Genomic DNA, 57,671 nt, shown 5'->3' on the forward strand with positions numbered 1-57,671 from the left:
ATTATTATTAATCTATATTATGTCTATAACTTGATATATTTGTTGTGAGCGATATTGTGTACGGTTCGCCTCCACCATAAAATCCACGACAAATGTCGTGGATTATTTATTTTATAAGTATAGATTAGAATTTATTATACAAAAATGATTATAAAATAATTTCTGTAAGCGTTGACAAACATCAACAGAATGTTATAAAATGTACATGTAAGAGATGGATTGTAATAGCACTTAGCTTGCTACACAAAACCTATTTACAGATATTTTGTTATATCTGCAAATAGGTTTTATTTATTTTCAAGGGGGTATTTTAGTGTTAATAAATAAAGTTTTGAATAATAATGCTGTGATAACGAATGATGTTAATGGGAAAGAAGTAATTGTTATGGGGAAAGGAATTGCCTATGGTAGGAAAAATGGTGATATTGTTGATCCAAAGAAAATTACTAAAAAGTTTATTTTGAGTTCAATAGAGTATCCCAATCGTTTGGTTGAGGCATTAAGCAGTATTCCTGTAGAATACATTGAAATTTGCGATGGAATTGTTGAACATGCTAAACAAAAATTATCTACTAAGTTAGATGATTCTTTGTACATCTCTTTGTTGGATCATATTAATACTAGTATTGAACGTTATAAAGAAGGAATTATAATAAATAATAAACTATTATGGGAAATTAAACATTTCTATAAAAATGAATATGAGATTGGCTTATACGGGATTACCCTAATTGAAAAAAATTATAATTTAAAGATGGAGGAAGACGAGGCAGGGTTTATTGCATTACATATTGTCAGTGCTGAAATTAGCAATGATATTCAAGATATATATGAAATAACTGGATTTATTCAAAATATAGTGAATATTGTAAAGTATTATTTCAAATATGATTTTGATACCGAATCACTTGATTATTATCGATTTGTCACTCATTTGAAATTTTTTGGACATCGAGTTTTTTCAAAAAAACTTAATAATAAAGATAATCTTAATAATAATATACTAGAGCTTTTGAAGGAAAAATACGTGGAACAATATTTATGTAGCTTGAAGATAAAGCAGTTTATAGAAGACAAATATTATTATTATCTGGATGATGATGAAATTTTATATCTTACAATTCATATTGCAAAATTAATAAAGGGTAAGTAATTTGTTAGTTATTAAAGGAGGTGATTATAATAATATAAATTTTTTGTGTTAGATAGTAACATTAAGTTGGCTAAACTTTCATTTTATAAAATATGAAATGGAGGAAATTAAAATGAATTATGAAAAGATGTCTAGTGAAATTCTAAAAGCGATTGGTGGGGAAAATAATATTGCATCTGTAGTCCATTGCTCAACAAGATTGAGATTTACGCTTAATGATCAGTCAAAGGCTGATGACGAAAAAGTTAAGGATATTAAAGGTGTGTTGTCTTTAGTAAAAAAGGGCGGTCAATACCAGCTAGTAATAGGAAATGATGTTGATAAAGTTTATAAGGAAATTATGAAATTTACTAAATTTGATTCATCAAATGAAAAGTGTAAAGATAATAATAATAAAGAAAATATTGTTAATAGAATGTTAGCAATAATTACGGGTTCAATTGCACCAATGATTCCATTACTAGCAGGAGCTGGAATGGGAAAAGTATTACTTTTAATTTTAAGTATGTTGGGAATCTTAAGTAAATCAAGTCAAACGTACTATGTGTTGAATTTTATTTTTGATACTGGTTTTTATTTTATGCCAGCATTTGTAGGTTTTTCTGCAGCAAGAATGTTCAATTGTAATCAATATTTAGCAGGATTTATCTGTTTATCAATGCTTCATCCAGAATGGATTTCATTAGTATCAGCAGGAAAAGCAGTATATTTTTTAGGAATACCGTTAGCGTTGGTCAAGTATTCTTCACAATTGGTAACTGCTATTTTAACAGTGTGGATAATGTCTTATGTTGAAAAATATGTTTATAAATATGTTCCAGATATGATTAAAGTTTTTATGGCACCATTATTAGTTATGTTAATTACTGCACCATTAGCATTTATTGTAATTGGACCAGTAGGTAATTTTGTTGCACAATGGGTTGCAGATATTATATTATTTGTCCAACAACATTTTGGATTTGTTGCAATTCCAATTTTAGCAGCTGTATATCCATGGCTAGTATCAATAGGCATGCATAAAGCTTTAAGTCCAATTTGTGTTATGTTAATTGAACAAAATGGTTTTGATCCTGTTACACGTGTTATTGCATTATGTTCTAATATTTCTCAGGCTTCAGCATCACTAGCAGTATCGCTAAAAACAAAAGATAGAGAACTTAAGCAGATAGCTTTTTCATCAAGTGTTACAGCATTTTTGGGAGGAATTACTGAACCAGCAATGTACGGTGTTACTCTTAAGCTTAAAAAGCCAATGTATGCATGTATGATCGGTGGTGCTGCTGGAGGATTATTTGCTGGAATAGTTCAATTAAAAGCTTATATTTATGTAACACCAGGGTTATTAAGCTTACCAATGTGGGTATCTGAAGGTAGCAAGGATCTAGTATATGCTATTATTACCATGATAATCTCTACAGTAGTAACATTTATTGCTACATTGATTATTGGATTTGATGATCCAGTTAAAGATATTAAAGAAGTGGAACATAAAGAAATTCTAAATAAAAGTAATTATGAAAATATATTAGCACCAGTAAAAGGGAAAATTGTTTCTTTAGAAAATGTTGCCGATGAAACTTTTTCTAGTGGTATAATGGGTGCTGGAATTGCTATTATTCCTAGTGAAGGTAAAGTATATTCTCCAGGTGATGGAATAATTAGTGCTTGTTTTCATACTGGTCATGCTATTGGAATAACAATAAATGATATTGAATTATTAATTCATGTAGGTATAGATACTGTATCTTTAGAAGGAAAATACTTCAAATTAATGATTTCTCAAGGTCAAACAGTTAAGAAAGGTGATTTGTTATTGGAATTTGATATTGATAAAATACACGAGGCTGGCTATGATTTAACAACAATGATAATTGTCACTAATAGTAATGACTATATGGAAGTAGTACAAACTGATAAAAGTATAGTTGACAAAGAAGATGTCATATTGACAGTTATTTAGGGAGGTCCAAAATGATATATGCTGATTTACATGTACACACAAATCATAGTGATGGTATTTGCGAAATTGCTCAGGTCATTGCAATGGCAAAAGAGAAAGGAATTCAAGCATTGGCGATTACGGATCATGATACAGTTGATCAATTTGATGAAATCAAGAAGTGTGGAAATAGATTAAATATAGATGTAATTAAGGGAGTTGAAATGAGCTGCTATGATTATGAAGTATTAAAAAAAGTCCATATTATTGGTTTATGGCTTAACGAAGATACACCACATATTAAAAAACTATGTGATGAAACTTTACGATGCCGAGATAATTGTCATCGAGATTTAATTAATGAACTAATACAAAAGGGATATAAGATTACCTATGAAGATGCTAAAAAATATTCTAAATATAGTATTGTCTTTAAAATGAATATTTTTCAAGCTTTAAAAGAGAAATATCCCCATGAGATGACTAAGGAAAGATATCGTGAGCTTTTTGCCTCAAAGACATCCAAAGAAACTGATTCAAAGATGGGCTATATTTCAGTTATGGAAGGTATTAAAGCAATAAAACAAGATGGTGGAATTGCAATAATTGCTCATCCTTGCGAATATAATAATTATGCTGAGATTGAAAAATATGTTGAATATGGATTACAAGGAATTGAAATTAACCATTCAAAGATGAAGATGATTGATTATCAAAAAACATTAGACTTAGCAACTAAACATAATTTAGTTAAAAGTGGTGGCAGTGATTTTCATGATCCTAATTTTATTGAATTTGGTCAATTTGGTTTAACTAAGCAACAGTATGAAGAATTAAAGCATAGATCAAGATAATTTTTAATTATTTCTATGGATTATAGGTAATGAGCACAAGCGTTGTTGATATGTAATCTATTTTGAATTAAAATATGATACGGTTTTTGGTGGATTTCAAAGGTCACGCTTCGCCTCCACCATGAAACCCACGACAATTTGTCGTGGGTTATTTTAATTTGTGTAATTCATAGCGAAGCTGTAGTTTATTAGCTGATAAAAGTTTAGTAAAGAAGTAGTTAACAAGAAGATTACATCTATATAATGTTTAAAAATATAGACATCTTATAGCATTGTTAGAAGAATCAATTGTATTTATTTTATATTTTTAAAAAATGAGCATTAATAATGGAATGGTTACAAAAGAGAATATTGTGGAGAGAAACATTCCTTTAGTTACCAATTCAACGTTACCATTATAGTCTGAACAAAGCATTGATACATTTCCGGCAGTAGGTAGTCCACATAAAATTACTGTAACACCTATTATTACTGGGTCATTTACGAAATTATGTAATATTATCCATGTTAATAAAGGATACACTAAAATTTTTAGAATAGTATAAATATAAATCTTTTTATCTGTGAAAATGCTAGTAATTTTTACACTAGCTAAGATAGAACCTATTATTATCATAGCTAATGGAGTAGTAATAGATCCTATATTTTTCAATATAATGGTAATAAATTCATTCATAGGTATTTCAAATATAAAAATTAATAATGTGGCCAGAGCTGAAATAATACCTGGATTAAGTAGATTTTTTAATTGAACTTTACTTGAGTTATTCTCCTTTTGTAAAATAGAAACTCCATGTGAAAATAAACTAATATTAAATACCATCATGAAAATTGATACATACAATACATACTTATTGCCATATATACTTGAGATAATAGGAATTCCCATGAAACCTAGATTACTGTAATTTAACATTAATTCATAAGTTCTTTCTAACTTTAAAATTTTTACTATAAGAATACTTATAAATGGAGTTGCTAGAAATATTGATATAGCAACTAATAGTACTTTAAAAGTACTCATTTTGTCTCCGATATTTTGTCCAATAGCAGAACTGAGGATTGTAGCTGGAATTGCAATATTTGTAATAAACTTTGAAAAATATTTATCACTTATATTATCCATAATTTTTGTGATCTTTGCTAAATAGCCTACTGCCATGAGTCCAAATAACAATATCATTTGGGAAATAATCATAATTAAAGTCTTTCCTTTCTAAATTTTGTGCATAAATATTCGTTTCTATATAGTGTTTATCATAAAATAAAAGGCATTCGGATTATTGCCAAACGCTTTTATTTGATTAAATTATAAAATATATATAAGAAAAAACCAAACAGAAAAAAGTTAATGAGGTTCAACTAAATAGTTGATTTGTTACTATGGACTTATCCACTCTATATGTATCAAGATTTAATGTGATAAAAATTGATGGTTTGTCCATACTTGGCTTAAAAATTAAGTAGTGTAGTTAAATCTTTTTAAGTTCTTCATAAGTTATAATTTCGTCGGTGCTGGATCCTAATTTTTTAACAGGAGGTTGTGGATTTTGATTAAAATTCATGCTAAGACTTTTGTTAGAGTAATGTCCTGCTGGATCAATTTGATATTTACATTCTATGATCTTCTCCAAGTCTATATCGGCATAAACAATACCTTCTTGATCTGCTGGAAGTTGATTACTTATAATCTTTCCGTTAGGTCCTATAATACATGCATTTCCGCCGCCAGTAGCAACTAAACTACCATAGGCTTCCCTTTGTGCATCAACAGTACAGATTTTTTCAAGGATTTCCTTAGTATGAATCTGAGTACTCATAATAACAAATGATTGTGTAGCTAATGCATGATATTGACTTGATGCTAAATTTGGAGGTGTTGAAACCAAAGCTTCATCTCCAGGGAAAAATGCTGGCCAAGAACCAACATGAACTTGCTCATTTTGTGAATTCATTGCCATAATGTTTAGTGGTACCCAATGTTCCCAACATTGTAATCCACCTAAATTTCCAATCTCTGTTTTGAAGCAAGGCATCATACTTCCGTCACCTTCGCCCCAAATAAGTCTCTCTCCTCCGGATGGTCTCATCTTACGATGTTTTCCAATTAAATCCCCTTGTGGATTAAACCAAAGTTGTGTGAGATATAAGGAACCACCATCTAATTCATTAACGGAAACACAAACATAAATATTATTTTTTCTAGCTGTTTCGCTCAATTTTTGTACAGCTATGCTAGGAATTTCAACGGAGTTTTTGTAAAGTTCTGCATATAAAGATGATCCAGTACCTGGATCACTTAGCCATACCCACCAAGGGTATCCAGGTATAAAAGCTTCAGGAAATCCAATTAATTTAGCTCCATTTTCTGCAGCCTCAGTAATTATTGAACAAGTTTTTTCAATTGTAGCATCTAAATCAAGATAAACTGGTGCTGCTTGAACTGCGCAGCCACTTTGAATTTAGGATAATTTCTTACCATATTTTAAAACCTCTTTCTTTCTTAAATTTATATAACAGTTTCAGTATATTGAATATAAAATAAAAAAGGCGTCCGGATTATTACCAAACGCCTTTGTTTGATTAAATTATAAGATCTAGTAAGAAAAAACTCAAGCAAAAGAAAGTTGAAGGAGATAAACTAAAAAGTTGATTTGTGTTTGGAAATAATATATTCATTGTTGTACAATGAAAAGGGGGGGGATTAACTTGAATAAGCGAGAATTGAACTATTTTTTAAAAGTTTATGAATATAAAAGCATAAAGAAGGCAGCTGAAAATCTTTTTATTTCTTCTCAGGGATTAAGCAAAACTATAAAGAATATTGAAACTGAATTAGAAGTAAAATTATTTACACGAACAGCTCATGGTGTTGAACCAACAATACATGCGCGTAAATTAAAACGAAGAGCTGAAATTATTGTTACAGAATTTGAAAATATTAAGAATGATATATTAGTGGAGAAAGAAGAAATGACAACAGTACTTCGTGTTTTATCCACTTATGGTGTACTAAAATATCTCACACTTGATTTTGTTCAAGATTTTTATGCTAAATATCCCAATATTCGTTTAAACATTGTGGAATATCCGGAACGTCCAATTGAAAATATGCTTAAGGAAGAACAGATTGAAATAGCTTTCTTACCAGCACCTATTGATAATACAAATTTTGAAGCTAAGTTTTGTACTACTCACAGACATTGCCTTATCATTCACAAGAGTAATACTTTAGCACAAAAAGATTTTATTACTTATGAGGATTTGAAAGGAATTCCTTTAGCTATCAAAGGCAGGGAATTTAATATATATTCTAATAATATTAATAGATTTATAAAAGAAGGGGTTAATCCTAATATACTTTTAGAGACTTCGGAAGAAAAACTTATCCATGAAGTAGCGAGAAGAGATTGGGGAGTTGGAGTATCTCTAGACTTTATTGCATATGCAGTTAAAAATGATGATACAGTAATACGCCCCTTTGCAGATAAAACTTGCGTAAAAGATGTGTATTTAGTAAAGAAAATAGAGAAGAAGTTAAGTAAAGAAGCACAGTGTTTTGAAGAATTTACATTGGAATGGTTAAAAAATAATCGAGATGTTCTTTTTAAGTGGTTTATATAAAGAAGTTACTTTATAACAATATACTAAAAATGGTTTTCATTTATAAAGGTAAATAAAAACTTTGGATGAGTTTCAACTATTTTTTGATTGCCTCAAAGTTATAGTTATACAATTTATTTAGTAAAGGTGTTGGAATTAAGATTCTGGCACCTTTTTTATATAGATAGTGTAATCACGTTTGTTTATTTTACTCTTTTTCATAGGTTACAAATATGTATTTTAATATATTATCTAACTTATTTAACAGAGTTACTCTATATTCTTTTATTTCTAAGAGTATGTGTTCTTTTTCTTCTACTTTGCCATCAGAATAGAAATTGCTGTAAAAATCATAATTATATGCAATATAATTTTCAGGACTTCCATTCCAATCAATTAGCGGTTTTCTCTCGGGGCTATTTTTTTTATTTCTTTTTGCTAATGCAAATTCATAAAAGCGAGAAAGATATGGATTTATATTAAGTTGACTTTCATAATCATACCCAAAACCATCAAATGAATAGTCGTAATCATACTGATGATTTATCAATTCTATTATTCCTTTATTATCAGAGCTAATAAGTCTTATATTATCAAATTCCTCTGGTTCCACGTCTTCCCAATCTACAAAGTTATCTTCATTATCATAAATTGGCATTCTACCGTCTATTATTTTGCCATATAGCCTATAAAAACCCTCATGAAATGAACTCTCTATAAGATTTGAAGCAATATAAGTTAAATCTAGTTTATTAAATTTATGAACTAGATTATAGAAAGTTTTAAACTCATTAAATAATTCATCGTCAAGTCTATACAGGTATTGCTTGTCTAGAACTTCTTTTAAAAATGGAAATTCTAGTTTACTAAATAAATCTCTATTTGAAAATATAAATGATTTATTAAGGTCTTCAATAAGTGGAATATATATTTTTTCTTTTCTTTCCATTACGCTTTTATGCTTTAATTTCATATCGAAGGTAAAAGTTGAGTCTGTTATAATTGGACTATAATCACCTTTTGTAATATTTTTATCTGACATTACTTTCCTCCCAAAGAAGAGTTATTTATTATAGGACTATTATCGCCTTTTGTTTTAAATTTGTTAATAGTAGTAGCTTTACCAGTAAAGAAACCTACAATTATACCACTTATCAGACCTGCAATAATTCCTATAATTAATGCACCAATAGTTGTAGAGGGGGTAAAAAAATCAGATAAAGACATTATAAACACTTCCTTTTCCTTATTATATAAATATTATAGCATAAGGAATATACAATAAAATACAAGAAAAGGTTGAAAGTATTAAAACAATGTAATGTAATAAAATGGTATAATGGTTATAATATATATTTTTAATTAAAGGTAGTTAAATGTAAGTTTGATATTTAGGAGTGGTATTTTGAATTTAGATGAAAAAGTAAGGTATATTAAGAAGGCTATGGATGAAGATAAGCTAATAATATTTGTAGGCGCGGGTATTTCAAAAAATTCTAACTTGCCGGATTGGGAGCAATTAATTAAAGTGTTTGTTAATAAACTAAACTATCCGATTAGTGAAGGAAAAAATTTATCTTCTGATGAGTATTTAAAAATTCCACAATATTATTATAATATTAATGGAAATGAAGAATATAAAAATGTAATTAAAGAAGAGTTAGATGTAGAACGACAACCTAATGATATTCATGAGTTAATTTTTAAGTTAAATCCTAAACATATAATAACAACAAATTATGATAGATTATTGGAATATACAGTTATAGAACAAAGAATGTTATTTGATGTTATAACTAAAGATAAAGATTTATTAGATTCTAAAAAAAGTAAATATATTATTAAGATGCATGGTGATATAAAGGATTTAGATAATATAGTTCTTAAAGAAAATGATTACTTAAATTATTCTCAAAATCATATTTTAATTGAAACCTATATTAAATCATTGTTAGTTAGCAATACATTTTTATTTATTGGTTACTCATTGAATGATTATAATTTAAAACAAATAATAAGTTGGGTAAATTATTTAGCGAAAGGTTATACGGATATAAATGATAGACCTAAAAGTTTTATTATACAAGAGGTTAGTGAAGCATATAGTGGATTCATAGAGGATTACTATGAAAAAAATAATATTTTTATTATTAATCCAAAAGAAATAGATAAAGAATATTTTGATAATGTTTCAAATAATTTATCAAATGAATTTGGTCAAAGATTATATGGAACATTAAAGTATATAAATGATTATCCTAACAATATAGTAGATAAACTATATTATTCCTGGATTAAGCATGAAAAACTTAAACGGATTTCTATACAAGACATCTTTGGAGTATATAGGTTTAAGTATGCAGAATTAATTGGCGGAAATACGTTGTTTTTTTCTCATATTGATGAAAAGGAATATCTTGTTATAAAAGATATTATTTATGAAAAAAGTGAAAAAGAGAAATTCGTTAAATGGATATTGATTAAAGCAGGTATTAGTTATGTTAGTATTCAAATTAATAATAAACGAGAAAATTATAATTTGTTAGATAATTACAATGAGGTAGTGGATGAATTTACTGAGTTAAGTGAATTGGAGATTAAATGTAATTATATAGAGATTGATAAAAAAATTAGCTCATTAAATAATAAAAATACAAAAGCTTTTTATTTATTCAAAATACAAGAGTTTGAAAAGGCAAGGGAATGTTTAGAAGAATTAAAAGAAAATGTTTTAAATAATGACATATATGATTTATTATTATTTAAATTTAATCTAGGGTTAATAAATCAGTTGATATTTTTTGATGATAAAGGTAATTACGGTGATTTTAGGTATATATATGAAAATATTGCGAAAGAAACTATGTGCGAATTAAATTACTTAAATGATATATTTAATAATAATAAAGATCAGATATTGAAACTATCTAGATTAAAAGAGGATCATATAAGAAAATATTTAAAGTTAGATAATTCAGTACAACTTGGTGATGTTAGGTACGATTTATATAAGATGATGTCTATAGTATATGACTATTATTTTTATATAAGGGAAAATGGAGTATACCTAGATTATTTTAATAATATGGAGAAATTCTTTGAACCATATATAGAAGCAACAATAAGTACTTATTCACCAAAAACTCAGAGAACTAGAACAAACACTGTATTTCCAGATGATAATAAATATGATAGTTATATCTTTAATAGATTTGATTTGGATATTATAATTAAGCATTCAAGCTATAAAAAGATAAAAGAAATACTAAGTAAATATGAGGTAAAGGAAATAGAGTATGAGGCTAATATTAATATTGTAGAAATACTAAAAAATTTATGTCAATATATTAAATTGAAACCTAATAGATTTAATATAGAATATTTAAAGAAATTCGTATTATTATTAACAGTAATTAATTTAAGAAAAATGGATATAAATAGAGTTCTAAGAATACTTGAAGATGTACTAATAAATAGAGATGAAAATTTACATTCATATATTTTTATTGAAATAAATGAAGATTTAAGTTGTATTATTAATAGAAACAGTGAGAAAATAAATACTAATTCTTTTGAAATAGTTATTAATGAATTGTTTACTGAGGAAGTATATAAACAATTGGACGGACAGGGTAAAACAGGAGCTATATTTAGTTTTTTAAATAGCGTTAATACTTTTTCATATGATTTATATAAGAGAAAGATAGATAAGATAATAGAAGATAATAATATTAAATATATATCAGGATTGAGTAAGTTACTTTCTAATGAACAAAGAGGAAAGATAAGTAAGAATATATTAAGTAGTATGGATAATATTAATATAAATACAGTTATACATTTTATTTTTGATAATGTAATTGAATATAATGAAATTATAGAGAGTAAAATTTTATCGGAAGTAGAGTTACATGCATCTAGTAGAATTAAAAATCCAGGAGTTAGAACTTTTCCAGATTCATTGACAAGTCTATTAGAATATATTATAGTGCTATTTTTATTGGATAAAGGTGTAAATATATTTAAATTTGAAAAATATATTGAATATAATGATGTATTGTATTTCATTATAAATCCAAGTAAGTTTGATTATAAAAAAATAGCATTAGATAACTTAAATTGGATGAATGTTATGAGAGATGAGAAGTATTTAAAAATAATAATAGATAAGGCTAAAGATGTTATGAATAAAAAATTAAAATATAATATAGACAACGGGTTTGCAAATGAAGAGCAAACTAGATTATATTATAAGTATTTTGAATAAGTATTATAGTGGATTTCAAAGGTCACGCTTCGCCTCCACCATGAAACCCACGACTATTTGTATGTGGCTTGAATAGCTGCTTACAGGTGGTCGTGTTTTTTTATTGTCACGGGGTGGCGCTATAATCAAACTCACAAAAATTTAAAAATCTACAATACAGAAAAAAATTAATAAGAACCTTCAAAAACAAATAGATGAAGTTGAAGGTCAAATTAGTAATATAGTAACTGCTATAACAAATGGATTTGTTCAAGAAGAGTTTAAAGCTAAAATGGATGAGCTTAAGAAGAGGAAGATTGAATTAGAATCTAAGTTATCAGAAATTGAAGCTAAGGATATTAGTCAAATAGTAACAGAAGCAGATGTAAAAAGTCTGTTAAGCAATTTTAGCAGCTATGTAATTAGCAAGAATGTTCCAGAGTGCAAAAAGTTCATAAGAGACTTTGTAAAAGAAGTCATAGTATATAAAGACACATTGAAGTTATCTTCAATGTGTCTTTTTGTATTTAGAATACCACCGGTTAGACCGGTGGTTCCGGAAAGCTTCTAGCTATGAGTAGAAAAAAATAATACCTCCAATATAAGATAGTTGCCGACCACAACTAAAATACATAGGAGGTGTGTTCGAAAGGGACAATAGCAGTTTAGCACACACTAAATGGAATTGCAAATACCACATAGTTTTTGCACCAAAGTTTAGGAGACAAATAATATATGGAAAGATAAAAGCAGATATTGGAGTAATACTAAGGAAACTATGTGATCACAAAGGAGTAGAAATTATAGAAGCAAATGCGTGTAAAGATCATATCCATATGCTTGTAAGTATACCACCTAAATTGAGTATTTCAGCATTTGTGGGATATCTCAAAGGTAAGAGTTCGCTGATGATTTTTGATAAATATGCAAATTTGAAATATAAGTATGGCAATAGGCAATTTTGGTGCAGAGGATACTACGTTGATACTGTAGGTAGAAATAAGAAGATAATAGAAGAGTATATAAAAAATCAGATACAAGAAGACATAGCATATGAACAATTGAGTTTGAAGGAATATATTGACCCGTTTACGGGTGAGCCAGTAAATAACAGCAAAAAATAAAGCACCTTTTAGGTGCAGCTAGTAAAGATATGCGGTTGGCAAACCGTTCGATGTGCGAGTAGCACAGCCAGTAACAAAGCCTTATAGGCGCAGAGCAAGCCACCAGTTTTACTGGTGGTCCTGACTCTTTGCTCAAAAATAGTCAAGGAGTTAAGGTTATAAGTGAAATTAGCAGATATGATTTATATGAAAGATACAGTCAGAGCTTTTATATAAAGGTTAGTTAAAATTTTAGGATAAAAATAATATATATTTTGGATATAACTATATAATATATGGTAAAATTTATTGTATAAGTATGTAGAAATACTATCTATACTTTTAGGGAGGAAAAATTAATGAGTGAAGAAAATATATTTATTGAGCAAGCTGAATATATTAATGAAGATTTGTTCAAGAAGTGGAATATAGAACATCCAGATGAAGAAGTTATAGTAAGAAAATTATCCCAAGGAGGAGCAAAATTAATTACAGGCCCTAGAGGTTGTGGGAAAACAACGCTAATGCTAAAAACTTATTATAAATTGTGTTCGCAAAAGAAATGCACAACACTCGCTATTTATGTGAATTTTAAAACGTCTTTAAAAATTGAGCCTCTTTATAGAAAAAATATTAATGCATCATATTGGTTTAATCAATGGTTATTATTTAAAATATATCAGGGGTTATATAAAACGTTAGAAAACATAAATGTTGAAGCACCAAAAGATTTGTTGCTTAATAAAGCTCAAATTGATGATGTTGTTAATAAAATTGAATTAGGTTTTATGGAGAAGATAAACATGGAAATTATTTTAACAATTTCTATGTTAGAGGAGGAAATTAAAAAAATATTATCATGCACTAATAGAAATCATTGTGTATTACTGTTAGATGATGCTGCACATGCATTTTCTGTAGAACAACAATATGATTTCTTTGAATTCTTTAGGCAAATAAAAAGCAGAATAATTTCACCTAAAGCAGCAATATATCCAGGGATAACTAATTACTCGTCTACCTTTCATGTAGGACATGATGCAGAAGAGATTGATGTTTGGATTAAACCAGAAATGAATAATTATGTTGAATTTATGTTACAAATATTGGAGCGAAGGCTACCAAGGTATATATATACTAAATTAAGTGAACAATTAGATTTACTATATATAATCTGCTACTCAAGTTTCGGAATTCCTAGGGCAGTTCTGAATATGGTTAGTAGTTTGTATAAGGATAAGACTGTAGATGGAGTAGAGGAATTTGAAGTGAAATTTACTAGGCAGACAGTAATGAAGGCTATAAGTCAAACCTATACTCAAGTAATGAATATATTTTTATCATTAAAAGAAAAGTTACCAATATATGAAAAATTCATTGTAAGCGGAGAGCAGATATTTATAAAGATGGTAGAAGAGATTAAAGAGTATAATAAAGAAAGGAATATTGATGAACAAGGGGTTACAATAGCAATAAAAAAAGTATTACCATCAGAATTATCAAAAGTTATTGAATTTTTTCAATATGCAGGGTTAGTTATGTATAAAAAAGAATTGAGTAAGGGGGAAAAAGGAGTATTTGAATGTTATGATATACACTATTCTGCCTTACTTGAAAGAAATGCATTTATGGGAAAAAAAGCAATTAAATCAATGGATTTATCTATTGCATTGAGAAAAAGAAATGCACATTCATTTAAAAGAACTACAGCAAATGTTCTAATTGGTACAGATGATATAAGGAGTATATTTCCATTATCACTTCCGCCATGTCCAGTATGTGGAACACCAAGAGCTTCTGAACATACAAAATTTTGTGGAGAATGTGGAACAGCACTAAAAACTGCGTCTATTTTTGAAGAATTAGTTTCTAATGATATAAATAAGTTACCATTAACATCAAAAAGAGTTCAATCAATAAAAAAACATTCTAGAATAAGAACAATTAAAGACATACTTATGGACAATGATAATAGAGAATTACGAGGAGTCCCACAAATTGGTCCTTATTGGGCAGAGAAAATTTATTCATATGCAGAGGAATATATAGGATGAGTAATAATTGGAGTAACTCAATCAATCAAAGTATTGGTAATCAAAAAATTAGAGATATTAACGAGTATTTTGAAAATATAGAAAGTGACGCTTTAGATAAATCTCCTATAGATAGATTTTATAGATCTGTGACAAATATATTGAGTATTGCCAAAGAACCCAGTTATTTAGATGAGAATACAGTAATAGGACCATTACTTTTTATTGGGATAATTTCATGTACTGAAAATTATCTTAGAGAGATATTATCAGAAACTATCCACATTTGTCCAATATGCAGGGCAGAATCTGCAAAACAATCAATTAGTTTAGGTTCTGTATTATGGCATTCAAGTAGTAATGTAGAGAAAGGTTCTTTTGAGAATATTTCATTCGCAGACGGAGAAGCGATACAAAAGACATGCAAGAAATTTTTGGGATATAATATAGATAGAACAGGGCTTGCTTATTCTGCTTTAGAAGAATTCGATAAAATATGTGAATTAAGACATGCCATAGTTCATTCTAATAATATTATTGCAGGTAAAAATGCAATTAAATTGGGAATAAAATCAAATAATAAAATAATAAAGGTAAAGATATCTTATAAAGAACTTCAAGAATGTGCAGTTATATGTACAGCTTTAGTAAGTAGTTTGAATACAGAATTATTTAATTTAATGGTTAGGAGATGGGCTTCAGAGTGGCCAAAGTTACCATTATGGGATAGCAAAGATGATAATAAAAATTTCGCTTCAATTTGGAATATGTTTTATTCAAAAATTGATTCAGATAGAGGCGTGATTCCTAAAGATATTTCTATGATAAAATGTAGAAATGATGTAAAAAAAGAATTTAATAGATAGTTTACATACGCTAATGAAGCAGAAGGCGTGGATTTTAAAGGTCACACTTCGCCTCCACCATAAAACCCACGACCATTTGTATGTGGCTTAAATAGCTACTTACAAGTGGTCGTGTTTTTTTGTTATGAGTAGCTTACATATAGAACAGATTTTTATATAGTGGGATTTCTGCTAGAGCTTGGTCTCATGATAATAATGTTAGTGAAAAACAATCTTATTATTTAGAATACTTCGTTAAAATTTAAATAGAAAAATATCAAAGGGATTAAAGATTAACATGGCAAATTATCTTTAGTGACAGAAGTTAAAAAAACGATATAGCAAAACAAGGCACTCTACGTTCAATTTACGTAAAGTGCCTTGTATATTTTATTAATAAAATTCTATTGCTACAGTTATGTAGAATTATTATCATAAAGAGTATATGAAATCAAAATAGACGCACTTTGTTGGTGCCAGGAACCTTTGTAAAAATTTTGTTTTCACATGATACCATAATTTACCTAAATAATACTGTTTTTTGCTCAATTATTCCAACATTTCAGCAGAAATATTCGGAATTTGTACTCTTTCTTCAAATCCATCCATTGGAACACCATCATAACTATATAGTTTTTTCAAAAGCTGCCATAGTGTTTCCAATTCTTCTTTACTGAAATCATTAAATATATCAGTCATAAAATTTTTCTTAACGTCCCTTGCATTTTTTGAAACAGAATTGATGCCAGCTTCTGTAAGCATTACATTAACAGCTCTTTTATCCTTTTCTGATGGCACTACTGATATATAGTTTTTCTTTTCAAGGCTTTTTATAATCCTTGTTGCATTCTGCTTAGTGGTACCCAATTTACCTGCTATATTTATGATTGTAGCATCACCTTCAGGTATATGAAGTATTGCTAAAAGTGTCAACAGCTGCTTACTTGTTAGATCACCGCTGTAACTGTCCCCAGCAGTCTGAAGTTTGTTTGAAACCGCTATGAGACTGGCATATGTCTGATCCATTATATACCTTAGTTCGTTCAATTCTTTGTTATCCAATTTCAATCCTCCCGATTAATATAGTTTATAAAAATATTATATCATATATAGACAATGCGTTGACAAATAAATTTTTAAGGTATATACTTAATTTTAGACAATGCGTTGACTAAAATTAAAAAAGATTTTTAAGGAGAATAGGAATGAAATTTATAACTATTATGGGAAGTCCAAAGAAAAAAGGAAAAACTGATTTTACATTGTCACTATTCGAAGACCAGATGAGAAAAGCTGGCCATGAAATTGAGAGAATTAATGCCATAGATATAAATATTAACGGCTGCAAAGAATGTTACGCCTGCACACATAAAAGTTCAGAACATGGATGTCCTCAAAAGGATGATTGGGACATGGTATTTAAGAAAATGCTCGCTGCAGATGCTTTAATATATGCAACACCGCTTTTCTGCTATGGTATGAGCGCTCAACTTAAACCACTTACGGACAGGCACTTTAGTCTAATGAATAAGGATCTGTTAAAAGGCAAACTTTCAGCACTACTAGTTACTAGCGGAGGTGAAGAAGCCAACAACACAGATCTTCTTCAAACAATGTTTAGACGTGCTTTTGATATAAATGAAGGAGATAAATTCAAAACTACTGTCGTTGGGAATTACGTTGCAGAATGGAGCATAAAACCTGACTTTGAAAAAAGAGCAGAAGCAGTTGCCGAAAAAATGTTTAATGACTTTAACTGTGCTATTTTGAGCAAGTAATTTTAGGGAGGTTAATACACTATGAGTATATTATTTAAAGATGAACAATTTGATTTCCAGGTACTAAGATTACTCGGTGAAACAGCCTATTGTGCAGCTGATATAGGAGAAGTTGTCTCTACAAGCAATAGGATAACAGAAGGTGATTATGACAGTTGGTGTGATGAATGGGCTAAAACTGCCGAAAGATTACATGGTATAGGCAACAAAGCCTTGGCGGAAGGTCACTTAATAAGCGCCAAAAAGGCATATCTGCGTGCTTCTAACTATTACCGTACTGCAGAATTTTTTCTTCATGAAAATCCAAATCCAGAAAAAATTGAAAAGCTATTTGACGCAAGCACAGAATGCTTTTCAAAGGTTATGGAGCTTAATAATCCGGTAATTAAGTCTGTTATGGTACCCTATGAAGGTACAACTCTGCCTGCCCATTATTATCAGATAAATGATACAAATGAGCCAAATCCAGTTCTGATACTTTTAACAGGATTTGACGGTACAAAGGAAGAATTTTATGGACTAGCTATGACAGCCCTTGAACATGGAATGAACTGTCTTGCTATAGAAGGTCCTGGACAAGGTGAAGTTGTTAAAAAGCAGCATTTATATTTCAGAGCTGACTATGAAACTATTGTTACCCCTGCTGTAGATTACCTCCTTGCGAATGAATCAATAGACCCGGAAAAGATAGTTCTATGGGGTGAAAGTTTTGGAGGATACCTCGCACCAAGAGCAGCAGCATTTGAACATCGTCTTGCTGCATGTATAGCAAATAGTGGAATCTACGATTTCCTTGGAGGCGGAATAAATGGCCTTGGTTTAACAAGAGAACAGATACTCACCATTGCTGAAAAAGACCCTGAAACTCTTAATAATAAGCTGTATCAGATTACGAAGAAAAGTCCCGAATTCCGATGGAAGATATCTCAAGGCATGTATGTATTCGGATGTAGCATGCCAGCAGAATTTGTTATAGCTGCAGGAAAATATCTAATGAAAGGCATTGCAGAAAATATAAAATGCCCGACACTGGTTGTTGATACTGATGAGGACGGACTTGTTGATTCACAGGCCAAGCCACTTTATGATGCCCTCACTTGCAGAAAGGATTATATGCTCTTTACAGGCAAAGAAGGTGCAGGAGCACACTGTCAGTGCGGTGCAAAACTTATTGGCAATGAGAGAATTTTCAGCTGGATAGAAGATATTCTTTCCGCAAAGTAATAAGTCTCTCTAGCCTTCGTTAAATAGTTATATGTATTTATATATGGGCAGTAACTCTGGACATGTACTTTGAGGTCGGCATGGGTTTTTATATCAATCCATTCATAGCAGTATTATTTGGCGTTGTTATTCTTAAAGAGAAGTTAATCCATTTAAAAATAACAGCACTTATTTTTTTTTGAAAATGGAGAGGTAAGATTGTTTGATATGAGCTAATATTTAGAAAGAGGTATATTTAGAGAATTAAAAGATTTATCTTTATTCAAATCTGCGAGAGTTAGTTTTGACACAGTGGAATGAGAGAACGAGGCTGATGTAGATCTTGGAACACTATATGAAGATAGTGTTCCTTATGGTGCTAATTATTAGTGGATTTTAAAGGTCACGCTTCGCCTCCACCATGAAACCCACGAAAATCTGAAATTATGATATGCTCCCTTTATAGTAGACAGTTAAAATAATAAAACTGTTTCTATAAAGGGGGTATTTTATTTTGGGAGGATTTATATATAAATGCTATGATTTACAGAATGCATAGATGAATAGTAGATTCTACTATTCATGTGTAAAATTATAGAAAAAACAAGAAGTATTAGATATAATAAAAAGAGTAGAATGATACAAAAGAATTTATGGGATGGAGATACACATGGAAAAAGAATATTCAGAATTACTCCCTTTTACGGCTGATACAAATGGGTTTGATAAAGTGCTCATTCCTCTAAATAGGTGTAGTCCACTCGCCTTCACATGATTTGTAGTTAGCTGTTATCCCTACGAATAAAGAATATAAAATAAATTCGCTCAAAGCCAAGAATCAATAAAATTTCATTGCATTTTGTGCATTGAGCGAAGCGCGAAAGGAATGGTTATAAAAATGAAAAAAATATTTATACAGAAGATTTCTGCTGTTTTTATACTTTTACTTATGTTCATAGGTTTATTTGGATGTGCAGCAACAAATAAAACTGCTGCAAATAAGCAGCAGGATAACAATGTGGAAGCTACAAAATCAGAAGATAAAAAGATAGATTCTAGCCAAGATGGGGATTCAAAGAATAAAAAAATTATTAATGATTTTCAAGGCGTTGCAGATTATATACATAAAAATGGAACTTTGCCTGAAAATTTTATAACAAAAGCGCAGGCTAATAAACTTGGATGGAAGCCAGGAGACGATCTTAGCAAAGTAGCGCCTGGTAAAAGCATAGGGGGAGATATTTTTAAGAATGCTGAAAAATCTCTACCAGATGCGCCTAATAGAATTTGGCATGAATGCGATATTAACTATAATGGAGGACATCGTGGGGATGATAGGATTCTTTATTCAAATGATGGATTAATTTACTCTACCTCAGATCATTATAAAACATTCAAATTATTATATAAAGGAAAGTAGTTTTTTTAAGGATGTGAATAGCTTGAATAAAGTAGTAATACAAGGCAGTAAGCTTACGGATAAAAATATGTTACACCAAATTTTAAAACAGGAATTAAAGCTTCCTGCTCATTACGGTGAAAACTTAGATGCACTCTGGGATTGTCTAACTGCTGATGTTCAATTGCCAGTTACAATTGAATGGGTTGACTTTCAAAAAAGTAAAGACTTATTAGGTGATTATGCTGAAAATACATTAGAAATTTTTAATGAAGCTGAAAAATTTACTGGAGGAAAACTTAAGATAAAAATTATTTCCAACTTCTAATTGACTCAAACTTAATATTTATCTTGATTGAAAAAAACGTTATCAGTTGATATAATGTAGGCAATAGTCCAATGGAAGGAAGTATTATATGTTCAGTTATAGTCAAATCAAAAGTCTTAATGATTTAGAAATTTCTGTTTATAATTATATTATGGATAATAAAGATAAGGTCCGATATATGAAAATAAGGGAATTAGCAGTTGAATCGCATGTATCAACTACAACCATATTAAATTTCTGCAAAAAAGTAGGTTGTAGTGGTTATTCAGAGTTTAAACTAAAATTTAAATTATTTATAGAAGAAAAAGAAATTAAAAAAGTAAGTGAAGATAATACAGAGATAATTGATTTTTTTAAGAAAACAAATACTGAAGAATATGATGAGAAGATAGAGGAAATTGTAAAAGCTATATTAAAAGCAAAGAGAACAATTTTTATAGGAAGTAGCATGTCAGGAATTATAGCAAGATATGGAGCAAGATATCTATCAAGTGTTGGACAATTTAGTTTATGCATTGATGATCCGTATTACCCGACTACAGGTAAATTTTATGAAAATTCAGTTGTAATAGTATGTTCTGTGTCTGGAGAATCGAAAGATATTATAGGCCATATAAATAGATTTAAAAAAGATAATTGCTGTATTGTTAGTATTACTAACACTGAAAATTGCACTATAGCAAAAATGTCTGATTATAATATCCCATATTATGTGCCATATGTTAAAGTAGGAATATATGATATTACAACTCAAATTCCAATAATCAGTATAATAGAAAGAATTGGAAGGAAACTACAAAATCGTCGAGAAGAATCTATACAAGATGAGTAAATAGCTATGCGCAAAAAATAAGAGTATTTTACATAGGGCTTTATTGATTTGAAGTTTTTAACTCAAGTTGATAAAGCTTATTTTAATTACTTTTTTGTTTGTTAATCACAGTTTTTAAATATATGAAATGTCAAGAATACATTTCGATTTTAATTGCAAAAAAACATTTTGTTTTTTTGCAATAACAAATTATTAAAAAACAGACATGTTTTTTATAATGGTTTACATAGTGACAGAATAAGCTTTTTCAATTAATATTAAGATACATTCAATAGCTATTCGAAAATAATAAATATAAGTGAGGTAATAAAATGGCAAAGGATTATGCATTAATTGCGAAAACGATTGCGAAAAATTTAGGCGGTATCTCAAATATTGAAAGTGTAACTCATTGTATGACTCGTTTAAGAGTTTGTTTAAAGGACGACTCAAAAGTAAATGTAGATGAGATTAAAAAAATTAATGGAGTAATGGGATATGTGAACCAAGGTGGGCAACATCAAGTTATTATTGGAAATAATGTATCTTATGTTTATAAGGAAGTTTTAAAATTAGGAAACTTTGGAGATCAAAGTGACATTGCAAAAGGGATAAAAAAAGAAAAGCTAACTATCAAAAAAGTTGGAACTAATATATTGGATGCATTAGTAAGTACAATGTCACCATTGATACCAGCAATTATTGGTGGTTCAATGGTAAAGTTAGTAGTAATGATGTTATCTATGTTAAAAGTACTACCAGCAGACAGTACTACATATACATTACTAAATGCTATGGGAGATGCAGCGTTTTATTTCCTTCCAATTATGGTGGCAGTATCAGCATCTAAGAAATTTAAAACTAATACTTATTTAGCTATTGCAATAGCAGGACTTATGGTACATCCAGATTTTATGAAACTAATGGTAAGCGCATCAGAAGGTAAGGAAGTAACTTTAGCGTTTATTCCTATTGCATCTGTTAAGTATACGTATACGGTAATACCAGCACTTTGTATGACTTGGATATTATCATATATTGAAAGATTTGTAGATAAGATAACACCAGAAGTAACTAAAAATTTCTTAAAACCAGCGATTATAGTATTGATTGCAGCTCCAATAGCAATTGGACTTATAGGACCTTTAGGTATATGGATTGGTACAGCAATATCAGGTTTAGTTTATTTTGTTCACAGCAAATTAGGATGGGTATCAGTAGCAATAATGGGAGCTTTATGGCCATTACTTGTTATGACTGGTATGCATAGAGTGTTTACTCCAACTATATTAACAACTATAGCAGAAACAGGAATGGAAGGAATGGTAATGCCTTCAGAAATAGGTGCGAACCTTTCATTAGGAGGAGCAGCTTTAGCTGTTGCTTTTAAAACTAAAAATAAAGAGTTAAGACAAACTGCAATTGCAGCAGCTTCTTCTGCAATCATTGCGGGAATCACAGAACCATCATTGTATGGAGTAGCATTAAGATTTAAAAGACCTTTGATAGCATCATTAATTTCAGGTGGTGTATGTGGTGCCGTAGCAGGGATAGCAGGACTTGCAAGTAGATCTATGGCTGCACCAGGTTTATTCACAAGTGTTCAGTTTTTTGATCCACAAAATCCATCAAGCCTTATTTGGATAATTGGAATAATGATACTGGCAGTCGTATTATCTTTCGTATTAACTCTAATATTTGGATTTGAAGATATTCCAGCAGAAGATAATATTGAAATAATGGGGGCAGACAATGAGTAAATACAGTTTCCCAGAGGAATTTCTGTGGGGGGGAGCCATTGCAGCAAATCAGGCTGAAGGTGCGTATAGAGAAGATGGAAAAGGTTTAAGCACTGTAGATGTTATACCACATGGAATAAACAGAATGAAAGTAAAATTAGGGTTAGAAGAAGATTTGACTTTGAAAGATAGTGAATTTTATCCAAGTCATGAGGCAATTGATTTTTATCATCATTATAAAGAAGATATTGCTCTGATGGCTGAAATGGGATTCAAAGTTTTTAGAACTTCAATCGCATGGACAAGAATCTTCCCTAATGGAGATGATAGTAAACCTAATGAAGCAGGAATTAAATTTTATAAAGATTTATTTTTAGAATGTAAAAAATATAATATGGAACCATTAGTGACATTATGTCACTTTGATGTTCCAATGGAACTGGTTAATAAATATGGATCATGGAAGAGCAGAAAAATGATATCATTTTTTGAAAAGTATGCAAGATGCTGCTTTAAAGAATTTGATGGTTTGGTTAAATACTGGCTGACATTTAATGAAATAAATATATTGATACATAGTCCTTTTTCGGGAGCAGGTATATATTTCAAAGAAGGTGAAAACAAAGAGCAGGTTAAGTATCAGGCAGCTCATCATATGTTAGTAGCAAGTGCTTTAGTAACTAAAATAGCCCATGAACAAAATCCAGAAAATAAAGTTGGATGTATGCTTGCAGGAGGAGATTTTTATCCGTATTCATGTGATCCAAGAGATGTATGGATGGCTCATACAAAGGATAGAGAAAATTTATTTTTCATAGACGTACAAGCTAGAGGTAAGTATCCATCATACTCAAAGAGGGTATTTGCGGAAAAAGAAGTTAGTATTGTAATGGAAGAAAATGATCTGGATATATTAAAAAATACAGTGGATTTTATATCTTTTAGTTATTATGCTTCTAGATGTGCATCTAAGGATATGGAAAATCAAACCGAAGCTAATGTTGTTAAATCCATAAAAAATCCTCATTTAGAAGTTAGTGAATGGGGATGGGCAATTGATCCGTTAGGACTTAGAATAACTATGAATACGCTATATGATAGGTACGAAAAACCTTTATTTATAGTAGAAAATGGACTAGGTGCTAAAGATACGATAGAAGAGGATGGCTCAATAAATGATGATTACAGGATTGATTATCTTAGACAGCATATCATGGAAATGAAAGAAGCTATGAAAGATGGAGTTGAACTATTAGGATATACATCTTGGGGATGTATAGATTTAGTTTCAGCATCCACTGGAGAGATGAGCAAAAGATATGGATTTGTATATGTAGATAAACAAGATGATGGAACTGGAACTTTAGAGAGAAAAAGAAAGAAATCTTTTTATTGGTATAAAAAAGTAATAGAAACAAACGGTGAATGTTTAATATAAAAAATTTAAAGGTTACGCTGCGTTGTAACTATAAAACCCAAGACAATATTTATTAGTATTGTCTTGGGTTATTTTAGTTTATAGATATTAAGAGAATGACATCACTATAAAAAACATATTAAAAAGTAGTAATAGAAAAGTATTTTAGAATTAGCAAAGGTGAATTATATCTAAATGACGCAGGATTTTATTAAAAATATTGATAGTATTTTTCCTTTTGCTTCTTAAAAATAACAATCAAATCCGTTTTCAACGAATATATTTTTATACTCCAATAGATCTTCTTCATGAAGTTGTTGCGTATTTTGGAAAGTATATGGTTTGTTCAGAAGTTCGTATTTTTTCTGCCCAAATTGATGAAATGGAAGTAAGTTTACTTTCTTAGCATTAACGGACTCAAGTAATTTACAAAATTCTTTAGCATCTTCTAAACTAGAGTTTATGTTTGGAATGACAGGAATACGAATAATAACATCTTTACCGTTATCTATAGCAATTTTCAAATTTTCAATAATTAAATCATTATAAACATTTGTTACTTTAAAATGCTTTTCTCTATCATAGTGTTTTATATCAAATAATAATAAATCTACATCTTGTATAAACTTTGAGAATGTTTCATTTGAAGCATAGCCTGTAGTTTCAATTGCTGTGTGTATATTTTTTTCTTTTAAAATCTTTAAAAGCTGTGAGGCAAATTCATGCTGCATTAATACTTCACCACCAGATAAAGTGACGCCACCATTTGATTCTTCATAAAACATTTCATCTTTCATAACTTCATTCATAACATGAGAAAGGGTTAAAAATTCACCTTCTACTGAAAGAGCTTTATGAGGACAGGAATTTTTACAAGCAAAACAAGAAATACAGTTGTTAGAATCAATTTTTATATGATTATCATTTAAGGAAATAGCATTATTTTGACAAACGTCTATACAATGAAGGCATTGTGTGCACTTAGTTTTATCACATATGATTTGTATCTTACTATCTTGAGATTCTGGATTTGAACACCATAGGCAACTTAATGGACAGCCCTTGAAAAAAACTACAGTTCTGATTCCAGGACCATCGTGTATGCTGTATTTTTGAATATTGAAAATGCAAGCCTTTATATCTTTCATAAAAACACCCCCATATAGTAAAAGCAAGATTAGTATTATGATTGAACCGCAATAATTTAAGTTTCAATTGATGATTCAATGTTAACATGAAAAAATATAAGTGTAAATAAAAAGTTTCATTTGAAATAAGAGTGCGTTTCATAAGAATAATAATTTGATGTTTAATATTATTTGAAGTAGTATATAATCAATAATAAGCAGAATTGCTTTTATTCGAAATATAAATAGTTCATTTTGTAAGTAGTTTATGATATAATTACCATTGGATTTAGGTATATAGACTAGTTATTTTTTGAATATACCTAAGAGAAGGAGGAGTTTCTATGACAAGTAGGTATACAAAGCTTCTTGAAATTGTCAATGAAAACAAGCGTATAGAAGTCAGTAAATTATCAGAGCTTTTAAATGTATCTCAAGTGACTATACGTAAAGATCTTGGTGCATTAGAAGAAAAAGGATTATTGAAGCGTGAACATGGTTATGCTGTTATGACTTCAAGTGATGATATCAATAGCAGATTAGCTTTTAATTATGATATAAAAAGAAAAATAGCACAATTGGCAAGTAAACTTGTTAATGATGGTGAAACAGTTATGATTGAATCGGGCTCATCTTGTGCCTTACTTGCAGAAGAACTTGCATATAATAAAAAGGATATAACAGTAATAACTAATTCTACATTTATTGCAAACTATATTAGAGAAGGAAATGCGAAAGTAGTGTTGCTTGGAGGAGATTACCAGCCGGAATCTCAGGTGTCAGTAGGCCCTCTAACAAGAAAGTGCGTTAAAGATTTTTTTGTAGATAAATTGTTTATCGGAACTGATGGTTATAATTCTAAAATAGGGTTTACAGGAAAAAACTTAATGCGTACAGAAACGGTAAAAGCCATGGCTGAAAGTTCTAATAAAATTATAATATTAACAGAATCATCAAAGTTTTCTGAGCGTGGAGTGGTATCTCAATTTAAAGCAGAAGAGATAAGCTATTTATTTACAGATACTAATATTCCTGAAGATGTTTTAGAAAGTTTAAAGAAGGAAAAAGTGGATGTTCAAATGGTAAGTGTAAATTAATATGGTTTATAAGAATAGAACAACCATAATATAGGAATTTATAAGATGCATAGGTATAGGGTTTACTTTAATGAGTAAAAATTATAATCTATGCATTTTTTTGTTATCTTAAATAAAAAGGATTTTGTTATTCGTTTCGAAAATAATTATATAAGTTTCAAATGAAATAATAATATTGACAAAAGATATTGTTGATATATAATTTAGTTATGAAAGAAAATAAAAATAGTTTCAAATGAAAGTGAAAAAGTTTGTTATAATATGAAATTGATAATGAGGGGAGAATATTTATGAATCATTTTGGAGAATTAACTGATAGAATGCATAATTTTAGAGAAGAATTATTAAATGCAAAATCTATGGTTAGTGTAGAAAGAGCTAGACTTACTACGGAAAGTTACAAAGAACACGCTGATAAGCCAATGGTATTACGTAGAGCGTTATGTTTAGAAAATATATTGAAAAATATGACTATATTTATTGAAGATAACTCGATAATTGCGGGAAATCAAGCAGAATCAAATCGCTCAGCTCCTATTTTCCCCGAATATGCAATGGATTGGGTTATAAATGAACTTGATGAATTTGAAAAACGTGAAGGTGATATATTTTATATTACTGAAGAAAGTAAGAATGTTTTAAGAGAAATAGCACCTTTTTGGGAGCATAAAACTTTAAAAGACAGAGGTCTTGCAGGGATGCCTGCTGAAAGTAGAATTTTTTATGATCTAGGGATTATAAAAGCAGAGGGGAATATTACTTCTGGGGATGCTCATATAGCGGTAAATTATGAAACTGTATTAAAACTTGGGTTAATTAATTATAAAGAGCGAACAGAAAAAAAATTAAAGGAACTAGACCTTACAGACTATAGGAATTTAAATAAGTCTTATTTTTATAGAGCAATTTTAATTGTACTTGATGCAGTAGCAGCTTTTGCAAAGCGTTATGCAGATTTAGCGTTAGAATTAGCTGAAAAAGAATCTGATGTAAATAGAAAAGAAGAATTACTTGAAATGTCAAGAATATTAAATAAAGTTCCATATTATCCAGCAGAAACTTTCCATGAAGCAGTTCAATCTTTGTGGATAATTCACTTAGTTTTGCAAATTGAGTCAAATGGACATTCACTTTCATATGGAAGAATGGATCAATACTTAGATCCTTTCTATGAAAAAGATTTAAAACTTGGAAGGATTACTGAGGATAGTGCTACTGAATTATTAACAAACTTGTGGCTTAAGACTTTTACTATAAATAAGATAAGAAGCTGGTCACATACACGTTTTAGTGCAGGTAGTCCCTTATATCAAAATGTTACAGTTGGTGGCCAGACTGTAGATAAAAAAGATGCAGTAAATCCATTAAGCTACTTAATTCTAAAGAGTGTTGCTCAGACAAAATTACCACAACCTAACTTAACAGTACGTTATCATAGAGGGTTATCTGATGATTTTATGAAAGAATGCATAGAAGTAGTAAGATTAGGATTCGGAATGCCAGCCTTTAATAGTGATGAAGTTATTATTCCATCATTCATAGAAAAAGGTGTAAATGAAAAAGATGCCTATAACTATAGTGCAATTGGATGTGTTGAAGTAGCGGTTCCGGGTAAATGGGGTTATAGATGTACTGGAATGAGCTTTTTAAATTTCCCTAAATCATTATTAATAGCTTTAAATGATGGAGTTGATCCCGAGTCAGGAACTAAGCTCTGCGAGGGTGTAGGTCACTTTAAGGATATGACAACCTTTGATGAGGTTATGAAAGCCTGGGATAAGATAATTCGTGAATTTACAAGACATAGTGTAATAATAGATAGTTGTGCAGACTTAGCAATAGAAGAAGTTACAGCAGATGTATTATGCTCAGCTTTAACTGATGATTGCATTGAAAGAGGTTTAAACTTAAAAGAAGGTGGAGCCGTATATGACTTTATCAGTGATCTACAAGTAGGTATCGCTAACCTTGGAGATTCTCTTGCAGCAATTAAAAAATGTGTATTTGAAGATAAGAGTTTTACCGCGGTAGAGTTGTGGGATGCATTAATTAATAACTTTGAAGGGGAAGAGGGGAAAAGAATTCAAGATATATTACTTAATGATGCTCCTAAGTATGGAAATGACGATGATTATATAGATTTATTATTAAGAGAAGCTTATGAAATCTATATTGATGAGATAAAGAAATACAAAAATACTAGATATGGTAGAGGACCAATTGGAGGATGCTATTATGCTGGAACTTCTTCAATTTCAGCTAATGTACCACAAGGAGCAGGAACTTTGGCAACTCCTGATGGAAGAAAGGCTGGAGAGCCTTTAGCTGAAGGGTGTTCACCATCTCATGCAATGGATAAGAATGGTCCTACAGCAGTATTTAAATCAGTTTCAAAATTACCAACACACGATATTACTGGTGGAGTATTATTAAATCAAAAGGTAACACCACAAATGTTATCTAAGGAAAGTGATAGAGAAAAGTTAATTTTATTAATTAGAACTTTCTTTAATCGTTTAGAAGGTTTTCATGTACAATACAATGTAGTATCAAGAGATACTTTACTTGATGCGCAAAAACATCCAGAAGAGCATAGAGACCTAATTGTTAGAGTAGCAGGATATAGTGCTTTCTTTAATGTATTATCGAAACAAACTCAAGATGATATAATTGAAAGAACAGAACAAGTTTTATAGTAAAATAATTCTCCCCAAGTGAAATGTTCATTGATATTATTTATGAAACCAACGACCATTTGCATGTGGCTTAAATAGCTGGTTGCAGGTGGTCGTGTTTTTTTGATACTGGCGGCTTAATCTTATATATTTTGTAAAAGATTGAACAATCTATAAATTAATCAATATCAGAATTAATTTTATGTTTTTCTTCAGAAACCGTATGGAGGATTCTTTTTAGAATAATGACTGTTTGTTCTTCTTCTTTCTTAGATAAGTTTTTAGAAAAAATAGCAACTAATTCTAAAAAGGTTGCATCTATCTTAGGTATAACTTTTTTTCCTGCATCTGTTAGATATAGCCTATAAATACGCTTATCATTTTCATCCTGAATCCTTTTTACGTAATCATTTGCTACTAGATTTTTTACTGCTTTTGCAGTAGTTGATTTACCTACATACAGAAACTCACTTAACTCTTTCTGACTTATACCTTCATTTTTTGAAATCACATATAAAAAATCATGTTGGCCACTTCTAATATTTAAATCTATAAGCTTTGAATTTATTATGCTCTGAGCATTTCTATAAATTGCTGCATTAAGTTTACTAATGTTTTCCATAGTTACTTATCTCCTTTACATTAGTTTCCTAAAAAGTGAAACTTTTCAGGTGGAGTTTTAAATCCAGCTGAATTTAGTTGAACTTATACCCTCAAGGGGCACTTTGTCCAGAAGTGTGCAGCCGTTATCTCCCGCTTAAAGAAAAGGGAGTGCTACGGATGCTAGATATCGGATAAAACCATCTTAAATTATATATATAAATAATTATAGTTTCAATGATTTACTAGGATATATATTTTTTGAAATTATGAATTGGTATTTTAAAATATAGATTGTATTATTTGCAAAAAGAAAACTCTGCCATTGATAAAACGCAGAGCTAACTTTGTATGTGATTAATATACGTTTTGAGAATTTGTATTACGTACTAATCCTAAGGTAAAACACTACTCTTGTACTTGAAGTTTTCTTTTTCTACCAATAATGAAATAGAGAATAAATGCTATAATAGCAGCCCCACTTGCCCACAGATACATTTGAGCATATCCAACGTTTGATGAAACTACTCCTAAAATTACTGCACCCAATCCTATACCACAATCAAATGCAGTGAAAAATGTAGCATTGGCAGCACCTAGACGTGAAGGTGGAACTCCAACCATGGCCATTGTCTGTAAAGTAGATTGAGTTGCACCAAAGCCTATTCCGTAAATAAATGCGGCGATTAAAAACATGCTAATATTTGAAGACTCAGATAACAGCAACATAGATATAATTACACATATAAAACCTGGAATAATTGCATAGTCAAAACCTAATTTATCTATTATTTTACCGAATATTGGTCTAGATATAAATAAGGATATTGCATAGACTGTAAAGAAAATTCCAATGTTCTCTATGCCTTTTTGTGAAGCATAAAGAGGTAAGAAACTGGTTAATGCACCATAAGTTATTGTTACAAAAAATACTATAATAGAAGGATTTATAGATATTTTTTCATACAATGAAGCTTTTATTTTAGTTTGCTCTTTATTTTCAATTTTTTTATATTCTAATTTAAAAGCAATAATACCCCCAAGTACGGCTAGTATAGTAGATGTTAAAAATAGAGCTTGAAAGCTATATTTTGATATCACAAATAATCCAATTGTAGGAGCTACTGCCATAGCTAAACTACTTGTCAGACTAAAATATCCCATTCCTTCTCCAAAACGATCATTTGGGATATTATCCGAAGCAATTGTATTAGAAGCTGTACTTACTGCACCCCAGCCAAAGCCATGGATAAAACGTATCATAATAATTGCACTAATAAATGGAACTATTGAATAAGAAAGTACTGATATAATAAATATAAATAATCCAACTAAAAACACCTTTTGTCGGCCTAACTTATCAAGAAGTAATCCAGAGATTGGCCTAATTATTACTGAAGATACTACAAACGCTCCAGTTACTAATCCAATAACAGAGTTTGTCCCTCCGAGTTTTTTTGCATAGAGCGGAAGTGTAGGTAATAACATTTGAAATCCAAAAAATATTAATAAGTTTATTATGTTTATAATAACGAAGTTTTTTGTCCAAAGAACCTTATCTTTTTGTATATCTTTTTCCATGAATGATCTCTCCTTTGCAATATTGGTTTCCTTTGCAACTAATATTATAGTAACATAAATTAGTTTCTTGTGCAACTAATTTGGTTGATGAATTCAATAAAATTTTTACTCATAACTAATGAGATTTAAGTTGATATTTAAATAGTACCAAAAAGTGGGGATAAGGAATTTAAGTTGTAATTAATAGGAATTTATATGCAAATAATGTTAAAATATAATAATAAAGAGTATAATAGTTTTATTAATAATTCAATTACTCTTTAACATAACTGAGTGGAGAATCCACTAACATTCATATAAAAATTTTAAATTATTTAAATATAAATATTTCTTAACATAAAACTATGGTGTAAAGTAACAAGAAAATATTAAGTGAAATTAAAAAGTTTACTTAATAAAGAAGGGAGCTAAATGATGAATTGGGAGGTATTTGAAAAGGCTTTGATTAATTATGATAAGTTAGAAGTTAATAAAATTCTTCAACATTTTTTAGCTGAAAAAAATGGGATTGATTTTATTGATGAGTATATAGTTAAGTCCTTGACTTCCATTGGGGAGAAGTGGGAAAGAGGAGAAGTAGCTTTATCACAGATATATATGAGCAGCAGGCTTTGTGAGGAAATTGCTATTTCTATTTTGGATGAAAAAAATTTCACAATTAAGAATGCAAAGCCGATTGCAATAGTGACTCTTGAGGACTATCACACTCTTGGAAAGAAAATCGTAAGTGCTGTTGTGAGGTCAAGTGGTTTTGACCTTATAGACTACGGTTCTATAAGTGGACCAGAGGAGATAATAAAGAGAGTAACTGAAGATAGGATAAAAATACTTATGATATCAGTATTAATGTATCCATCTGCTTTAAAAATTAAGAAAATATCTCAAATGCTTCATGAAAAGGATCCTTCAATTAAAATATTGGTTGGGGGGGCACCTTTTTTAATGGATAGCACTCTTTGGGAAGAAGTTGGCGCAGATAAAATGGGGAAAAGCGCGGCAGATAATGTCGCTATTATAGAACAATGGATGAAGGAGGATTCTTAATGGAAAAAAGGTATACTTCTATGGAAAGAGTGTTGACAACTATGAGTAAGCATGAACCAGACAAGGTTCCATTGTTTTTAATGTGTACACATTACTGCGCAAAATTTTTAGATGTATCAATTAAAAACTATTTTAGTAAACCTGAGAATGTTGCAAGAGGACAAATGATACTTCTTAAAAAATTTAATAATGATTGTTTGAATCCATTTTATTCTGCTGCTCATGAGTATGCAGCTTTTGGAAGTGAAGTTATTTTCAATGAAGCAGGTTCTCCAAATGCTGGTGAACCAGTAATAAAAAACTTTGACGATATTTTAAAATTACAACCACCAGATGTTAAAAATTCAAAAATTCTTAGAAACTGTCTTGAGACAATATCAATACTGAAGGAGGAAGTGGGGATGTCGGTCCCTATTGCTGGGGGCGTGTTATCTCCTTTTTCACTTCCTATTCTTCAAATGGGTTTTGATAAGTATATTGAACTTATTTATGAAAAACCAGAGTTGTTGGAGCATCTTATAAAAATCAATGAAAGGTTTTGCACTGAATGGGCAAATATGCAATTGAGGGCAGGTGCAACATTTATATCATATATAGATTCTATGTCTGTATCTTCAGTTATTCCTAAAAGTATATATTTAAAGACTGGATTTCCTTCTGCAAAGAGAACAATACCCACTATTAAAAGTGATGTAGCCATAGCTACTTCCTCGGCAAGTTCTGCCTCAATACTCGAGGAAATCCTTGAAGCTGGGATTAAAGCTATTCTGGTAAGCCATTCTGACGATCTAGCTGAAATAAAGAAAAGTGTTGATCAAAGAGCTACATTGCTTGGAAATCTAAATGGTATTGAAATGTGCAGATGGACCAGATCTGATGCTGAATATAATGTTAAGGAAGCGATAAAAAAAGCTGGAGTTGGTGGTGGTTTCATCCTATGTGACAGTTTAGGGGACATTCCTTATCAGGTTAGTGAGGATATTCTTTATGAAATATCAGAGAGTGTAAATAAGTGGGGAAGATATCCATTAAATTGGAGGTGATTATATGAACGATAAACTATGTATTTTAATTTGTGAAAGTTTCAAAGCTGAAGTGGAGAGTATGCTAGGGGGATTGAAAAATGGAGAGATTGAATTTAAATACTATTCAATGGATTGTATAAATTGCAATCGTCAAAGACAGAAATTATATGATGGACTTATTGCGTCAGGTTATTGCAGCGATTCAGTTATTTTGCTGCCAACTCAGAAGAGCTCTGGAAAAGATGAGAATCTTGTTGGCGAAAGTATCTTCAATTCATGTCTTTCATTATTGGCTGGAAGTGATCTAATAAATTACCTTTCTTCAATGGGGTATTATTTGACTACACCAGGTTGGCTAAAAAGATGGAAGCATATTATTATGGACATATACGGATTTAATCAAGAAACTGCACGTGAATTTTTTTCAGAATACTGTAAAAAGGTGGTTCTTATTGACAGTGGCGTATATAGCAATATCCTACTTGATTTAATAGAGTTTTCAGAATATATAGGAATGAAATATGAAATTATAGATGTAGGTTTGGATTGCTTTTCAAGCATTATAAATAATTCATATAAAAATTGGAAAGTTAACAGACTAGAATACATTTTAAATTTAAAAAACAAGCAGGTCACTGATTATGCTCTTGTATTTGATTTTCTTGAAAAAAAAGCAACACTTTTAAAACGTGAAGACCTGATTAAGAATATTTTTACTTTATTTGAAATGTTGACCGGTGCTAAGCATCTCGCATTTCTTCCTGTAATTGAACATAAAAAGGGAAAAATAATTTTCCATAAAGATAAGTTGTACAAAAGTGAACTATATAATATCGACAACTCAGAATTTAGGCAAAGTTATTTTCTTACTTCCTCAGGAGCAGGATTTATTTTCAAGATAACTTTTAATAATGAATTAATGGGTTATATGGAAGTGGAAGATATTATGTTCCCTAATTATATGGAAAACTACTTAGATTTATCAAAAACAATCATGATAATTCTAGGAATAATGCTTTTTAATTCAAAGATTTATGAGAAATTAATTGATACAAATGAGGAACTTCTTTCATTGAATAATGAGCTTGAGGTTCTTGTTGATAAACGTACTTCTCAACTGTTGGAGGTTAATGGAAACCTGGAAGAAACAAACTGTATGCTAGAAGAAGAAATAGAAGGGCATAAGTTAACTGAGACTAAGCTTAAGGCTGCAAAAGAGGAAGCAGAAAGAGCAAACTCAGCTAAAAGTCAGTTTCTGGCAAATATGAGTCATGAAATAAGGACACCTATGAATGGGATTATGGGAATGACTAGCTTATTGGAATTTTCAAAGTTGACAGATGAGCAAATTGACATAGTAAAAATGATTGAAACTTCTTCAAAACATCTTCTTCAGATTATTAATGATATACTTGATCTCTCAGTAATGGATGTAGGCAAGATTGAACTAAAGCCAGAACGTGTAAATATATTTAATTTAATGAATGAAAGTAGAAATTTATTTACATATTTAGCAGAGAATAAAGGACTGAATCTTGAGATTATTGTTGATAATAATTTACCGAATGAAATCATATTAGATAAGGGCAGATTAATGCAAGTTTTAAGCAATTTAATAGGAAATGCAATTAAGTTTACTGAAAAAGGTAAAATTCAAGTATCCGTAGATAAAGTTGAGGATAAAGAGAATAGAGTGAAGCTAATGTTTTCTGTAAAAGATACAGGGATTGGAATTAAGGAAGAAGACATTCCGAGATTATTTAATTATTTTACGCAGTTAGATATATCGGCTTCAAAAAAATTTCAAGGGACTGGTCTGGGGCTTGCTATTTCTAAAAATATCGTTGAACTTATGGGGGGAGAAATATCTGTTGAAAGTCAGTATGGTAAAGGAAGTACATTCTACTTTACTTGTTTGTTTGATATTGCTAGTGATAGTAAGGAATCATCAAATATTCAAAAAGTGTGTATAGATAACAAGGCTTATCATGAAACTAGTATATTACAAGTTGAAGATGATATTATCAGCCAGAGATTTATGAATCAATTATGTAAGCTTGCAGGGTGGAAAATAAAAATAGCTTCAAATGGATTAGAAGCATTGAATATGCTTGAAAATGAGGATTTTGATATAATTCTTATGGATATTCAGATGCCAGATATGAGCGGAATCGAACTTACAAAAATAATTCGGGAAAAAGAAAAGTTAACTGGTAAACATATTACTATAATCGCAATGACAGCATATGCAATGGGAGGAGATAGAGATATATGCATTAATACAGGTATGGATGATTATATTAGTAAACCAATTGAAGTTATGAAACTTAAAGAAGTTGTTACTAAGTATAGCAACAGTTATAAATAGAGTATTTATAAAATATTAAAAGATCTAAAAGCTTATACATAAACTGCACAATAGGATGCGAAGAAAAGTAAGATTGGTACGGATTATATTCACTAATTAGTTAGGCGATTTTATATGTCTTTAAGATGGTGAATTATAAAGGTAGTTCTTCGTCATCAACATGAAACCTACGAAAATTTGGAATTCGGATTTTCGTGGGTTTTTATTTTGTGGAAAATAAATTTATTATTATTGAACTTCCAATAATTTTCAATTATATATTTGTATTGATATTGCCTTTTGTGGTAACAATTATTATATCCGAAGTAGTTTATAGAATTCCTAGAATTAGGTTTCTATTTGGCATAAAGAAAAATAATTATAAACAGTTTGAATATAAATAAATAATTATTACCTAGACTTCTCTCATCCTTTATGAATAGTGTGTATGTTAATTTGAAGATATTATTTCATTTTGTTCTTTTGATGTTTTTAAAATGGTGAAGGAATTTCTAATATAAAGCGAGTTTGAATAGAATATGTTTTTTATAAAAGTGGGAAATTTATAGTATAAAAATTATTTTATGAAAGTCAGTTAAAAATCTTAAAAAATGTATTGCATAACTAAAAGAAAAGTGTTATTATGAAAACGTAGTCTAGAGAGAGGTTCTTAGAGAGGGGCTTTTAGTAGACTATAATGAAATAATAATAAATAATATCTAGCATGTTACTGATTCGATCAGGCATAAGCATAGAGAAGTAAAATGAAGTAATATTTATTCGTTAAAACACATATTTTGTACAGTTTTTATAGGGTATTATCATATTTTTTTATGATTTAATTTTAGTGTACAAATATTGTGACGATATACGAATATATACTATTGTTTTATTTCCAAATGCTTATGCCTTTTGTTTTTGTAACAAATAAAAAATAGGAGGTATAAAAATGGTAGGAATTATTCTTGCTAGTCACGGAGAATTTGCTAAAGGCATCATGCAATCTGGTGCGATGATTTTCGGAGAACAAGAAAACGTAAAAGCTGTTACGCTTATGCCTAGCGAAGGACCTGATGATCTTAGAGCAAAAATGAAAGATGCAATCGCATCCTTTGACAACCAAGATGAGGTTTTATTCTTAGTTGATCTTTGGGGTGGTACACCATTCAACCAAGCGAATATGCTATTTGAAGAACATAAGGATAAATGGGCAATCGTAGCTGGTTTGAATTTACCAATGTTGATTGAAACTTATGGTGCACGTCTTTCAATGGAATCTGCTCATGAAATTGCAGCTTATATCTTAAATGCAGGTAAAGAAGGAGTTAAAGTTAAACCCGAAGAGTTAGAACCAGCAGATACTGGTAATGCTTCAGGAGCGGGAGCAGGGCAATCTAATGCAGGTGCACCTGGATCGTTTGAATACGTTTTAGCTCGTATCGACTCTCGTTTACTTCATGGTCAAGTAGCAACTGCTTGGACAAAAACTGTAAATCCTACACGAATTATTGTCGTGTCAGATGATGTAGCTAGAGATACTCTTCGTAAGAATTTGATCACGCAAGCTTCTCCTCCGGGGGTTAAGGCTCATGTTGTTCCAGTTGATCATATGATTAAACTTGCAAAAGATGATAAGCATTTTGGAGGCCAACGTGCAATGCTTCTTTTTGAAAATCCAAAAGATGTGCTTAGAGCTGTAGAAGGCGGAATACCGCTAAAGACAATCAATGTTGGTTCAATGGCTCACTCTCCAGGTAAGGTTCAACCAAGCAAAGTTTTAGCTTTCAATCAAGAAGATATCGATATATTTAATAAGCTTAAACAAGCTGGACTTACTTTTGATGTGCGTAAAGTACCAAATGATTCAAAAGCAAATATGGACGAAATACTTAAAAAAGCACAAGATGAATTAAAAAAATTAAAATAATCTAGTTATTTAGAGAAAAAGGAGGATTAATAACCATGACTTTAAATATAGTTCAAATTATATTAGTCATTTTAATAGCATTTTTAGCTGGTGTAGAAGGTATCTTAGATGAATTCCAATTTCACCAACCGATAATTGCTTGTACGTTAATTGGCTTGGTTACAGGTAATTTACTACCATGCTTAATCTTAGGTGGTACTCTTCAAATGATAGCCTTAGGTTGGGCAAATATTGGTGCTGCTGTAGCACCTGATGCAGCATTAGCCGCTGTTGCATCTGCAATCATTTTAGTTCTTGGAGGTCAAGGTGAAGCAGGAGTTGCTTCAGCAATCGCTATTGCTGTTCCTTTAGCAGTTGCAGGATTATTATTAACAATTATTTGTCGTACACTTGCTACAGCGTTCGTACATTTTATGGATGCTGCTGCTAAAGAAGGAAATCTTAGAGCTATTGATATGTGGCAAATCGCTGCTATTTGTTTACAAGGTGTACGTATTGCGATTCCATCAGCTTTAATATTAGCAATCGGTGCTGGTCCTATTAGTTCATTACTTGCTGCTATGCCTACTTGGTTAACTGGTGGTTTAGCAATTGGTGGTGGAATGGTTGTAGCTGTTGGTTATGCAATGGTAATCAACATGATGGCTACAAAAGAAGTATGGCCATTCTTCGCAATTGGTTTTGTATTAGCAACTGTTTCACAAATTACACTTATCGGACTTGGTGCAATAGGTGTAGCTTTAGCACTTCTTTACTTAGCACTTAGCAAACAAGGTGGCTCAGGTAATGGTGGAAGTTCAAATACTGGTGATCCTTTAGGGGATCTAATAGATAGATACTAAGAAGGGAGAGGAAACGAAAATGTCAAAAGAATTAAAATTAACAAAAAAAGACCGTATTTCTGTTTGGTTCCGTTCATTTTTCCTTCAAGGTTCTTGGAACTATGAAAGAATGCAAAATGGTGGTTGGGCATTTGCAATGATTCCAGCAATCAGAAAATTATATAAGACTAAAGAAGAGAGAGCTGCAGCATTAGAACGTCACTTAGAGTTCTTTAACACTCACCCATATGTAGCTTCACCAGTTGTTGGTGTAACATTAGCTTTGGAAGAAGAACGTGCAAATGGTGCACCAATCGACAATGTAACTATTCAAGGTGTTAAGATTGGTATGATGGGACCTTTAGCTGGTATCGGAGATCCGGTTTTCTGGTTTACTGTAAGACCAATTTTAGGAGCATTAGCTGCTTCACTTGCTCTAGGTGGTAACATCCTTGGGCCAATTATATTCTTCTTCGCTTGGAATATAATCCGTATGGCATTTATGTGGTATACACAAGAGTTTGGTTACAAAGCAGGATCTCGTATTAGTGAAGATTTATCAGGTAATATGCTACAAGATATTACAAAAGGAGCATCTATCCTTGGTATGTTCATCCTAGGATCCTTAGTTAACAGATGGGTATCTGTTAAATTTGCACCAGTAGTATCATCTGTTAAATTAAGTGATGGTGCATTTATTGATTGGAGCAAACTTCCTGCTGGAGCAGAGGGTGTTAAGCAAGCTCTATTACAACAAGCATCTGGTATGTCATTAACTGATACTAAGATTACAACACTACAAAATAACTTAGATTCATTAATCCCTGGATTTGTAGGATTATTAATTACACTTCTTTGTATGTGGTTACTTAAGAGGAAGGTATCTCCAATTCTTATAATTCTTGGATTGTTCATAATTGGTATTGTTTTCCACTTGATCGGTTTAATGTAGTACTTTTTTACTTAGCCTAGGCTTTTTAGCCTGGGCTTTTGTTAACAATATTAATCGTGTTACTTTTAATAGACTTTGGAATAATTGATAAAAACATGTAAAGAATATATAATAAAAATAAATGTGTATATAAGTAGAAAAGAGGTAGATAGGATGGTTGAGTCACTCAATACAAAGGTTGATCTAGCAATTGATGCAACATCTTTTGCTGGCGTTGCAGATTACGGCAAGATTATGATAGGTGACAAAGGTTTTGAGTTCTATAATTCTCGTGATTATCGTAAATTTATTCAAATTCCTTGGGAAGAAGTTGACTATGTCATTGCATCTGTATTATTTAAAGGAAAATGGATTCCACGATATGCAATTCGAACGAAGAAAAATGGAACATATACTTTTTCTTCTAAAGAAGCAAAGAAAGTGCTTCGTGCTGTTCGAAATTATGTTGATCCAAATCATATGGTTTATTCATTAAGTTTTGTTGATGTAGTAAAACGAGCACTGAAATCTACATTTAAGAAGAAGCGCTGATCAGCTAAAGAAGTCATCATGTTTATAAAGTAAAAATTTTCAGATAGAGCTTTATAGTAACAGTTGAATTTAGTTGAACTTATGCAACAAAGAGTATTTTGTCTTGCATTTTTCTTTCTACCATGAAACCCACTAAAATAGATAGTAGATTTTAGTGGGTTGTTTTAATGTAAAATATTCAAATATTATCTTGATTTTATAGAGCAATGCTAATTTACAAAAGTAAACTCTAATGGATTTTTATCAACTAATCTTGGATAAGTATATTTAGGATATCCCACCATAATAGCACCAGTGATTTTCTTATTTTCAGGGATGTTAAATAATTTAAGTAATGGAGAATTATCTTTCATAGCAATTCTTTCAAACATCCCCGCCCAACATGATCCTAAGCCTAGTGTTGGCGCATATAGCTCCAAATATGTTAATGAAAGAATTGAATTTTCTCTTCCTCGTGGAAAGTTTGAATTAGCAGTTGCTAGGACAAGGCTAGATGCTCCACGCAAAATTGTATCAATTCCTTTTTCACGGTATGGCTTTGTAAATTCACTCGATACATTATCCTTTTCAAATTCTTCAATGATAATTTTAACAGCTTTATCAAGTATTTTTCTATCATCAATGATAGTATAAGATATTCCTTGAAGATTATGTCCACTAGGAGCAAAATGTGCAATATTCACAAGATCTATTAATTTTTCTCTTTGGACAGGAGTTTCTTTATATGAACGGATTGAACGCCTTGAACGAAGAAAGTTTTCTGCTTCCTCAGGACTTAGTTTTGGAAATTTTTTCGAGCTGGTTTGATTGGCTAATGGTGTTTTTATATTATCAATTGCTTTCATTGGGCATATAGCTACACAATGACCACAGGAAATACACTCATCACCGCAAATTTCTTTAGGTCCATTTTCACTAAGTTCTAATACACGTTCTGGGCACTCATTTACGCACAAACCACATTTAATACATTTATCTTGATTTACAGTTATCAAATTCATTTTTATCTTCTCCTTTACTTTAAACATATTCAGCTAAATAATAAGGTTTATTTAATAGGTATCATTGTATTAAAGATATATATAGATTTCCAATTTAAGAATTCAATTTATTAGATGAACATATTTATAAAGCTTCTAAAATTTTAAGTTTATATCTTCACTAGAAATCATAAATATAATGAAAGTAAATTCTTTTTAATCCATTATACAATTAAAGAATTCTTTTAAATAGATGATAAATTATCATAGGATAAATAGTCATGGCAGTATTACTACTAAATAATTTTTTTAGGAATATCAGCTTGTTATTTTTGTATTATATTTTGAAGCATTTCACAAATTACTGATGAGTTGGTTGATTTTTAGAGGTAAATGCACTTGAGGATTTAGTGTTATTTTCTCTATTTAAAAGATTATTAGTGATTAAATAATAAACACACGCTAGTAAAAGTACACTGCAACTTGCAATTGTAATTCCAATAACACCAAATGAATGATATACAGAGGTACTTATCCATGAACCAAGGGACCCACCTAAGTAATATCCAACCATGTAAAGGGAATTTAATCTACTGTGATTTTGGAGACTAAGTTTATAAATACGTCCTTGGTTTAAAGACATATTTATTCTTGAACCAACATCTAAAGTAAAGGTCACAAGAATTATAATTATAAGTTTAGACCAGCCTATACCTAAGATTAAAAAAGAGATAAACATTATAGCTAAAGCAAAAAGGTTCCATAAGCTTACTTTTTTGCTATTTGTAAGTTTTCCAGAAAATCCAGCGGCTAACGCACCTGCTATACCTAAAAAGCCGAAGAGTCCAACTATTGCACTTCCATAATTATAAGGAGAACCTTCTAAAATAAATGATAATGAGACCCAGAAAATATTAAAGGCACAAAAGGCAGCAGCACCAAAAACTATTGTTTCTCTTAATACTTTTTCTTTTTTTAATAATGGAGGTAAAGATAGTATGATATTTTTATATGAACTTTCCTTTCCTACATTATCCTTTGGGAGAGAATAAAATAAGTATACTGCAAAAATTAATAGAACTATTGCTGCAAATTCATGTACTCCTCTCCAGCCAATTAATTGGCCTAGAACTCCACCTAGAACCCTACCGAGTAAAACTCCAAGAAATACTCCGGTTAATAAGTGACCAACTATTATACCTCGTTTTTCTGACGAAATATTTGACGAAACAAATGGGATTATAAGCTGTGCCGAAACACTTGAAATCCCCATAAAAAAGCCTACAATTACTATTAAATTAAAGGTAGAGACTAAAGTCATTAAATATAATAATATAGCTGAACAAATAATACTTAAAATTATTAATAGTTTTCTACTATACCTGTCTCCTAGTGGAACAATGAACAACAATCCAATTGTATAGCCTATCTGTATAGCTGTTACAAGCTTACCGGATGATGAAGCAGGTATAAAAAAATCATTGGAAATATTGGTTAATAAAACTTGATCGTAGTACAAATTAGCTACTATAATTGCACAAATAATTGATAAAATAAATAATAATTTGTTTGAAAAATTTTTGTTTTCTAAAGCTCTATTCATTTTTACATCTTCCTCTCTATAGCTTATGAAGATAGTGTATAATGAAAGTATTATTTTAAATAGAAGCTAAGTTATCATATGATTAATAATACTATGTTTGGCAGACCTTAATCATAATTCTAAAAGTATTGCAAGAATTTTAGCCGCAATTGTGAAATGTTTATTGTGAATTACAACATATATAATAATAAAGTTTATATGAATAGAGATGGGGCGATAATAATGATATCTAAAAACAAAGAACTTGGATTATTTTTAAAAAAGAAAAGATCCACATTAAGACCAGAACAATTTGGACTCAAATTTGATAAAAAAAGAAGGGTGAAAGGATTAAAGAGAGAGGAAGTCGCTGATTTAGCCGGAGTAAGTATTGACTGGTATGTGCGTATTGAACAAGGACAAGATGTTAATCCATCAATAGATGTGTTGCTTTCCTTGAGTAGGGTTTTGCAATTAAATAATGAAGAAAAAAGATATTTATTTAATTTATCAGATAAGAAATTACCTGTAGAAGACTTCGCAGCTGTTACTATTTCTAATACATTACAAAAATTCTTAGACAATCAAAATCCAAGCATAGCTTATGTTACTGATAGTAAATTAACAATGATTGGATGGAATATGGCGGCACTAAAAGTTTATGGTAATTATGAAGAAATGGATGAAAAAGAAAGAAACTCGGTTTGGAGAGCTTTTAATGATGATTATCTAAAAGAACTGTTAGATAATTGGGAAGGGCATTCTAAATTACGTGTTGAACAATTGAGAGCAAATTACGGCTATTATGAGAATGATAATACAATAAATGCAATTATAAATGAATTAAATGAAAAAGATCCTCTATTTAATAAATGGTGGAATAATCAAGGTATTATGGGAACACCAGAAGGTCAAAAACTTTTGCATCATCCTTTAGTAGGGGATTTATACCTAAGTTATATTTCATTTAGATCCACAGAAATAGAGGGAGCAAGTATCACCATTCAAATGCCTATAGATGATGACACGAAAAATAAATTAAAACAGCTTATCTTAGAATAAATAATATTTATCATTAAGCTTATTGCTCTTAATGGAATCATAATTATGCCATATTTTTAGCACAAGAATTCAGAATAATGTATCACGTTATTTCTTTCCAGTAATAGTCATAAAAGCTCTGTAAATTATAAATTGATTTATAAAGTTAACTTGTAACAAAAACGGAAGTGAGTTATAATTGTTGATAATATCAATTAATTTGGAGGCGAATATGAGAAACGAAGAGATAATTAGAAAAGAGGTAAGGTTAATTGTGAGAGAATTAGGGCTGCTTAATCACAATTGCTTAAATTCTGAATTGACACTAGCTCAAGCTCATATATTAAATTACATAAAACAAAATGGAAAAACTCCTTTTAATGAATTGCTAATAAATTTGGGTATTGATAAGGCTTCATTAAGCAGGATACTTAATAATCTGGAGGCTAAAAATTATTTGGAGCTGAAGAAATCTGAAGCTGATAAAAGAATGAAAGATATTTGTATTCTTCCATTAGGTATTGAGGCTATAAATAGTGGAGACCATGAAGCAAATAAATTTATTAATGATATTTTAAATTTAGGTGATAGTGAGGATACAGAAAATATTGTAGGAGCATTTAGATTATTTCGCGTTCTTGCATTAAAAAACAATCTCAAGAAGAATGATTCTAGAATATTAATAGAAAGAATTTCTGAAAATTATATAAAAGAAGCAATTAAATTAGCAACAGAAGTATTTACTAATGAGCAAAGTATTCCAGCAGAATTGGTTCCAGTGAGTGAAAATTTAAAACCAATTTGGTGGTGCGCAAGAGTGGGAGAAGATATTATTGGCGTAGTATCAGCATGGAAAGAAAAAGACAAATGGCATTGGGGAAGATTTGCCGTTGATAAAAGATTGAGAGGCATAGGAATAGGTCAAAAGCTTGCTATAGCTTCATTAAAAGAAATTTTTAATTCTTATACTGACGAAATTTACATTGAAGCAAGAGATGCAACTCTAAATATGTTAATGAAATTTGAATGCAAAGTAATTGGAGAGGCAGAAGATTTTTATGGTGAACCTGTAACTCCAATAATATTAAGTAAAAATAATTTTATTAAGAGATGTAATTAAAGAAAAGCATCAATTTAATTTAGTAGCAAAAGATTATTTTAAAGGCAATATTACTAACTAAATCATAAAAATTATCCTTTTTATATGAAACTAGTTTGAATATAATTTATGAGGCAAACTTAGTTAGCGATTAACTCAGCAGTGAAACTCATGAAAATCTAACATTTTGATTTTCGTGAGTTATTTTAGTTTTTTAAAAGTTATAGAAAAAAATTTATAAATATTATGTTATTTTATGAATTGGGACATATATCTTAATTGAAAAGAATAGAAAAATAAAAATTTTTAGGAGGAGCAATTAAGATGAAAGAGAGAAGATATGTAAGATTCAGAGTTGATATGTATGAGGATACAAAATTTAAAATAATAGATAGAATGCCAGAAAGAGATGTTATTTATTATATCTGGAACAGAATTGTAATTTTAGCTGGGAAAGTTAATCTAGATGGCAACTTATATATGTCAAAAAACATTCCATATACATTAAAGACTTTAGCTATAGAATTTAATAGAGATGAAAGTCAAGTAAAACTGGCATTAGATACATTTATAGACTTAGAAATGGTTGAAGTTGTTGAAGAAAATGTTTATAAAGTAAAGAATTTTGCAAAGCATCAAAATATCAAAGCAAAGGTAAAAGATATTGATGAGAATAAAGAAAAAATGAGTAAAAAGGATAGTAAGTTAAAAAGCGAAGGAACTAAAAGTGTTGAAAATATCTATGATGAAAAACATGATGTTGAAGAAGAGCTTGGCAATGAAATTATTGAAGAGCAACAGCGGAAAGATAACAATGAGGGTGATACAGAGAATACCGTTGAGACTAAGAATAACATAGAAATTGAAAATGCAGGAATCAGCGATAATAAGAACATAATAAGCACGGTAAAAATTAATAGCGGACTGAAAGACAATATCCCTGTACCTTTAATAATGAATAAAAATAAGAAGTCAAAGAAAGATGTAAGGAAAAATACGGATATTCAGGTTACCGACGAGGAGGATGATGATGAATTCGGTTTTTATGAAGGGGATAGGAAGCCTTTAGGTAAAGGCGAAAGTGTATTTAGTGAGTTTTCTTTTTAGCTTAAAAAGAAAAATACGACTTAATATTTGATTTACGTGCAAGGGTTGGAGTCATAACTATTCCCCACGAAATTTTGATTTTTCATGAGGAATTCAGCTAATATTTTAAGTTCTTTTATATGGTGTATTTAGCTCGGTCATTTCAATGAATTTTGAAAGTGAGTTAGTCATTAAAGAATCTTTCCGCCTTATAAAAAATGTTTTTGTAGTATTATATTTATCGGGCACTGAGAATGATTTTAGAAGTCCTTTCTTTTCATAATCTTCAATAGTGGACTTTGGTACAAATGATGCACCAAGATCAGCAATAACCCCTTCAATAATAGAAGTTAAATTATTAAATTCCATATATCGAATATTATGAACGCCTTTAGATTTAAGCCAGTTTTCAAGTTGTGTTCTATTAGGACATCCTGCTGTACTCATCAAAAATGGTTTTGAATATAGATCTTCTATATTATCATATTTAGGATTTGATATTAGTACTAAGGTTTCTTCGACTACAAGTTCACTTACGATATTTTCATCGCTAAAGGATTGAGCTTTGACAAAAGCACCATCTAACTGGAAATGTTTTATTTTATAAATAAGTTCATCTGATTGACTTGTTATAAGAGATAGATCAACTTTAGGGTAAGCTTTATGATACTGAGATAAGATTTCAGGAAGACGTATTGCAGATACTGTGTGAACAGCACCAATTGATAAACTTCCTGAAGGATCGCAACAATCATTTAAGGCTTTATCAGCTTCATCCAATAAATAAATGATTTTTTCTGCATAAGCTAATAATTTCTCACCTGTAGGAGTTAAAATCATGCCTCGCTGTCTATAAAAGAGTTGTGTATTTAAATCAGACTCTAATTGTTGAATTCTAGCTGTAACATTAGATTGAACATATCCCAGGGCCTGCGCAGCCTTTGTTATGCTGCCTGCTTGAGCAACAGCTCTGAAAATTCTTAATTCACTACTTTCCATTTTATCACCCCAATATATAAATCACTAAAAGTGAATCTTGATATCTTATATAATCATTTTACATTATATATAATCTCTTGTAAACTATGTATAGAAAACAAAATTAAATGGCTTCGATGGGATTAATCATATAAGGGGTTATCTACACTCGAAAATTTATTCCATTTATAAATAAGGAGATTATATGACAAATTCTAAATCACACAAATGGAGCATTCTACTTGTTGTTACATTAGTTTCATTTATTACAAATTTAGATTCTACTATTGTAATAATAGGTTTGCCTAATATGATGGAAGGATTAAATATTTCAGTAACTACTGGATTGTGGATAATTACTGGTTACATTATTGCAAGTACAGTTTTAATATTGCCTGCTGGAAAATGGGCAGATACAGTTGGAACAAAGCGTATTTTCGTGTTAGGACTTATAATTTTTGCAGTTGGTACAATACTTTGTGGAATTGCAGACTCAGGATTGACTTTAAATTTATATAGGCTAATTCAAGGAGGTGGAGCAGCATTAGCTATGGCAACTGCAACTCCAACTATAATTAAGACTTTTCATAGTAATGAGCTTGGGCTAGCCTTGAGTATTAATGCTACTTCATGGGTTATTGGAGCAATAATTGGACCAGTAGCTGGTGGTGCTCTAATTAGCAGCTTTGGTTGGAGATCAATATTCTTCATTACAGTACCTTTTGTACTTCTTTGCATAATTGGAGCATTTTTAGTAATGGAAGAGACTAAACCTAATATTAATCAAAAAAATGACTGGATTGGGATATTAACATTTAGCTTAGGTTTAATATTAACGATGATAGTACTTTCAGAAGGACAATCATTAGGATGGGTATCATATAAAACTTTAGGGCTATGTATAGTTACAATTTTATTATGGGTTGCATTTATAATCACAGAATTACGCGTAGAAAATCCATTATTTAATTTCAAGCTGCTCTTGTACAGAAATTATTCAATAGGACTTGTAATTACATTATTTTATTGTATTGCATATTTTTCATTACCTTTATTGTTGAGTATATATTTGCAAAGTGCATTACATTTGAGTCCTACTATGTCTGGGCTATTGATGATTTCACTATCTGTACCACAGCTTATATTAGGTCCCTTTGCAGGTAAACTTGTAGATAATATCGGATCATTAAAGACTCTTACATTTGGAATTGTATTTCTTATTATAGGAATATTTTTTCTTGGAAATCTTGGGGGAGAGCTATCAGTCAAGGCTATAGTTACACCACTAATATTATTATCAATAGCAAATGGCTTAGCTTGGCCGTCGTTAGCGAAAACTGTATTGTCAGCAGTGCCTAAAGAACAATCTGGTTCAGCATCAGGGATGCATTATACTATAATGAATGTTGGTAAAGCATTAAGTCAGACATTAGCCATATTAACAATAGAAGTTATTATACCTGCGGATGTAGTCTCTAAGGCAATTATAGGTTTGGGAAGCTTTGCTAATGTAAATATAAGTGGAAATTTAGTTAAGTCTATAGATTCCAGTTTCAGATTTTTTACAATTTTCTTTGTAGTTGCACTAGGGTTAAGTTTATTTCTTTTATATTCTAAAAGAGGAGAGAATATTAAAGAAAGAGTTGATATGGCATAGGTTATGGCACATTATTTATTAATTTATATCTTTAGATATCATTAAATAGGCAAAGAAAAGTGATTGCAAGGTTTTAATCACTTTTCTAATATCCAAGATTATCATTTTATTTGAATTAGACTTAGAATATAATTATTAAAAAGGAGGATTAATATGGAAAATGTAATTGAAAATATAAAATCAAGAAGAAGTATAAGAAAATACAAAGAGGAACAAATAAAAGATGAGGAACTATTTACAATTTTAGATTCAGCAAAACATGCACCAAGTGGAGGCAACTCTCAAACATGGCAATTTACTGTAGTTCAAAATAAAGAAATTCTTTTAGAGTTAAATGGATATATTAAAAAAGCTTTTGAAAAGCTTGAAGTTGATGAAAATACCTATAAAAGTAAAAAGGCAGGTAAAGTTGCATCGAAGAAAGATGACTACAATTTTTATTACAACGCTCCAACCTTGATTATAGTATCGAATGAGTCTAACTATAGTAATGCAATGGCAGATAGTGCTTGTGCTATAGAAAATATGCTTTTAACCGCAAATTACTTGGAACTTGGAGCATGTTGGATAAATCAATTAACATGGTTTGACAATGATGAAAATGTAAGAAAGTTACTTACACGCTTAGGAATTTCAGAAAAACATAAGGTTTGTGGTTCTATTTGTATTGGTTATATAGATGGTATTAAGCCAGAGAAAAAAATATTGAAGGAAAATACAGTGACAATTATAAGATGATAGGGAATTATATTTATATTGACTTATAAAATATTATTTTTCTAATAGTTGTGTATTTGTAAAAAGAGTATTTCTATTTCATGATAACCCCACAAGAATCTAGAAATTAGATTCTTGTGGGGTTACCTTTATTCATAGATATTTAAAGAATAAATCTATATTTTTAATAGTTGCAATCTATAGTATAATAGTTGTTAGAAATCAGGAAAGAAATTAATATTTATATTTAATAATTTCTAATAAATGATAGGTGAGGAACGTAAAGAGATGACAATGGAATTAGAGAAATACTATAATAAATTTTGTGAGGATAAAAGATTAACTAGAAAATATGCACAAGTTGAGTTCTTAACTTCTATGAAATATATTCATGAGTATCTAGAAAAGAATAATGGTTCCAAAATTTTAGATGTTGGTGCTGGAACAGGAAGATACTCTGTGGAGCTAGCAAATGACGGGTATGATGTTACAGCAATTGAGCTTGTAAAGCATAATCTAGGTATTTTGAAATCAAAAGGAAGTTCAGTAAAAGCATATCAAGGGACAGCATTAGATTTATCAAGATTTGAAGAAAATACATTTGATATGACATTGGTATTTGGACCGATGTATCACTTATACAATTTTCAGGATAAAGCAAAAGCCTTGCAAGAGGCGAAGAGAGTAACAAAAGTTGGAGGAGTTATCTTAGTAGCTTATTGTATGAATGAATATAGCGTAATAACATATGGTTTTAAGGAAAATAATATTCGTTCATCTATTGAAAATGGAAAGCTTACTGATGATTTTCATGTTATATCTGAACCAAAAGATTTATATGATTATGTAAGGATTGAAGATATCAATAAGCTAAATGAAGAAGTAAGACTAAAAAGGATAAAATTAATTTCAGCAGATGGACCAGCGAATTACATGAGATCTGTTTTAAATGCTATGGATGAAGAGACATTTAAGCTTTTTATTAACTATCATTTTTCTACATGTGAAAGACCAGAGTTGCTTGGAGCAAGTGCACATACATTAGACATTTTAATAAAGGAATAGGAAAAGAGAGTAAGAGAGCTAAATTTTAATTATTAATAAGAAATAAATATAGCACCTTTTTCAAATATGAAAGGTATAATATAAAATAAATTCTTAACAAAGTGTTTGTTTTATATTATACTTTTTTGTCTTTAAATAAAAAAATTTTATAATATTATACAGGAACACCGTGTAATTTAAATATTTACCAATAAATATATGGATAATTATTATTGTTAAATAATTATTTTATATTGAATACAATTAATTTAGTGCTATAATAAAATTATAAAAGATCGATTATATGAGGAAAAAAGGTGTTTATTATGAATGTTAAATTAGAAAATAGATATAGATTATTTATCAATGGAGAATGGAGAGATGCTTCAGATGGAGCTACAATAAAGACTTATAATCCAGCTAATGGGGAATTTTTAGCTGAGATTGCAGATGCTACAGAAAAAGATGTAGATGATGCTGTTAATTCTGCAAGACAAGCCTTTGTTACATGGAGCAAAACTACTGTTGTAGAAAGAGCAAATATATTAAATAAAATTGCTGATATTATTGAAGAAAATGCAGAATACTTAGCTACAGTAGAAACTTTAGATAATGGAAAACCAATTAGAGAGACAACAGGAGCAGATATTCCATTAGCAGCAGATCACTTTAGATATTTTGCAGGTGTTATTCGTGCTGATGAGGGTTCTGCAACAATGATAGATGAAAATACTTTAAATTTAATATTAAGTGAGCCAATTGGTGTTGTAGGGCAAATAGTCCCTTGGAATTTTCCATTCTTAATGGCGGCTTGGAAGTTAGCCCCAGTGTTAGCAGCTGGAGATGTTTCAGTATTTAAGCCATCAAGTACTACTTCATTGAGCGTATTAGAGCTTATGAAACTAATACAAAGTATTGTTCCTAGTGGTGTAATTAACATTATTACAGGAAAAGGATCAAAGAGTGGTGAATATTTACAAAATCATGAATGTCTTGATAAATTAGCATTTACAGGATCTACAGAAGTTGGAAGACAAATTGGACTTGCTGCGGCTAAACGTATTATTCCTGCAACTTTAGAGCTTGGAGGAAAGTCAGCTAATATTTTCTTTAGTGATGCAAATATGGACATTGCATTAGAAGGTATTCAATTGGGAATTTTATTTAACCAAGGACAAGTTTGCTCTGCAGGTTCTAGAATATTTGTGCAAGAAGATTTTTATGATGAATTTATGGAAAAAGCAATTGCTGCTTTTGAAAAAGTTAAAGTTGGAAACCCATTAGATCCTAATACTCAAATGGGAGCGCAAGTTAGTGAATCTCAACTTAAAAAAATTCTTAAATATATAGAAATAGGTAAACAAGAAGGAGCAAAAGTAGCGACAGGAGGGGAAAGATTCATCGAGGGTGATGCTAAGAATGGATACTTTATGAAACCTACTTTACTTACAGATGTCACTAATGATATGAGAGTAGCTAGAGAAGAAATATTTGGGCCAGTTGGAGTTGTAATTAAATTTAAGACAGAAGAAGAAGTCATTGCTATGGCAAATGATAGTGAATATGGTTTAGGTGGTGGAGTATTTACTACTAACTTAAATCGTGCTATAAGAGTTGCTAAAGGAATAAGGACTGGACGTATATGGGTTAACACTTATAATACTTTCCCAGCAGGTGCAACATTTGGTGGATACAAAGAATCTGGTATAGGCAGGGAAACTCACAAAGTTATACTAGAAGCGTATACTCAAAAGAAAAATATCATAGTTAATTTATCAGAAACTCCTGGTGGAATGTATATAAAGTAATGAATATTGAATCATATTATATCTATTAGAATCAAGCCCCTATATTTTAGGTTTAATAAGGTATATAACTTTCTGAATTTTAAATGTGAACTCATTATTGAATTATATACAGATTATAATAGCCATAAAGACCCTTAATCAGGATCTTTATGGCTATTTAAATGAGAAAAGTATTATTTACAGTCAGTTAAAGCAAAGCATTAACGCCATTTACTTTAGCTTGTTCATCATCATCTATAGGAATTATAATACATTTCTTTCCGTCTATTATTTGTGATTTTATTTGAGATACTTTTTGAGGTTTTACATTAAGTACAATATCATAATTTGGAGCATCACTAACCTCAGTTTCTATTTCAGAGTTTTCAGTATTATTTGCATCAGATGCTGTTTCTGAATCAAGATTTTCATCTAAATTAGAGTCAGAAGCCACTTCTAAGATGGTATCAGATTCTGTCTTTAAAGCAGAATTAGGCTCTGAATCTAAGATCTTATTCAAAGCTGATTCAGTTTCTGATTCTAAAGCAGCTTCTTTCTCTGAATCTGCTAAAGCATCCAGTTTTGTCTTTTCAAGTCTTTCTTCTAATATGCGTACTTTCTTTTCAAGTTTTTCTTCCTTTTTTCTTTGTTCATTTGCTGCAAGTGCTTTTTTATCAATTAAATTTTCTGCTACAGGCGGAGTATCTCCAAATGCTTCTGTATATGATTTTTCAATCTTTGCAGTGATCTCTTCAGGAACTCCACTTTCGATTAAAATATCTTGAATATTATCATTACTCAAAACTATAGGTTCAGCATTTTTGCCGTTAACAGTAGTATGATCATCTACTATAGTATTGAGAGTTTCTTGAATTTCCATAAATAAATGCTCTGATTTTTCATCATCACTTCCAACAGCTTTACGAATTATATTTTGGAATGTTTCTTTTTGCTCTGTAGCTGTTTGTTTTGAACTACAACCTAAAGCTTCCTCCATAAATTCAGGATGAGGATCTTTTGCATCTTTTGTGTAATACATAATAGAATGAATATCAGTACTACGATCTATAAATGCTGGAAATACAAATCCAAGGTCTGGTGGACCAACTACCCAATCTCTAATACGAGCTCCAATTCGATTTTCATCTTCAAGATATCCAAGAGCTGGTTTTGAAAGTGATACTGGACAGATTGCACATAATATATATTCATATACCTCTTCAGATTCATCTAATTTTGAGTTATCCGTAGTTTTTGTCATAACATCATAGGCATCGTGAAAAACGAGTATTAGAAAGTTACCAGTATATTCATAACTATTTATAATCATTTTATAAAAGCTATCGAGCATAGAATAATCTTTTAATTTACTTTTTTTTAGCTCCATTAAGGAAAGCTGTCTGCCACCTATGCCTTCTTCATCAAGAGGAAAGTTAAGTTCAAGAATGTTATTTCCAACTGTTCCAGATAGTGTTTTCTTGGCAATTTCTAAATATTTAAAGAATTCTTCCTCTCTTAGATTTAAAAAAGTTTCTTTAAATTTTAATACAATATCTTTTTGACCATCTACATAACAACCACACATTTTAGTAAAAGTACAGTCATCTTTTTTTAAACGTCTTTTTAATTCTAATATATCTTTTTTGTTCATAAATCTCCCTCTCATTTCGCCGAGTTTTTATTAGATACATGAAATAACATGTCCAAATTTGCTGTGAATATTTTATACTTGGACTCTAAAACATTCTCTTTAGAAACTCGTAATTTCTTATAGATTTTGTATTTTAAGAGTCTGGACTCTATATAAAATAGACTGGCTATTGACTGCTATTTTGAATACGCTTTAGCACATGCCAAAAATACTTCACATAATATAGTATAGTGTTGAATGGATAGCTCTGCAAGATATTAAGTGAAGTTTAAAGCCATATTTTGTAAGAAGATTTAAGCGTTTATATTTGAGTAAACGTATAATATAAACATAGCTAATTTTATATAGGAATTAAAAATATAAAAAATATTATACGAATATATAGACAATTAAAACCAATTATGATAAGATTTAATTACTTAAACGTTTACTGAAAAAGAGGAATATGTTATGAATAGTAATATTAAAAGACCCACAATTAAAGATGTCGCTAAGAAATCCAATGTTTCTGTTGCCACAGTTTCTAGGATAATAAATAATCTAGATGGTTATTCAGAAGAGACTAGAAAAAAAGTAATTGAAGCTATGGATGAACTTGGTTATCAAAGAAATGCTATTGCAAGAAATCTCAAGGTTAAAGAAACACGAACTATTGGAGTGTTACGTCCTAAGATAAGCACTACATATTATGTAGAAATTTTAAATGGAATAGAAGATTTTGCGCAACGCAATAATTACAGCGTTATAATCTGTAATGGTGGAGATAAGTGGGAGAGAATGTCAGAATATCTTCAGGTATTATCTGAAAGACAGGTAGATGGATTAATTGTTTGCAGCATACCTCCAGATGATACTTTATGCAAAAGAATAATAGACTCACATATTCCAACAGTTCTTGTTTCAGGATTATCGTACAAGTATTCATTGCCTTATGTTAAGGTTGATGATTATCAAGCTGCTTATTCAGCAACATCATATTTAATTGAAAATGGCCATAAAGAGATAGCAATTATATCTGGACCGACTGAAGACCCTATAGCAGGAGTGCCACGTTTAAATGGATTTTTACAAGCATTAAGAGATAATAACATATCCATAAAGAAAAATCTTATTAAAGAAAAAGGGTTTGGCTTTATAGATGGGGTTGAAGGGATGAATGAACTTCTAAAGACAGGTGAGAAATTTACAGCTGTTTTTGCGGCATCTGATGATTGTGCTGTTGGAGCATTATCAGTAGCACATAAGAATGGTTTAAAAGTACCAGATGATCTATCTATAGTAGGTTATGATAACACAAATATAGCTGAGATGTCATACCCACCTTTAACAACAGTAGCACAACCTTTATACGATATGGGGAAAAAGTCTGTTGAAATGTTAATAAAAAGAATATCTAACAACGAAAAAGTTGAAAGCATAATAATGCCATTTGAAATTATAGAAAGAGAAACAGTTAAAAAAATTAAAAATATATAAGTTGCATTAATAAATGTTTATTTAAAGTTCTAGTATACTAAGTGCTCAATTGTGACTGAAATGTAGGAAATTAATAGTAATATATATTGCAAAAAATAATTCTTCATCATAATTCTAAAAATATTGCAAGAATTTTAGCCGTAATTGTGAATTGTGAAATGTACATTGTGAATTGTAATATATATAAATTATTATAGGAATATAAGATTTTAGTGATTATTTATAAAATAATATGAAGCTATATTACAAGTTTCTATATACATTATAGGTTCAAAACTTTGTAATATAATTTCATATAAGGGTTGAGAAAAATATTACGTAAATTTTTATAGTTTACGTAAACGATTAAGTATTAGTAAGTAAAAAATGATATTAAGATGTACTTTTTAAGGCTGATACACCTAAAATAGTATAGTTAATATAATATTAAATCTACGTAATCGTATACTGAAATTATAAAGTAGGGGGAAGAGAAATGAATAAAAAATTAAAATTACTAATGTCAATTACTATTAGCGCAGTAATTGGAACTTCATTGTTAGCTGGATGTGGTTCTAAGGGAGGCAGCACAGAAAATGGAAAAGTAAAATTAGAGTTATTTTCAACTAAGGCAGAAAATAAAACAATATTACAATCATTAGCAAATGAATTTCAAGAAAAGAATCCTAATATTGAAATTTCAATTAATTCACCTGCAAATGCTGGTACTGTTTTAAAAACAAGACTTGCTAAAAATGATATGCCTGATCTAGTAGCTTTAGGTGCAGATGTAAACTATGGTGCACTAGTAGATGCAAATGCCCTTGTTGATCTTACTAATGATGGCATTCTTGAAAACATACAAAAACCATATTTAGATATGCTTCATGGTATAGCAAGTAATGATAATGGAAAGATATATGGAGTTCCATATGCTACTAATGCTGATGGCGTTCTATACAATAAAGATATATTTTCAAAGCTAGGATTGCAAATTCCTAAAACATGGGATGAGTTTATGGCTGTATCGAAAAAGATTAAAGATGCAGGTCAATTACCACTTTATTTGACACTTAAAGATGCGTGGACTGGAATGTGCTTCTGGAATGTTATAGCTAGTGACTTGGAGCCTAGTAATTTCTTAGCTGATAAAAAAGCAGGAAAAACAACTTTTGAAGCTACACATGGAGAAATAGTGGACAAGATGGAGACTATAGGAACTCTTGGGCAAGAAGATATTTTAGGAGTATCATACAATGATGGTAATGCAGCCTTTGCACAAGGTAAATCAGCAATGTATTTACAAGGTAACTGGGCTATTAGTGAAATAAAAAAAGCAAATCCTAATATAAATATAGGAATGTTCCCATTACCTGCAAGTAACGATCCATCTAAAAATAATATAGTATCTGGTATAGATGTGTTATTTGGAATAACAAGTAAGTCAAAAAACTCTGATGAAGCAAAAAAATTCATAGAATTTATGACTCAAAAGGAGAATGCTCAAAAATATATAAAAGATCAATTCGCATTTTCTGCAGTTAAAGATGTTACACAAGATGATCAAAGTGTAACAGATGTACAAGAAAGCTTTAAAAATGGAAAAATTGGTGTTTTCCCTGATCACTACTATCCAAGCTCATTTGATGCAGCAAGTTTAGTTCAAGGGTTCTATAGTAAAAAAGATAAGGCAGAATTCTTAAAACAACTTGATACTGAATATGATAAAGCTAATAGCAAGCAATAAATAAGAGAAAATAAAAGGCATAAGGATGTCCTAAAAGATGGCTGTAGCTTGATATTTATTGATAAACATGAAAAATAATATTTTTAGGAAAATAGACTGATTTTAGGACAACCTATGTTATATGTTAATAATATTTATTTGTCAAATGAAAAAATAATAGGGGGCTGAAGGTTTTGAAGAAGAAAAAAGCTTTTTATATTATGACTATACCAGCAGTTTTGTTATTCTTTATATTTCATACATTATCTCTTTTAGAAGGTGTATTTTATAGTTTTACCAATTCAAAAGGATATGGTGATTGGAGTTTTGTTGGATTAAAAAACTATATTGCAGTATTTCAAGATAGTAATGTTATGCATGCGTACATTTTTACTTTCAAATTTGCAATTATAACTACAATTATAGTAAACATATTAAGTCTTTTAATTGCTGTAGGTTTAAACTCAAAAATCAAATTTCAAAATACTTTAAAGTCAATATATTTTATTCCTAATATATTAGGAACTTTAATAGTGGCATTTATATTCAATTTTGTATTTGCTCATGTTATACCAAACATTGGAGAGACTATGAACATTTCTGTGCTTAGTAAAAACATCTTAGGTGATGAAAAGCTTGCATGGCTTGGAATAGTGTTCGTAGCAGCATGGCAATCCATAGCCTTTA

General features: G+C 30.1%; 47 protein-coding genes (1 of these 47 running past the window's edge). 35 read left to right on the plus strand and 12 right to left on the minus strand.

The window, feature by feature from the left end:
- Nucleotides 1-313: 313 nt before the first annotated feature.
- From licT to ACJDTP_RS15950, 3 genes are all read left to right on the plus strand, one after another.
- Nucleotides 314-1,153: a BglG family transcription antiterminator LicT gene (licT, locus tag ACJDTP_RS15940; protein ID WP_077855738.1), complete on the plus strand. Its 840-nt coding sequence runs from the start codon at nucleotides 314-316 to the stop codon at nucleotides 1,151-1,153.
- Between the two features lie 112 nt (nucleotides 1,154-1,265).
- Nucleotides 1,266-3,116, plus strand: a complete 1,851-nt coding sequence (locus ACJDTP_RS15945) for a beta-glucoside-specific PTS transporter subunit IIABC (RefSeq protein ID WP_077855737.1) — start codon at nucleotides 1,266-1,268, stop codon at nucleotides 3,114-3,116.
- Between the two features lie 11 nt (nucleotides 3,117-3,127).
- Entirely contained in the window at nucleotides 3,128-3,949 is an 822-nt protein-coding gene (locus ACJDTP_RS15950) for a PHP domain-containing protein (RefSeq protein WP_077868114.1), read from the plus strand.
- A gap of 307 nt (nucleotides 3,950-4,256) precedes the next feature.
- On the opposite strand, the gene ACJDTP_RS15955 is transcribed toward ACJDTP_RS15950, so the two are convergent.
- A complete protein-coding gene (locus ACJDTP_RS15955; protein WP_077855735.1) occupies nucleotides 4,257-5,147 on the minus strand; it encodes an AEC family transporter in 891 nt (296 codons plus the stop codon).
- 274 nt (nucleotides 5,148-5,421) lie between these two features.
- Nucleotides 5,422-6,411 carry a carbon-nitrogen hydrolase family protein gene (locus tag ACJDTP_RS15960; protein ID WP_207652014.1) on the minus strand — a complete coding sequence of 330 codons (990 nt, stop codon included), beginning with the start codon at nucleotides 6,409-6,411 and terminating at the stop codon, nucleotides 5,422-5,424.
- 247 nt (nucleotides 6,412-6,658) lie between these two features.
- Here ACJDTP_RS15960 and ACJDTP_RS15965 point away from each other — a divergent pair, with 247 nt between their 5' ends.
- Nucleotides 6,659-7,573 carry a LysR family transcriptional regulator gene (locus ACJDTP_RS15965; RefSeq protein ID WP_173715374.1) on the plus strand — a complete coding sequence of 305 codons (915 nt, stop codon included), beginning with the start codon at nucleotides 6,659-6,661 and terminating at the stop codon, nucleotides 7,571-7,573.
- 187 nt (nucleotides 7,574-7,760) lie between these two features.
- Here ACJDTP_RS15965 and ACJDTP_RS15970 read toward each other — a convergent pair whose 3' ends face one another.
- Nucleotides 7,761-8,594: a hypothetical protein gene (locus tag ACJDTP_RS15970; protein ID WP_077855733.1), complete on the minus strand. Its 834-nt coding sequence runs from the start codon at nucleotides 8,592-8,594 to the stop codon at nucleotides 7,761-7,763.
- Nucleotides 8,594-8,779: a hypothetical protein gene (locus ACJDTP_RS15975; RefSeq protein WP_077855732.1), complete on the minus strand. Its 186-nt coding sequence runs from the start codon at nucleotides 8,777-8,779 to the stop codon at nucleotides 8,594-8,596. The genes ACJDTP_RS15970 and ACJDTP_RS15975 overlap by 1 nt, the downstream gene beginning before the upstream one ends.
- 178 nt (nucleotides 8,780-8,957) lie before the next feature.
- On the opposite strand from ACJDTP_RS15975, the gene ACJDTP_RS15980 reads away from it, so the two are divergent.
- From ACJDTP_RS15980 to ACJDTP_RS16000, 5 genes are all read left to right on the plus strand, one after another.
- On the plus strand, nucleotides 8,958-11,819 hold the full coding sequence (locus tag ACJDTP_RS15980; RefSeq protein WP_077855731.1) for an SIR2 family protein: 2,862 nt from the start codon (nucleotides 8,958-8,960) through the stop codon (nucleotides 11,817-11,819).
- 271 nt (nucleotides 11,820-12,090) lie between these two features.
- On the plus strand, nucleotides 12,091-12,369 hold the full coding sequence (locus ACJDTP_RS15985) for a hypothetical protein (RefSeq protein WP_241426040.1): 279 nt from the start codon (nucleotides 12,091-12,093) through the stop codon (nucleotides 12,367-12,369).
- A 70-nt stretch (nucleotides 12,370-12,439) separates the two neighbouring features.
- Nucleotides 12,440-12,922: an IS200/IS605 family transposase gene (gene tnpA, locus ACJDTP_RS15990; RefSeq protein WP_077855730.1), complete on the plus strand. Its 483-nt coding sequence runs from the start codon at nucleotides 12,440-12,442 to the stop codon at nucleotides 12,920-12,922.
- 338 nt (nucleotides 12,923-13,260) lie between these two features.
- Nucleotides 13,261-14,955 (plus strand): hypothetical protein, encoded by a 1,695-nt coding sequence (locus ACJDTP_RS15995; RefSeq protein ID WP_077855729.1) that lies wholly within the window; start codon nucleotides 13,261-13,263, stop codon nucleotides 14,953-14,955.
- Nucleotides 14,952-15,800, plus strand: coding sequence for a hypothetical protein (locus ACJDTP_RS16000; RefSeq protein ID WP_406761798.1), 849 nt, complete (start codon nucleotides 14,952-14,954; stop codon nucleotides 15,798-15,800). The genes ACJDTP_RS15995 and ACJDTP_RS16000 overlap by 4 nt, the downstream gene beginning before the upstream one ends.
- A 528-nt stretch (nucleotides 15,801-16,328) precedes the next feature.
- On the opposite strand, the gene ACJDTP_RS16005 is transcribed toward ACJDTP_RS16000, so the two are convergent.
- Nucleotides 16,329-16,841 carry a MarR family winged helix-turn-helix transcriptional regulator gene (locus tag ACJDTP_RS16005; protein WP_017212771.1) on the minus strand — a complete coding sequence of 171 codons (513 nt, stop codon included), beginning with the start codon at nucleotides 16,839-16,841 and terminating at the stop codon, nucleotides 16,329-16,331.
- A 143-nt stretch (nucleotides 16,842-16,984) separates the two neighbouring features.
- Here ACJDTP_RS16005 and ACJDTP_RS16010 point away from each other — a divergent pair, with 143 nt between their 5' ends.
- From ACJDTP_RS16010 to ascB, 7 genes are all read left to right on the plus strand, one after another.
- The gene (locus tag ACJDTP_RS16010; protein ID WP_077855725.1) at nucleotides 16,985-17,557 is read left to right on the plus strand and encodes a flavodoxin family protein; all 573 of its coding nucleotides are present in this window, start codon (nucleotides 16,985-16,987) and stop codon (nucleotides 17,555-17,557) included.
- A gap of 21 nt (nucleotides 17,558-17,578) precedes the next feature.
- Nucleotides 17,579-18,781, plus strand: coding sequence for an alpha/beta hydrolase family protein (locus tag ACJDTP_RS16015; protein WP_077855724.1), 1,203 nt, complete (start codon nucleotides 17,579-17,581; stop codon nucleotides 18,779-18,781).
- A gap of 877 nt (nucleotides 18,782-19,658) precedes the next feature.
- Nucleotides 19,659-20,180, plus strand: a complete 522-nt coding sequence (locus tag ACJDTP_RS16020; RefSeq protein WP_039773196.1) for a ribonuclease domain-containing protein — start codon at nucleotides 19,659-19,661, stop codon at nucleotides 20,178-20,180.
- 22 nt (nucleotides 20,181-20,202) lie between these two features.
- A complete protein-coding gene (locus ACJDTP_RS16025; RefSeq protein ID WP_017209407.1) occupies nucleotides 20,203-20,487 on the plus strand; it encodes a barstar family protein in 285 nt (94 codons plus the stop codon).
- A gap of 88 nt (nucleotides 20,488-20,575) precedes the next feature.
- Nucleotides 20,576-21,319, plus strand: a complete 744-nt coding sequence (locus ACJDTP_RS16030; RefSeq protein WP_011968043.1) for a MurR/RpiR family transcriptional regulator — start codon at nucleotides 20,576-20,578, stop codon at nucleotides 21,317-21,319.
- Nucleotides 21,320-21,630: 311 nt separating this feature from the next.
- Nucleotides 21,631-23,058, plus strand: a complete 1,428-nt coding sequence (gene ascF, locus ACJDTP_RS16035; protein ID WP_105411926.1) for a PTS cellobiose/arbutin/salicin transporter subunit IIBC — start codon at nucleotides 21,631-21,633, stop codon at nucleotides 23,056-23,058.
- Complete coding sequence (gene ascB, locus ACJDTP_RS16040; RefSeq protein ID WP_406761799.1) at nucleotides 23,051-24,475, plus strand: 6-phospho-beta-glucosidase; 1,425 nt, start codon at nucleotides 23,051-23,053, stop codon at nucleotides 24,473-24,475. Before ascF ends, ascB begins: the two co-directional genes overlap by 8 nt.
- A 224-nt stretch (nucleotides 24,476-24,699) precedes the next feature.
- Here the strand turns inward: ascB and ACJDTP_RS16045 are convergent, their stop codons facing one another.
- Nucleotides 24,700-25,602: a glycyl-radical enzyme activating protein gene (locus ACJDTP_RS16045; RefSeq protein WP_406761800.1), complete on the minus strand. Its 903-nt coding sequence runs from the start codon at nucleotides 25,600-25,602 to the stop codon at nucleotides 24,700-24,702.
- 323 nt (nucleotides 25,603-25,925) lie between these two features.
- Here ACJDTP_RS16045 and ACJDTP_RS16050 point away from each other — a divergent pair, with 323 nt between their 5' ends.
- Both ACJDTP_RS16050 and ACJDTP_RS16055 read left to right on the plus strand, forming a co-directional pair.
- Nucleotides 25,926-26,678 carry a DeoR/GlpR family DNA-binding transcription regulator gene (locus ACJDTP_RS16050; RefSeq protein WP_171786773.1) on the plus strand — a complete coding sequence of 251 codons (753 nt, stop codon included), beginning with the start codon at nucleotides 25,926-25,928 and terminating at the stop codon, nucleotides 26,676-26,678.
- A 290-nt stretch (nucleotides 26,679-26,968) separates the two neighbouring features.
- Nucleotides 26,969-29,374 (plus strand): glycyl radical protein, encoded by a 2,406-nt coding sequence (locus ACJDTP_RS16055; protein ID WP_406761801.1) that lies wholly within the window; start codon nucleotides 26,969-26,971, stop codon nucleotides 29,372-29,374.
- Between the two features lie 157 nt (nucleotides 29,375-29,531).
- Here the strand turns inward: ACJDTP_RS16055 and ACJDTP_RS16060 are convergent, their stop codons facing one another.
- Nucleotides 29,532-29,975 carry a MarR family winged helix-turn-helix transcriptional regulator gene (locus ACJDTP_RS16060; RefSeq protein ID WP_279269459.1) on the minus strand — a complete coding sequence of 148 codons (444 nt, stop codon included), beginning with the start codon at nucleotides 29,973-29,975 and terminating at the stop codon, nucleotides 29,532-29,534.
- Between the two features lie 386 nt (nucleotides 29,976-30,361).
- Entirely contained in the window at nucleotides 30,362-31,534 is a 1,173-nt protein-coding gene (locus ACJDTP_RS16065; RefSeq protein ID WP_171773465.1) for an MFS transporter, read from the minus strand.
- Between the two features lie 411 nt (nucleotides 31,535-31,945).
- On the opposite strand from ACJDTP_RS16065, the gene ACJDTP_RS16070 reads away from it, so the two are divergent.
- From ACJDTP_RS16070 to ACJDTP_RS16100, 7 genes are all read left to right on the plus strand, one after another.
- Nucleotides 31,946-32,578, plus strand: coding sequence for a cobalamin B12-binding domain-containing protein (locus tag ACJDTP_RS16070; protein ID WP_406761802.1), 633 nt, complete (start codon nucleotides 31,946-31,948; stop codon nucleotides 32,576-32,578).
- A complete protein-coding gene (locus tag ACJDTP_RS16075) occupies nucleotides 32,578-33,621 on the plus strand; it encodes a uroporphyrinogen decarboxylase family protein (protein ID WP_406761803.1) in 1,044 nt (347 codons plus the stop codon). The genes ACJDTP_RS16070 and ACJDTP_RS16075 overlap by 1 nt, the downstream gene beginning before the upstream one ends.
- Nucleotides 33,622-33,625: 4 nt before the next feature.
- Complete coding sequence (locus ACJDTP_RS16080; protein ID WP_406761804.1) at nucleotides 33,626-35,971, plus strand: ATP-binding protein; 2,346 nt, start codon at nucleotides 33,626-33,628, stop codon at nucleotides 35,969-35,971.
- 928 nt (nucleotides 35,972-36,899) lie between these two features.
- The gene (locus tag ACJDTP_RS16085; protein WP_077837864.1) at nucleotides 36,900-37,877 is read left to right on the plus strand and encodes a mannose/fructose/sorbose PTS transporter subunit IIA; all 978 of its coding nucleotides are present in this window, start codon (nucleotides 36,900-36,902) and stop codon (nucleotides 37,875-37,877) included.
- 35 nt (nucleotides 37,878-37,912) lie between these two features.
- A complete protein-coding gene (locus ACJDTP_RS16090; protein WP_077837865.1) occupies nucleotides 37,913-38,719 on the plus strand; it encodes a PTS mannose/fructose/sorbose transporter subunit IIC in 807 nt (268 codons plus the stop codon).
- Nucleotides 38,720-38,738: 19 nt separating this feature from the next.
- Nucleotides 38,739-39,650 (plus strand): PTS system mannose/fructose/sorbose family transporter subunit IID, encoded by a 912-nt coding sequence (locus tag ACJDTP_RS16095; protein WP_406761805.1) that lies wholly within the window; start codon nucleotides 38,739-38,741, stop codon nucleotides 39,648-39,650.
- Between the two features lie 153 nt (nucleotides 39,651-39,803).
- Complete coding sequence (locus ACJDTP_RS16100) at nucleotides 39,804-40,181, plus strand: DUF956 family protein (RefSeq protein ID WP_406761806.1); 378 nt, start codon at nucleotides 39,804-39,806, stop codon at nucleotides 40,179-40,181.
- Between the two features lie 209 nt (nucleotides 40,182-40,390).
- Here the strand turns inward: ACJDTP_RS16100 and ACJDTP_RS16105 are convergent, their stop codons facing one another.
- Nucleotides 40,391-41,182: a nitroreductase family protein gene (locus ACJDTP_RS16105; protein ID WP_406761807.1), complete on the minus strand. Its 792-nt coding sequence runs from the start codon at nucleotides 41,180-41,182 to the stop codon at nucleotides 40,391-40,393.
- 340 nt (nucleotides 41,183-41,522) lie between these two features.
- Nucleotides 41,523-42,764, minus strand: coding sequence for an MFS transporter (locus ACJDTP_RS16110; RefSeq protein ID WP_406761808.1), 1,242 nt, complete (start codon nucleotides 42,762-42,764; stop codon nucleotides 41,523-41,525).
- A gap of 222 nt (nucleotides 42,765-42,986) precedes the next feature.
- Between ACJDTP_RS16110 and ACJDTP_RS16115 the strand changes: the two genes are divergently transcribed.
- The 3 genes from ACJDTP_RS16115 (at nucleotide 42,987) to ACJDTP_RS16125 (ending at nucleotide 45,990) form a co-directional block, all read left to right on the plus strand.
- Entirely contained in the window at nucleotides 42,987-43,805 is an 819-nt protein-coding gene (locus ACJDTP_RS16115; RefSeq protein ID WP_406761809.1) for a helix-turn-helix domain-containing protein, read from the plus strand.
- A 211-nt stretch (nucleotides 43,806-44,016) separates the two neighbouring features.
- The gene (locus ACJDTP_RS16120; protein ID WP_078116044.1) at nucleotides 44,017-44,904 is read left to right on the plus strand and encodes a bifunctional helix-turn-helix transcriptional regulator/GNAT family N-acetyltransferase; all 888 of its coding nucleotides are present in this window, start codon (nucleotides 44,017-44,019) and stop codon (nucleotides 44,902-44,904) included.
- Nucleotides 44,905-45,207: 303 nt separating this feature from the next.
- Complete coding sequence (locus ACJDTP_RS16125; protein ID WP_406761810.1) at nucleotides 45,208-45,990, plus strand: phage replisome organizer N-terminal domain-containing protein; 783 nt, start codon at nucleotides 45,208-45,210, stop codon at nucleotides 45,988-45,990.
- 105 nt (nucleotides 45,991-46,095) lie between these two features.
- On the opposite strand, the gene ACJDTP_RS16130 is transcribed toward ACJDTP_RS16125, so the two are convergent.
- Nucleotides 46,096-46,968 (minus strand): LysR family transcriptional regulator, encoded by an 873-nt coding sequence (locus ACJDTP_RS16130; RefSeq protein WP_103698436.1) that lies wholly within the window; start codon nucleotides 46,966-46,968, stop codon nucleotides 46,096-46,098.
- Nucleotides 46,969-47,152: 184 nt separating this feature from the next.
- Here ACJDTP_RS16130 and ACJDTP_RS16135 point away from each other — a divergent pair, with 184 nt between their 5' ends.
- The 4 genes from ACJDTP_RS16135 to ACJDTP_RS16150 all read left to right on the plus strand — a co-directional run bounded on the left by ACJDTP_RS16135 (nucleotide 47,153) and on the right by ACJDTP_RS16150 (nucleotide 52,173).
- The gene (locus ACJDTP_RS16135) at nucleotides 47,153-48,604 is read left to right on the plus strand and encodes an MFS transporter (protein WP_406761811.1); all 1,452 of its coding nucleotides are present in this window, start codon (nucleotides 47,153-47,155) and stop codon (nucleotides 48,602-48,604) included.
- Between the two features lie 153 nt (nucleotides 48,605-48,757).
- The gene (locus ACJDTP_RS16140; protein ID WP_406761812.1) at nucleotides 48,758-49,342 is read left to right on the plus strand and encodes a nitroreductase family protein; all 585 of its coding nucleotides are present in this window, start codon (nucleotides 48,758-48,760) and stop codon (nucleotides 49,340-49,342) included.
- A 267-nt stretch (nucleotides 49,343-49,609) separates the two neighbouring features.
- Complete coding sequence (locus ACJDTP_RS16145) at nucleotides 49,610-50,386, plus strand: class I SAM-dependent methyltransferase (RefSeq protein ID WP_078116078.1); 777 nt, start codon at nucleotides 49,610-49,612, stop codon at nucleotides 50,384-50,386.
- Nucleotides 50,387-50,691: 305 nt separating this feature from the next.
- Nucleotides 50,692-52,173 carry an aldehyde dehydrogenase family protein gene (locus ACJDTP_RS16150; RefSeq protein WP_406761813.1) on the plus strand — a complete coding sequence of 494 codons (1,482 nt, stop codon included), beginning with the start codon at nucleotides 50,692-50,694 and terminating at the stop codon, nucleotides 52,171-52,173.
- A 187-nt stretch (nucleotides 52,174-52,360) separates the two neighbouring features.
- On the opposite strand, the gene ACJDTP_RS16155 is transcribed toward ACJDTP_RS16150, so the two are convergent.
- Nucleotides 52,361-53,803, minus strand: coding sequence for a DUF4317 domain-containing protein (locus tag ACJDTP_RS16155; RefSeq protein ID WP_406761814.1), 1,443 nt, complete (start codon nucleotides 53,801-53,803; stop codon nucleotides 52,361-52,363).
- Nucleotides 53,804-54,253: 450 nt separating this feature from the next.
- On the opposite strand from ACJDTP_RS16155, the gene ACJDTP_RS16160 reads away from it, so the two are divergent.
- From ACJDTP_RS16160 to ACJDTP_RS16170, 3 genes are all read left to right on the plus strand, one after another.
- Entirely contained in the window at nucleotides 54,254-55,279 is a 1,026-nt protein-coding gene (locus tag ACJDTP_RS16160) for a LacI family DNA-binding transcriptional regulator (protein ID WP_077840506.1), read from the plus strand.
- Between the two features lie 475 nt (nucleotides 55,280-55,754).
- Nucleotides 55,755-57,005 (plus strand): ABC transporter substrate-binding protein, encoded by a 1,251-nt coding sequence (locus ACJDTP_RS16165; RefSeq protein ID WP_406761815.1) that lies wholly within the window; start codon nucleotides 55,755-55,757, stop codon nucleotides 57,003-57,005.
- Nucleotides 57,006-57,178: 173 nt separating this feature from the next.
- On the plus strand, nucleotides 57,179-57,671 hold the 5' portion of the coding sequence (locus ACJDTP_RS16170; RefSeq protein ID WP_406761816.1) for a carbohydrate ABC transporter permease. Its footprint extends 371 nt past the window's final position; the window shows 493 of its 864 coding nt (coding positions 1-493); it begins with the start codon at nucleotides 57,179-57,181; the stop codon falls past the right edge of the window.

This window comes from Candidatus Clostridium helianthi (assembly GCF_045310795.1).
GTDB classification, from domain to species: Bacteria; Bacillota; Clostridia; order Clostridiales; family Clostridiaceae; genus Clostridium; species Clostridium helianthi.

Excerpts from the sequence above, each read along its gene's own strand:
- ACJDTP_RS15945 (WP_077855737.1), top strand. The coding sequence starts at position 1,266 with ATGAATTATGAAAAGATGTCTAGTGAAATTCTAAAAGCGATTGGTGGG.
- ACJDTP_RS15950 (WP_077868114.1), top strand. The coding sequence starts at position 3,128 with ATGATATATGCTGATTTACATGTACACACAAATCATAGTGATGGTATT.
- ACJDTP_RS15955 (WP_077855735.1), bottom strand. The coding sequence starts at position 5,147 with ATGATTATTTCCCAAATGATATTGTTATTTGGACTCATGGCAGTAGGC.
- ACJDTP_RS15970 (WP_077855733.1), bottom strand. The coding sequence starts at position 8,594 with ATGTCAGATAAAAATATTACAAAAGGTGATTATAGTCCAATTATAACA.
- ACJDTP_RS15975 (WP_077855732.1), bottom strand. The coding sequence starts at position 8,779 with ATGTCTTTATCTGATTTTTTTACCCCCTCTACAACTATTGGTGCATTA.
- ACJDTP_RS15985 (WP_241426040.1), top strand. The coding sequence starts at position 12,091 with ATGGATGAGCTTAAGAAGAGGAAGATTGAATTAGAATCTAAGTTATCA.
- ACJDTP_RS15995 (WP_077855729.1), top strand. The coding sequence starts at position 13,261 with ATGAGTGAAGAAAATATATTTATTGAGCAAGCTGAATATATTAATGAA.
- ACJDTP_RS16000 (WP_406761798.1), top strand. The coding sequence starts at position 14,952 with ATGAGTAATAATTGGAGTAACTCAATCAATCAAAGTATTGGTAATCAA.
- ACJDTP_RS16010 (WP_077855725.1), top strand. The coding sequence starts at position 16,985 with ATGAAATTTATAACTATTATGGGAAGTCCAAAGAAAAAAGGAAAAACT.
- ACJDTP_RS16015 (WP_077855724.1), top strand. The coding sequence starts at position 17,579 with ATGAGTATATTATTTAAAGATGAACAATTTGATTTCCAGGTACTAAGA.
- ACJDTP_RS16020 (WP_039773196.1), top strand. The coding sequence starts at position 19,659 with ATGAAAAAAATATTTATACAGAAGATTTCTGCTGTTTTTATACTTTTA.
- ACJDTP_RS16030 (WP_011968043.1), top strand. The coding sequence starts at position 20,576 with ATGTTCAGTTATAGTCAAATCAAAAGTCTTAATGATTTAGAAATTTCT.
- ascF (WP_105411926.1), top strand. The coding sequence starts at position 21,631 with ATGGCAAAGGATTATGCATTAATTGCGAAAACGATTGCGAAAAATTTA.
- ascB (WP_406761799.1), top strand. The coding sequence starts at position 23,051 with ATGAGTAAATACAGTTTCCCAGAGGAATTTCTGTGGGGGGGAGCCATT.
- ACJDTP_RS16045 (WP_406761800.1), bottom strand. The coding sequence starts at position 25,602 with ATGAAAGATATAAAGGCTTGCATTTTCAATATTCAAAAATACAGCATA.
- ACJDTP_RS16050 (WP_171786773.1), top strand. The coding sequence starts at position 25,926 with ATGACAAGTAGGTATACAAAGCTTCTTGAAATTGTCAATGAAAACAAG.
- ACJDTP_RS16055 (WP_406761801.1), top strand. The coding sequence starts at position 26,969 with ATGAATCATTTTGGAGAATTAACTGATAGAATGCATAATTTTAGAGAA.
- ACJDTP_RS16060 (WP_279269459.1), bottom strand. The coding sequence starts at position 29,975 with ATGGAAAACATTAGTAAACTTAATGCAGCAATTTATAGAAATGCTCAG.
- ACJDTP_RS16065 (WP_171773465.1), bottom strand. The coding sequence starts at position 31,534 with ATGGAAAAAGATATACAAAAAGATAAGGTTCTTTGGACAAAAAACTTC.
- ACJDTP_RS16070 (WP_406761802.1), top strand. The coding sequence starts at position 31,946 with ATGATGAATTGGGAGGTATTTGAAAAGGCTTTGATTAATTATGATAAG.
- ACJDTP_RS16075 (WP_406761803.1), top strand. The coding sequence starts at position 32,578 with ATGGAAAAAAGGTATACTTCTATGGAAAGAGTGTTGACAACTATGAGT.
- ACJDTP_RS16080 (WP_406761804.1), top strand. The coding sequence starts at position 33,626 with ATGAACGATAAACTATGTATTTTAATTTGTGAAAGTTTCAAAGCTGAA.
- ACJDTP_RS16085 (WP_077837864.1), top strand. The coding sequence starts at position 36,900 with ATGGTAGGAATTATTCTTGCTAGTCACGGAGAATTTGCTAAAGGCATC.
- ACJDTP_RS16090 (WP_077837865.1), top strand. The coding sequence starts at position 37,913 with ATGACTTTAAATATAGTTCAAATTATATTAGTCATTTTAATAGCATTT.
- ACJDTP_RS16095 (WP_406761805.1), top strand. The coding sequence starts at position 38,739 with ATGTCAAAAGAATTAAAATTAACAAAAAAAGACCGTATTTCTGTTTGG.
- ACJDTP_RS16100 (WP_406761806.1), top strand. The coding sequence starts at position 39,804 with ATGGTTGAGTCACTCAATACAAAGGTTGATCTAGCAATTGATGCAACA.
- ACJDTP_RS16105 (WP_406761807.1), bottom strand. The coding sequence starts at position 41,182 with ATGAATTTGATAACTGTAAATCAAGATAAATGTATTAAATGTGGTTTG.
- ACJDTP_RS16110 (WP_406761808.1), bottom strand. The coding sequence starts at position 42,764 with ATGAATAGAGCTTTAGAAAACAAAAATTTTTCAAACAAATTATTATTT.
- ACJDTP_RS16115 (WP_406761809.1), top strand. The coding sequence starts at position 42,987 with ATGATATCTAAAAACAAAGAACTTGGATTATTTTTAAAAAAGAAAAGA.
- ACJDTP_RS16120 (WP_078116044.1), top strand. The coding sequence starts at position 44,017 with ATGAGAAACGAAGAGATAATTAGAAAAGAGGTAAGGTTAATTGTGAGA.
- ACJDTP_RS16125 (WP_406761810.1), top strand. The coding sequence starts at position 45,208 with ATGAAAGAGAGAAGATATGTAAGATTCAGAGTTGATATGTATGAGGAT.
- ACJDTP_RS16130 (WP_103698436.1), bottom strand. The coding sequence starts at position 46,968 with ATGGAAAGTAGTGAATTAAGAATTTTCAGAGCTGTTGCTCAAGCAGGC.
- ACJDTP_RS16135 (WP_406761811.1), top strand. The coding sequence starts at position 47,153 with ATGACAAATTCTAAATCACACAAATGGAGCATTCTACTTGTTGTTACA.
- ACJDTP_RS16140 (WP_406761812.1), top strand. The coding sequence starts at position 48,758 with ATGGAAAATGTAATTGAAAATATAAAATCAAGAAGAAGTATAAGAAAA.
- ACJDTP_RS16145 (WP_078116078.1), top strand. The coding sequence starts at position 49,610 with ATGACAATGGAATTAGAGAAATACTATAATAAATTTTGTGAGGATAAA.
- ACJDTP_RS16150 (WP_406761813.1), top strand. The coding sequence starts at position 50,692 with ATGAATGTTAAATTAGAAAATAGATATAGATTATTTATCAATGGAGAA.
- ACJDTP_RS16155 (WP_406761814.1), bottom strand. The coding sequence starts at position 53,803 with ATGAACAAAAAAGATATATTAGAATTAAAAAGACGTTTAAAAAAAGAT.
- ACJDTP_RS16160 (WP_077840506.1), top strand. The coding sequence starts at position 54,254 with ATGAATAGTAATATTAAAAGACCCACAATTAAAGATGTCGCTAAGAAA.
- ACJDTP_RS16165 (WP_406761815.1), top strand. The coding sequence starts at position 55,755 with ATGAATAAAAAATTAAAATTACTAATGTCAATTACTATTAGCGCAGTA.